This is a genomic window from Anaerobranca gottschalkii DSM 13577, from assembly GCF_900111575.1.
GTDB lineage: Bacteria > Bacillota > Proteinivoracia > Proteinivoracales > Proteinivoracaceae > Anaerobranca > Anaerobranca gottschalkii.
In genome coordinates, this window is the sequence record NZ_FOIF01000001.1 from 61,417 (window position 1) to 119,087 (window position 57,671).

Consider the following 57,671-nt stretch of genomic DNA (forward strand, 5'->3'; position numbering starts at 1 on the left):
CCAAGTTCTGCCGCCTTTTTATACCATTCATAGGCCTTAGTATAATCTTGTTCTACACCTTCACCTTCAAAATATAGTTCCCCTATCTTATAAATTGCTTCTTTATTACCCAATTCAGCTTGTTCTATATAACCTAATATGTTATCTTCTTTTTCTAAATTTATAATTATACTAGTATTAAATTCTTTAGATTCTATATAACACCTCTTTACTTTAATAGAGTCTTCCCAACAAATTAACTTCCCTATTAGATTGAAAATTATATTTTCTTTACATAATATTTTTGCAGAATTTCTATCAATTTTAATATACCCTTTTTTTTGATTAAAAAAGTTACTCATCCAGTAATATTCTTCAATTTTAATTGGCAATTTTTCAGTTTCTATATCATACTCATTCATTTTTATCTTTACTATACCAATTGGAATAGGATCTAACCTATTAATTGTTTCCTTAAATTTATCTTTACTTTCATACCAATTACTATCTAAAACCAGGACATTAACTTTATATTTCTTTTTGTTTACAAAAATATATGTATTTTCTATATCTATTACAACTTCCTCATTGACTACATCTAATTTTGAATATATTTCAAAGTCACTACTGTTTTTCGGTAGATCATTATAATCATTTTTATTCATGTATATAAATTTTATTTCTGGAAATTTAATAGTTTCATCTATTTTATAAATAGAAAATGGAAATGCTGCTATTTTTTCTGTTATTATTGGTTCAACTTTTTCTAAATATATTTTTCCAATTTTAATTCCTTCATGATTTTTTATTCTTTGATAAAATTCTTCCTTGGTTTCAAAAACACCTCTTTCAAACCAATTCTTACTTTCCCTTAACTCTTCTTCTATTGATACATTACAATTAAAAGTAAAAGGGTTTATAAAGTTTTTTTCATAATCAGTATTATCCCCCTTTATTATTTTTTTGATTTGAAACAATATATCTTTCAACTCATCTAAAAAATACTTTGCTAGCTCATCATCCTTATAACCTTCATGAGCTGCTTTATTCCCATATTTCCTTATCTCATGAAATAGATTTGTTAACTTATTATTAAAATTTCTATTTAAATAATCAATTGTATCTAACTTATCAATTAACTCTACTAATTCAACTTGGTCAAAATTTTCCTCACTTTCTAAAATTTTTTTTACTATGATTTCCACTGCTTGTCTTAACTTTATTAATGTAATATTAGAATCATAATATAACTTTTCTTCAGCATCTTTCAAAATTTCATATACATCAGGCCATGTATCTATCAAATATGCAAACCTACTCAATATTTGACACTCCTTTATAATTTTAGTTATAAAATAAAAAAAACTTAAAGCAAATATTTTGGCTCAACAAGTTTAGAAGACTTAGGGGTATATAATTAATATATATTCTTTGTAAACGATAATTTTTCCTTCTTTACAACAATAAAGTTTATCTTTTCATTTTATAGATAATTTTAAAAATAATTAAAAGAAAAACCCCATATTACCTAATAAGGGGTTTTACAATTAGTATTATCCTTTAATTCTACCTAACTTATCTATATAATTTAAAAATCTATTTTTTTCAATAATCTTAGTAAAGGAATATTTTTCACCAATAAATGTCAAGATAAAAACCATAAGATAGACTATAACCCTATAGGGAAACTGTAGAGCTAAAACTTGAATTCCAGTAATAATCCCTAATAAATTAGCTCCAGCATCTCCTAACATACCCTTTTCCCTAAGATCCATGATTAAAGTAGCTATGGTAATAGCTAATATACCTACATATAAAGGGGTTATAGTTTTGCTAAAGGGAAGTAATAGTAAATTTGTAATCAAGAAGACTTTTTGACATCTTCCTGGCCTTAAATCAAAGAAATTAAAGAGATTGACTAGTAAAGAAATAAAAATTAAATCTATTAACTTAATGTAATCATCAAAGGTGAAATAAAGGAGTAAAAGAATTGGAACTCCAACTGCCTTAATAAATCCTGTCGTTAGTTGCCCTTTAAAAAAAGCTTTAAAATGTCCTTTAAAACCTTTACTATCTCCTTTACCTAGCACATCATCAAAAAAACCTATTGTAAACACTCCTAAGTAGACAAATAACAACTTATAATCCAAAGGGGTATTCAGTAAATGAAGGATCAAAGAAATACCCATTATTCCACAAATAATGATTATCCCAAGGGCTACAGGGACTTTTTCACCTCGATAATTAGTAACTACTAATCCCCCGTCTTTAGCTAAATTTAAGATCCATTTACTAATAATAAAGGAAATAAATAATCCAAAAAAAGCTGTCAAATAAAACAACTACTTCACGCCCCTTATTAACTCTTTAACAATTGCTAGGCACTGTTTGCCTCTATGAAAGTAGCCTTTTAAGTCATTTCCCGTATAACGATGGCTCATATTTGTTTCAACTTCTATAAATTTATAGCCCCTTTTAGCTATAATCAAGTTCATATAAGTCTCTACTCCAAAACCCGGTGCAAAGGGAGTACAGGCTTTAAATAGGTCTAAAGTCATAACCCTTTGACCTGATAAAGGAAATTGGAAGTCAAGGCCTGTCCGCCATTTCATACCCTTTTTAGCTACAGTCATAGTGATACCAAGTCCACCCTTTTTCTTTTTCGGAAAACCAGCTATAGCTATATCGTACTCACCCTTTACTACTGGCTGGATTAACTTTACTAGCTCCTTTGCTGATTCTCCTAAATCAGCATCGACCATAGCTACAAAAGGGGTATCTACATAAGGAATAAGGGCATTTAAAGCTCCCCCTTTCCCTCTATTTTTCTCTAACCTTATTAATATATCTGGATTCCCTTTTTGAGCTTCAAGATATGTATCATCTAAAGAACAATCATCTACTACTAGTACCTTAGAAACTTCAGGAATCCCTTTAACATTAATAATTGTTTCCTTAATAGTCTTTTCTTCATTATATGCTGGAATTAATACAGTAATCATTTTTCAACCCCCTCAATTTCCACTGACTTTTATAGCATCTTCAATTAAATTATTGATAAGGTCAATCTGAGCATCTAGACGGAATACTTTACTAATTTGCACTATATTTTTATTGAGTTTCAAAAAACTTTTACTATCTAAACTAGTTATTGCCACAACCTTGTTATTTAGTCCATAAAGCCTTTCTGCCATAATTTTTAGTAATTCATCTTCCCCGTCCCCGGTAAAATAAAAAATATATTGTTGATTAGTAAAGTCGTAATCCCCATAAAATGTCACTAAGTCTATTTCCTCTAAATATTTTATCGATAAGTCATCACCATTATGAAGAAAATTAGCCATTTTTTCACTAAAAACTTTATTTATATTTTGGGTAATCCCTAGAAATGTTTGAAGATCTTCAGATTCCAATCTCTCTTCATCGATTAAAATTATATTTTGAAAAGAAATTTTACCTCTCTTTATTATAGGAAGTTCTGAAATAGGGTTATCTTTAGAAAAAGTTATTAAAGTGACATTATCAATATCTTCGTAATCTTTAAGTAGTAGGGAAAACAATTTTTCTTCACTTTCCTTAAGATCTTTGATATTACCTTTTAGATCTCCTACTTCTACTATAAGGGCTGCCTTTTCTTCCTCTAAAGTATTGATTTTATTTTGCATAAGCTCAATTGTAGACATTTGACTCTCTATAATTATATTATCACTTAATGATGTTCCAATAACTATACCCAAAGCAAGGGCAACAAAAATTCCAACTACAGTAACTACGTGAAACTTGAAATTAGCCATGTCATCCCCTCCTAAAAGCTGTATTTTAATCTCATTATAAATAATCGGACTAACTGTTGAACTGTTGGTGAATAGTAGGCCATAACTAAAAAGGGAAGAAACATACCTATAACTAACAAGACTATGGTTTTGGCATTCAGTGAACTATTGTATAAAACACTGACACCTTTGCCATCCACTAACTTAGGTCCAACTTTAAGCCTTACTAAAAAAGTACTTGCCATTCCTTTCCTACCTTTTTCCAAAAAATCGATCATATTAGAATGGGTTCCCAAAGCCACAATAATCTCAGCTTTATAATGATAAGCCAATAATAATGCTATATCCTCACTGGTACCGGGAGCTTTGAAGACCTTTCCCTCTAGACCTAATTTTTTTAAACGGTCTAAACCTGGTGCCCTGCCATCTGGATAACCATGAACAACTAACTCTTTAGCCATTTTTAATGCCTCATCACTAACACTATCCATATCACCGACAATGATATCAGGTCTTAAACGATGTTCTAAAAAGGCATCAGCTCCACCATCTACGGCAATAAGGATAGGCTTAACTTCTTTGATAAAGGACCTGATAGCTAAAAGGTCTTCTTTGTAACTTTTACCCCTAACTAATACTACTACCGGTTTATCTTTTAAATGGATACCAATGGGTGGCACTTTAAGTTTCCCTGTAACTAACCCCTTTTCCTTTTTTGCATAGGTTAATGTATTATCTATAAAGTCATCAAGTACATTATTAAAATTATCCTCTGCTTCCTCTAATTTTTTTTCTATATCCTCTAAAGTCAATGGCTTACCCAAATCTATATCTAAACCCAAAATTTTATTATCTAAAATTTCAATTTCAGATTCATTATTTATTTTATCCCATAAACTTTTATCAACATTATCCCACAAAATAATCCCTTTTTCTAATAAGAGTTTGGGGCCTTGATTAGGATAAAAACCAGAAATAGATTCTTCAATATTAATTACTGCTTTAACCCTTTTCTCTATTAAACCTAATGCTGCTATCTCATCAATATCTTTATGACAAATTAACGCAATATCTCCATATTCTAATTCTTTGATCAAATCCTTAGTCTTTTTATTTTTTTTAATAATACCTTTTACATTCATCTATTTCACCCCAAAATTTATCTACACTTGTATTATTGTTTGAAAATTTAAAAATATACTAATACCTAAAACAACAGTTACTAATATAACATAAATTTACCTATATATCTACTGGTATTGTGTAAAAAGGCACTTCTTATCGGGACTAATAAGAAGTGCCTTTAATTTAACTGGATTTTTGTTTTTGTGAAATTCTAATATTATCAGCAATAAGTGCAATGAACTCCGAATTAGTAGGTTTACCTTTATCATTTCTGATAGAATACTTAAAGAATTTATGTACTGCATGGATATTATTTCTACCATTCCAAGCGGATTCAATAGCATGGCGGATAGCCCTTTCAACCCTAGATGGAGTTGTTTCAAATTTTTCCGCAATGGTAGGGTATAAACTTTTAGTAACACTATTTATTATATCCATATCATTAACCACTATAGTAATAGCCTCTTTCAAGAACATATAACCCTTTATATGGGCTGGTATACCCATCTCCAATAGGATACTTGTTACTACATCTTCTAAATCTTTAGTCTTTGTTTCAGATGAACTTGAAATAATTTTTGAATTATTTATGGATTTATTTGTAATTAACTGACGAATCCTTTCTACCAATACTTCTAAATTAAATGGTTTTAAAATATAATAATCGGCACCTAATTCCAATGCCTCTTTGGTTATTCTTTCCTGACCAAAGGCAGTTAAAACAATAACTTTAGGTGTTACTGATAAATTCATTCCTTTAATTTTTTCTAAAACTCCTAGACCATCTAAATGGGGCATTATAATATCTAGTATAATTATGTCTGGTTGTTCTAATTTTACTTTCTCTACTGCTTCCATACCGTTATGTGCTACACCTAATACTTGTAAATCCTCTTGTTTTTCAAAATAATCTTTTAACATAGTACAAAAATCTTCGTTGTCATCAACAATTAACACCTTAATCATTTTTTCATCCCCCTCAATAAACACTTTTCAAATTTCTTTATTCGACACATTGTAAATATTTCCTTCTTTTTTTAAAATATTTTTTAAAATTCTTTTAAATCCCTAAAAACCGCTATTTTATGCTATTTTTTACCCTTTTTCGATAAAGTAAAGTAAATTTTTGTATAATTTTATTTAATATAACTTATAATAACAATAAAACTAAGGGAAAATTCCCTTAGTCTATGGTCTTAGATTCCATAATCATCCACTCTATAAAACATCCATATCCCCTTGTTGGATCATTGACAAATACATGGGTAACAGCACCGATTAATTTACCATTTTGAATTATTGGACTTCCACTCATCCCTTGAACAATTCCCCCCGTTTTTTCTAACAGTTTTTCATCTGTTATTTTGAGTACAAGTCCTTTAGGGGCAGGATTGTTTTGAATTAAAATCTTCTCAATCTCAACATCAAAAACTTCCACATTATCTCCCTCAATTACCGTCATAATTTGAGCAGGTCCTGTTTTAATCTGATGTTTTAAAGCAATAGGTATTTGCTCTTTTTTCTTTTCAAACATTTTTATATCTTCTAGTTGGCCAAAAATACCAAACTCTGAATTTATTTTAATATCTCCTTGAAAACTACTCTTATATTTTATAATCCCCCTTTTTTCTCCAGGGCTACCCTTTTTGCTAGGTACTACACTGGTAATTGTTGATTCCATTATCTTCCCATTGTAAAGATCTACAGGTTTTTGGGTCGTTGAATCAGTTATTATATGACCTAAAGCTCCATAAATTCCTGTTTCTGGTTGAACAAAGGTCATTGTTCCTACACCAGCTGTTGAGTCCTTTATAAACAAACCTATTCTATAAGTATTTGTTTGTTTACATTTTTCAGGTTTTACTGTTAACTCCAGAATTTTATCCTTTCTTTTTACTGTAAAATTTAGTTTTTTACCTTTTCTAGAAAATTCTTCAATTAAAGTTGCTGCCCTTTCCACATCTCCTACATCTTCTCCGTTTATTTTTAATATTGTATCTCCAACTTCAAACCCAGCATTTTTTGCCGGTTGAACACTTCCATTTTTTGTTTCCACTTTGTCTAAACCAACAACCAATACACCTTCTTGACTAATTTTTACACCTATAGATTCACCGCCAGGGTAAACATAAATAGGTGGTACTACCTCTACATTTAATCTTTTTATTGGGATAATACCCAATAAATTAAATTGTATTTCATAACTTCCTAAATTTTCAGGTCTAAATTTTATTCCTTGAGAGACATCAAGGGCTACTCTTTTATCTGCCACTTCTATACCATTGATTAAAATTTGTTCTCCTTTATTAATAGCAGTTATTCCTATAGGTAAACCTAACTCCAGATGATGTTCTTCACCATAAAACATTCGTACGTTATCAGGAAAGCTATAAAAAGTTCTCATCGGTGTACTAAAGGAAATCACCACTATTAAACAAGCTATAATTATCCCTAATAATTTTCTTATATCCTTTTCCAAATACATCACCTCCTATTTCATATTAACCATGTATTTTGTTGGTCTTATTTTTAATTTGTTCTTTTACTGTTTTTTTTATGCCGCTAGTTTACATAATCCAAAACTTAATATTTGGTTATACAATAAAATTTTTGTCAAAAAAAAAAAAAGAAAAAGCAAGATTTGCTCTTGCTTCATACTGAAGACAAACTATAGACAAAGTCATCATCAGCTGTGGTAATTAAACAAAGATACGATTAAGTTGAGGAGATAGATTTAAGAGCTGATTAGATAAAAGGAAGAAGGGGAAAAATCCCTTCTTCCTTTTAGATAGAAGCCTTAAATCTCGACGCAAAACTTTGTTAGAATGTTTAATTACCACAGCCTTTTATCTTTTAAAACCTTGGGCTAAAGCCAACATTTCTTGTGCATGGTTAATTGTTCCTTGAGTTATTTCTGCACCGGAAATCATACGGGCTATTTCTAATATCTTTTCTTGACCATCTAACTTCCTTATTGTAGATATAGTTCTCCCAGCCACTTCTTTTTTCTCAATTTTATAATGATTATCTGCCATTACACAAATTTGTGGAAGATGACTAACACATAATACTTGACGTCCTTTGCTGACATTTAACAACTTTTCTGCAACCCTCTGAGCTGTACGACCACCAATACCTGTATCTACTTCATCAAAAACTAATGTTTCTATTTGATCAATTTGGGCTAAAATATTTTTCATAGCCAACATAATCCTGGACAGCTCGCCACCACTTGATATTTTTGCTAAAGGTTTTAAAGGTTCTCCAGGATTGGGTGATATTAAAAACTCCACTTGATCTAAACCAGTTTCATAAAATTCATCATCATTATTTTTTTTGAAATAAACTTCAAACTTTGTTTTTTCCATAGACATATCTGCTAACTCTAAAGAAATTTTAGTACTTAAATTTAATGCTAATTCTTTTCTCTTTGCCGATAATTCTTGACCAATTTTTAAGAGTTCCTTCTCAACTAGTTTCAATTCCCCTTGTAATCCTTTAAATAATTCTTCACTATTTACCAATTCTTCTAATTCTAATTTTCTTTGTTGATAATAGTTTAAAACATCTTCTATAGTTGGCCCATATTTTCTTTTTAAACGGTTAATTTCGTCTATTCTCATTTCCACTGAAGTTAAAGCTTCAGGATCTAATTCCAAATCTTGTCCATAATTAAATAATTCCCTTGATACATCTTGAATTTGAAAAAGAGCTCCTTCTAATTGGGGAATAAATTTAGATAAATTATCATCATATTTAGTTAAATGCTCTAAATCGGAGATTATAGAGCCAATAACTTCAACAACAGAAGGATTTTCTTCCCCTTGATAAAGATGATTATAACTATTCATAACTCCGTTATATAACTTTTCAGCATTAATTAACACTTTTCTACGATTTAATAGTTCTTCATCTTCACCTACAGTTAAATTACAGTTTTCTATTTCTTCGATCTCAAATTTAAGTAAATCCATCTGTCTTTCTCTGTTTTCATTATTACTATGTAATTTGCTTAACCGATTTAAAATATCTCTCCGTTTTACATATAGTTCATTATATCTAGATAATAATTCTCCAATTCTTTTTCCTCCGTATAAATCTAAAAAACTTAAATGTTTTTGGGGATCAAGTAATGAATGATGTTCATGTTGCCCGTGAATATCCACTAAATCTTTTGTAATCTCCTTTAATAACCCTATAGTTATAATTTTATTGTTTACTTTGGCTATACTTTTTCCCGAAGAATAAATCTCCCTTTCAATAATTAATTGATCATCAACATCAATACCTAAAATTTCTTTAATTTTTTGGCTTTTTGAAGGAGTTAAGGAAAATACCCCTACAATAATACTTTTTTCACTTCCAGCCCTCACTAATTCTGCCGATGCCCTACCACCAGTTAATAAAGTTAAAGCATCAATAATAATCGATTTACCAGCTCCCGTTTCACCTGATAGAACCGTTAACCCACAATCAAAATCAATTTCCAAAGCCTCTATCAAAGCAAAATTTTCGATACTAATCCTATCAATCATAATAACCTCCTGTTAGAGTAATTATTCATCTTCAGTCTTAATATATCAAAAAAATTCTTACCCTTTAAACGAACTACAGGTACAAATAAATCACTTCCTTTTACTTTAATCACATCACCGCTTTTAAGTCCAATTCCTTTTTGTCCATCTATTGTTAATACAACTTCTTGATTTGTCGTTGTCAAAATAACTTTAATCTCCGATTTATTACTAACAACTACACTTCTAGAATGTAATGTATGGGGACAAATAGGTGTAATAACAAGTACAGGTAAAGCCGGTGTCAAAATAGGTCCTCCAGCAGATAGGGAATAACCGGTAGAGCCAGTAGGAGTACTTATTATCACCCCGTCTCCAGGATAACATTCTAAAAACACATCATCGACATATGTATTTAAACTGATTATTCTTGCCAAGGGTCCCTTTGAAATAGTTATTTCATTTAATGCAACTACTTTCTCTATAATTTCTCCATCTCTAATTAATTGGGCTTCCACCATTTGTCTTTTTTCTATGTTATATTGACCTTTATCTATTTTTTCTATTGCATCTTCAACTTCTTTTAATTCAACTTCTGTCAAAAATCCTAAAGTTCCTAAATTGACTCCTAAGATAGGAACTTGATAACCTGCATATTCTCTGGCAACACTTAAAAATGTTCCATCTCCTCCTAATACCAATAAAAGTTCAACATTTTCAGGAAGATTTCCAGAACAAAAACCTTCTGTTCCATCTATAAAATAGTCCTTTGAACTATAGAGCTTAAATCCTTTTTCTTTAAGACTTGTAATAATTTCATTTGCTATCTTTAATCCATGTTCTTTAGAAAAATTTAAAAATATAGCGATATTTTTCAACTAAATCCCCCCTAAATTAACTTTTTACTAAGATAAAAGCCTAAGGTCATAAAGGCAATTAAAATTATTATCTTTTTTAGTAGTGTTATGAAATAGTTGGGAGTTATAATTTTAAGTTTACACTCTTTAATTGCCTGACCCTTTGAATTAATAAAAAGCACTCCATTTATATTATAACAGACATAATCTAGTATTATCTTTAACTTTATCAAATTATCCCTCAAAGAAAAACCTTGTGAAGGAGAATATGTTTCTACCAAATATTTCTTTCCAGAAAACTTAACCACTAGTTTAGGCTCGATCATATCTTCTCTACTTGAATAATCTTTAAAGTAAATGATTTTTCTAGGTGGGCAAACATCAACTATATTATAACCTTGTTCTTGTAAAGTTTCCAAGACCCTAATATCCCTTTTACTAGCTTTTTTAATATATTTCTTTATCCGCCAATGGGCTAAACTTTTTTCTACATAATAATAGCAAATACCTAAAATAATTATCAATAATAAAATCCTTTCAATAAAATCAAACATAAAACCACCCCCATTTTACAGGAAATATTCGTTATAAAAACTAAAATTCCTTTTTTATAAAAGAAAAAAGCAGGTTCTAACTCCCTGCTTTAGACTAAAAATAAATTATAGATAAATTCACCAGCAGCTGTGGTAATTAAACAAAGATACGATTAAGTCGAGGAGATAGATTTAAGAGCTGATTAGATAAAAGGAAGAAGGGGTGAGGAACAGGACGTTCCGAAAGCTTATTGAGCCATGGACGGCGAATTAGAGCGGTACCCTTCTTCCTTTTAGATAGAAGCCTTAAATCTCGACGGAGACTTTGTTAGAATGTTTAATTACCACAGCCTTAATTCCTTAGCCTTTTCTACAATTACTTCAATTTTTTCAGAATCAATTTTTGAGTGATTATCTAATTTTGCTAATAATAAATATTCTATATTACCCTCAGGACCAGTAATTGGGGAAAAATTTAAGTCTAATGTTCCAATCCCCAATTCAGAGCAAAAATCTATAATATTTCTAATTACTTCCTTATGGACTTCAAAATCCCTAACTACACCTTTTTTCCCTACCTTTTCCCTACCAGCTTCAAATTGGGGCTTAATTAAAGCTATAATTGTCCCACCTGGTACTAAAACTTCCTTTACTTTTGGTAGTAGTAACTTTAGGGAAATAAAGCTAGCATCAATAACTGCCATTTCAGGCTGAGGATCGAACATTCCCTTCTCTACATTTCTAAAATTAGTTCGCTCCATATTAATGACTTTAGGGTTACTTCTTAAACTCCAAGCCAATTGACCATAACCGACGTCTACTGCAAAAACTAATTTAGCTCCATTTTGTAAAGCACAATCGGTGAACCCACCTGTAGATGCACCTACATCTACCACCACTTTATCGGTAAAATCTATTGAGAAACATTCCACAGCCTTTTGAAGTTTCAATCCCCCACGGCTAACAAAGGGACTATCCTTACCTTTAACTTGGATAGGAATATCTCTATCTACAAAAGTCCCTGCCTTATCTAATTTTTGCCCATCACTATAAACTAAACCTGCCATAATAGAACGTTTAGCCTTTTCTCTACTTTCAAATAAACCCCTTTCAACCAATAACTGGTCTAATCGCACTTTCTTTTCCATAACCTACTCCTGAAATCTCTCCAATAATTTTTTTGTATATTCCTTCAGCTGAAATACCATATTTGTCTAAAATTTTTTTCCTTGAACCATGTTCAATAAATTTATCAGGTAATGAAATACTCAATAATTTACAGTGGACATTTTCTTCAATAAATATTGAAGAAACTAGTTCCCCAAAACCTCCTATTTTTGTATGATCTTCAATTACTAAAGCTAACCTATGCTTTTGGGCTAAGGTGATTAACGTATCTTTATCAAAGGGTTTTATGTAGGGGAAATGAACTACAGTAGCATTAATTCCCACATCCAATAACTTTTTAGCCCCTTCTAAAGAAATATTACTAGTAACTCCTGTGGAAATAAGGAGAACCTCTTCTCCCTGTTTCAACACTTGCCCTTTATTTTCCAAAATCCTAGGATTATTATAATCAATAAATTCCTCAACTACTATATCCTTTGGATATCTAATGGCTACAGGTGTTTTTAATGTTAAAGCTGTATGAATACCATCCCTTAGCTCTTGACCATCTTTAGGTGAAATAATGGTGATATTAGGAATATGCCTTAAAAAAGCGATATCATAAATCCCTTGGTGAGTTTCACCATCTGCTCCAACAATCCCAGCCCTATCAATGGCAAAAATTACTGGGAGGTTGGGCAGACAAACATCGTGGAGTACTTGATCATAACCCCTCTGCAAAAAGGTGGAATAGACTGCAAAAATAGGTTTCATTCCTTCCTTTGCTAAACCTGCTGCCATAGTAACTGCATTTTGTTCAGCAATCCCAACATCAAAAAATCTCTGGGGATACTTTTGGGCAAACTCATCAAGGCCAGTTCCCGGAGCCATTGCTGCAGTTATAGCTATTATGTTAGGATTTTTTTCTGCTTGTTCTATAATACTCTTTGAAAAAACTTCAGTAAAACTGATGCCTTTACCCTCTATAACCCTACCTGTTTCTTTTTCAAATTGTCCAACTCCATGAAAAAGTTGGGGGTTATCTTCTGCCGGCCAATAACCTTTTCCTTTTTTTGTTATAACATGAACTAGTACCGGCCCATCGACTTTCTTAGCCTTCCTTAATGTATCTTCAACTACATTAAAATTGTGGCCATCGATAGGACCTAAATACTTAAATCCTAATTCTTCAAATAGGATACCTGCCACCAAAAGATATTTTAAACTATCTTTAACCCTCTCTAAAGATTTATATAATTTTCCTCCAATAGCAGGCACTTTATTTAATATGTACTGGATATCCTTTTTAATCTTCGTATACTTTGAATCTGTTCTAAGGCGATTTAAATAAGAACTTAAACCACCTACATTGTTCGTTATTGACATTTCATTATCATTTAAAACTACTATAAGTTTACAATCTTGTTTATGGCCTGCAAAATTAAGGGCTTCAAAGGCCATTCCTCCCGTCATAGCTCCATCACCAATAACGGCCACTACATTATAATTTTCTCCTTTAATTTCCCTGGCTAAAGCCATACCTAAGGCAGCAGAAATAGATGTAGAGCTGTGGCCTGTTTCAAAATGGTCATGGACACTCTCTTTGCATTTAGGGAAACCACTTAAACCACCATATTTTCTCAATGTGTGGAAATTATCTCGACGACCGGTTATAATTTTATGAACATAGGTTTGATGACCTACATCCCAAACAATTTTATCTATAGGACTATTAAAAACCCTGTGTAAAGCTATGGTTAATTCCACTACCCCTAAATTAGGAGCTAAGTGTCCCCCTGTTTTTGAAACATTTTCTATCAAAAACTCCCGGATTTCCTCACAAAGCTTACTTATTTCTTCACCATTTAAAGTTTTTATATCATCAGGGCTGTTAATTTTACTGAGGATTGGATAATTCACAAAGAATCACACCCTTTTTTTTCTTCTTTTACTTTTAGAATTTGTTAAATTTACCCGAAATATTTTTTCAATATAATAAATTATTTTACCAACAAAAACTAAGATCTCTGTTGATTTCTTTATAGCCAAAGTTTTTCCTATACCTTTTCCTCCCACAGTTATTCCTGCTACTATGGAAGTTAAGATAACACTATATAAAGATTCTCCTCCTTGGCCAAAGATCCTAAATATTATTGCTGCTGCAGCTCCACCACTAACTATCCCACTAATATCTCCTATGACATCATTGCAAAACACCGCCACCCGTTCAGCATTTCTTATGAAAAATAGAGCCTGTTTTGCCCCTATTATCTTTTTAGCCGCCTTTGCATTAATGGGGGCAGGTTCCGCTACAGTAGCTGCAACTCCTATCATGTCAAATATTATACCCATAAAGACTATAGAAAACAACATAAAAAAAGCAGTAAATACACCTACTTTACTCAAAGTATTTTGAGAAAGGAGGGTAAATATTACTGCTAGTACAATTGTCCAAATTGTAATTCTTATTACCCACAAGTTATCATTCTTCAAGTCCAATACACCTCAAAATTATATGTAACTAACGGTGGTAATATAGAAGGTAAATGTTGCGGCTTAGGTCTAGCAGGTTTTCCCAGAAAATTACCTGGTGTCGCCATCCAGGCGGTTTCCCTTTAAAATTTTCTCTGTTTTAAACAGGGCTAGATTGCCACTTAGTCCGCACTTTAATCCCTTCTATATTTCCTTACGGAACAGTCTAGGAGCTTTCCTCGACAAAGGTTGCTATATCCTAGCCTCTTTTGCACTAATGGTTTCAACCCCTGGTTTTCAAATTAGGCCCCTTTGAAAATCCAGTTTTTAAATAGTATCCACCATTACCACTCAAGGCAGGCTACACTGTACACAGCCCTTGTTTTCGGGCAGAACCGCATACAGGTTTCTATCCTAAGCCATAATTTAGCACCCCATCTACGTGATAAACTACAAACTTAGGTCTCCGCGGAGGCGGGGTCAACGCCCACATGCCATTGTGGATCGCCCCATCCCCCTTAACTCCCAGCACCAGCCCACGACTGGGCGTCGTAAGCCAGCACCAGGAACTTCATCGATGTGCCCTTAACGGATTTTTAGGCCCGTCTTCAAATATAGCACCTTTGACTAGAATACTGCACCACCGTTATTTGATAAAATCTATAATATCATTTTAAAAAATTTTTTTCAATAGCCAATTTAAATCAAATATGGAACAATTATACCTAATAATGCTCCTGCTACTACTTCTATCGGCGTATGTCCTAATAATTCTTTTAGTTTCTCCTTCTCATCTATTATTTTATTCCCTTGCTGAAGCTCTGAGATAATTATATTGAGAATTTTAGCTTGTTTTCCAGCTGCCCTTCTTACTCCTGCGGCGTCATACATCACAACAAGTGCAAAAATAAAACTGATAGCCGTTAAAGGACTATCCCAACCAAAATCTAAAGCCAATGTAGTGGTAAGTGCCATAACCAGGGCAGAATGGGAACTGGGCATCCCTCCTGCTCCAACAAAACGATAAGCATTAAACTCCCTTTTTAATAACAATTCTATGATAACCTTTAAAGTTTGTGCAATGGCCCATGCTATTACCGGTACAAAGAAATATCTGTTATCAAAAATCAACAAAATAATCCTCCTTAAACTTACCCTTTTCTATTCAAAAGATATGTTAATATTTCCTTTAAATATGGAATTTGTAAATTCCCTTCTTTCAATGCATTAACACCTAACTGGACATAATATTGGGCTAACTTTTGAGCTTTTTCTAAACCCATAATACTTACATAAGTTGCTTTTTGAAGTTTCTCATCACTTCCAGTTAGTTTACCCATATCTTGAAAGTTACCACAAACATCTAATATATCATCGGTTATCTGAAATGTCAAGCCTAGAGCTTCACCGTATTTTATTAAAGCTTTTTTTTCACAATCTTTTAAATCACAAACTTCAGCTGCCATTTTAAGGGGAGCTAATAGTAGTTTTCCTGTTTTATTATTATGGATTTCCTTTAATTCTTCCTCAGTTAATATTTTACCCTCATTTTCAAGATCTAAAACTTGCCCTTTGATCATACCACAAGGGCCAGAAGCTTCGCTTAAAATACTGATAACTTTAACCTTTTTCTCTGCTGATAAACCTTTAACTTCAGATATAATATTAAAGGCTTGGGTTAACAAAGCATCACCAGCTAAAATAGCCATTCCTTCACCAAAAACTTTATGGTTCGTTAATTTTCCCCGACGATAATCATCATTATCCATAGCCGGTAAATCATCATGGATTAATGAATAAGTATGAATATATTCAATACTTAATGCTAATGGCAGGGAAATTTCTCGGGAAATTTTATAATGGTCACAAATCAAGAGAAGTAAAAGGGGACGTATTCTTTTTCCCCCTGCCTTTAAGCTATATTCCATAGACTTTGCTAAATTTTCCGGTACATCTTGAGGAATAAATTGGCACAGATGATTATCTATAAAGTCTTTATAGTCCTTCAAAACTTCTTTTAATTCCACAGACATTCTCCTTACTCTACTTTCTCTGTCAAAAATTCTATTTTTTGTTCTGCTTTTTGTATTTTTTCTTTGCAGAAATTTAATAAAGCCATACCTTCTTCAAATTTTTTTATAGCTTCTTCTAACTCAAGATTACCCTCTTCTAAACTTTTAACAATCCCCCTAAGTTCATTATAAGCTTCTTCAAACTTTTTTTCCATTATTCATTCCACCTCAAATTTTTCTAAAATCTTACACCAAAGTTTTCCATCTGTTAAAGAAACTTCGATTTCTTCATTTACCTCTACTTCTTTGATACTTTTTAAGATTTTATTCCTCAATTTTATAAAAGCATATCCCCTTTTTAAAACCTCATTAGGTGAAAGGGATAAAAGCTTATTTTCTTCAGCAATTAAAGCTTCTTTAAAAAAATAAATTATATTGTTATATCCATTGAAGAGATCCCTTTGTAGTGAATCTAAATTCTGATAAAAAGGATTGAGAATAGTTAAAGGGCGTTGGAGGACAATGCGAGAACTTAATTCCATCAGCCTTTCTTTTTGCCTACTTAAATTTTTCTTTAACAAATTTTTTAATGAACTTTCATATATATCTAATTGCTGGTTTAATTCCTGTAAATCCAAAACCGCCTGCTGAGCTGCTGCTGTAGGGGTTGCAGCCCTTTTATCAGCGACAAAATCAGCTATAGTAAAATCTGTTTCATGGCCAATGCCGGTAATTATGGGAATGGGACAGTTAAAAATAGCCCTTGCCACTTCTTCTTCATTAAAAGGCCATAAATCTTCTAAACTTCCTCCACCTCTGGCTAAAATTATTAAATCTATATCTGTCCTACTTCCTAAAACTTCCAATTTACTAACTATATCATTTTTAGCATATGCTCCCTGTACTAAACAAGTTGCTACTACTACTTCTACTAAAGGATTCCGTCTTTTTAAAGTTATGAGAATATCCCTTAGGGCAGCAGAATTATCACCGGTAACTACCCCTATTTTCCTGGGAAATTGGGGGGGATTTTTTTTATGGATGGGACTAAATAACCCTTCTTTTTCCAACTTCTCTTTTAATTGATTAAAAGCAAGGGTTAAATCCCCTTCTCCTATAGAATGGAGGGAGGAAGCATATAATTGATAGCTTCCCCCTTCTTGATAAACCCCTACATAACCGGTAATTATAACTTGTTGACCATCCTGAGGCATAAACTTCAAATGTTTAGCATTGTATTTAAACATTACCACTTTTATTACACTCTGATTGTCCTTTAAAGTGAAATAGAGATGTCCACTATTATGATTTTTAAAATTAGAGATTTCCCCTTTTACTACCACATCCCGTAAAAGGGGTTCATCCTCAATTAATTCCTTTATTATAGTTGTTAGTTGACTAACGGTTATGGGGCTTTTAAACATAGTTTTACCTTCTTTCAGCAGATAATACAGTATTATGCATCAGCATAGCAATGGTCATTGGACCAACACCACCAGGTACAGGGGTTATTTGGGCAGCTACTTCTTTAACTGAGTCAAAGTCAACATCCCCTACAAGACCTGATTCTACCCTATTAATACCAACATCTATTACAATGGCCCCTTCTTTAACCATATCTTTAGTAATCATTTTTGGTCTACCGACAGCAACAATTAATACATCAGCCTGTCTGGTAATAGCACCTAAGTCTTTAGTCCTAGAATGGGCAATAGTAACAGTTGCATGCCGTTGTAGAGCCAACTGAGCCATGGGCTTACCCACAATATTACTTCTACCAACTACCACCACGTGTTTTCCTGTTAAATCAATATTACAATGTTCTAACATCACTATTACTCCTAGGGGAGTACAAGGAACAAAGGCATCCCTTCCGATACTTAAATTACCGACATTTATACTATGAAAACCGTCTACATCTTTTTGGGGGTTAATCCTATCGAGAACTTTCCACTCATCGATGTGTTTAGGTAATGGCAATTGGACTAAAATTCCGTGAATATTATCATCATTGTTTAACCTTTCAATTAACTCTAGAACTTCTTTTTCTGAAGTATTTCCGGGCAATCTATAAACTTCAGAGTGGATACCTAGTTTTTTACAGGTCTTTTCTTTCATACCTACATAAGCCTGTGAAGCAGGGTCTTCTCCTACTAATATTACCCCTAAACCTGGAGTAATACCTTTAGCCTTTAGATTATCTACCCTTTTTTGAATTTCATCCTTCACCCTTTGGGCTATAAGTTTACCATCGATTACAGTAGCTGCCAATAAAATCCCTCCTAACCTTTATTTTTTAAATATTGGTCTATAGCAATGGCAGCATTTTTTCCTGCTCCCATAGCTTTTATTACAGTGGCTGCTCCAGTTACTACATCACCACCGGCAAAAACTCCTTCCATAGAGGTTTTTCCAGTCATTTCATCGGCAATGATGTTACCCCATTTTGAAGTCTCTAGACTAGGGGTAGATCTGGGTATTAAAGGATTAGGGCCTTGCCCTACAGCAATAATAACTCCATCAACATCTAATTGGAATTCTGAACCTTCTACTGGTATAGGTCTCCTCCTGCCTGAAGAGTCTGGTTCACCTAACTCCATTTTTATACATTTAAGACCAGTTACCCAACCTTCTTCATTTCCTAAAATTTCAACGGGATTTGTTAGTAATTTAAATATAATACCTTCTTCTTTGGCATGGTGTACTTCTTCTTCCCTAGCTGGCATTTCCTCTTCAGAACGACGATAAACGATATATACTTCTTCTGCCCCTAATCTTTTTGCTGTTCTAGCAGCATCCATTGCCACGTTTCCTGCACCTACTACTGCCACTTTCTTTCCTACTTTAATAGGTGTATGCCAATCTGGATGTAGATATGCCCTCATAAGATTTACCCTGGTTAAAAATTCGTTGGCAGAATAAACTCCATTTAAATTTTCACCGGGAATATTTAAAAAGTAAGGTAACCCTGCTCCAGATCCAATAAATACAGCTTCATAACCTTCAGCAAATAATTCTTCTATAGTTATAGTTTGACCAATCACCACATTGGTCTTAAGCTCTACTCCTAAATCTAATAAAGAGTTTATTTCCTCTTCAACGATTTTTTTAGGTAATCTAAACTCAGGAATACCATACATCAAAACTCCCCCTGGTTGATGGAAAGCTTCAAAGATGGTAACTTTATAGCCCATTTTAGCTAGTTCACCGGCACAAGTTAAACCAGCAGGTCCTGAGCCAACTACTGCCACTTTTTTACCTTCAGTAACTTGTTTACCTTTAGGTTTTACATTGACCCTTTCCCAGTCTGCTACAAACCTTTCTAATCTACCTATAGCTACCGGTTCATTTTTTATACCTACAACACACAATTTTTCACATTGATCTTCTTGGGGGCATACCCTTCCACAAATAGCTGGTAAAGAGTTTTTACTCTTTAAAATCTCGATAGAACTTTCAAAATCACCTTCAGCTATTTTTTGTATAAACTGTGGAATGTCTATTCCTACAGGACATCCTTGAACACAACGGGGATTTTTACACTGAATACATCTTTTAGCTTCTGCTATGGCAGTTTGTTCATCATAGCCTAAAGCAACTTCAGAAAAATTTTTAATCCTTTCTTCTACAGGCTGACAAGGCATTGGATGTTTTTTAGTTCTCGACATTTTTTTCCGCCTCCCCACATTTACAGTCAACTAACTTTTCCTCTTCCTGATACATCCTCAATCTTCTCATTTGTTCATCAAAATCTATACTGTGAGCCTCAAAGGCAGGTCCATCTATACAGGCAAATTTAACTTCATTTCCAATAGTTACCCTGCAACCACCGCACATACCAGTCCCATCGACCATCAGGGAGTTTAAACTTACAATTGTATAGATACCATATTCTTTTGTAAGATTACTCACAGCTTTCATCATTGGCATAGGGCCAATGGCTATAACACAGTCAATTTCCATACCTGATAAGATTAAGTCTTTAAGGGCATCGGTGACAAAACCCTTTCTTCCTGCACTACCATCATCGGTTGTGATATAGAGCTCTTTACTAACCTTTTTCATTTCATCAACGTAAAATAGTAAGTCTTTATTTCTTGCCCCAATTATAGATATTACCTCTACACCATTTTCATAAAGTTCCTTAGCTTCTGGATACACCGGCGCTACCCCTACTCCTCCACCAATACAAACTACCCTTTTAGCATGGGGATGTTTAGTCGCTTTACCAAGGGGACCAACTAAGTCTAAAATCACATCACCAACCTCTAAATTTCCTAACAATTTAGTTGATGCTCCAACCTCTTGGAAAATAAGGGTAATAGTCCCTTTTTCCCTATCATAATCGGCAATAGTTAAAGGAAACCTTTCTCCCCTTTCATGTACCCTTAAAATAACAAATTGTCCTGCCTTTGCTTTTCTGGCAATTAAAGGGGCGTTAACAACAATTTGTTTAAGTGTAGGTGCTAAAACCTTTTTTTCCAAAATTTTGTTCACTGAGTAACCCTCCCTGTTTCTTAACATCACGAAGCTAACATACATTAATAAATTCTATATAAAAACTTAAAACCCTGCCACTTTTTAAATATTTCTAGTAAGTTCTTTTTTTCCCATAAAAGCTACCCCTACGGCGTTATCTGGAGATAGTTGGGGAGGGGCAAAATAAACTTCTCCTCTAACCTTTTCCTTTATGTATTTTCTTATATAGGAGTTTGATGCCACCCCTCCTATCAATAAAATTTTATTTAAACCAGTATTGGCTATACCAAAACTCAATACCTTTTCTACCGTTTTTGCGATACATTTGAATACTGCCAATGCAATATCTTCCTTTTTTTCTCCCCTTTGAATTAACTTTTCAGCGAAAGTTAAAGGTCCTGAAAAGCTTGGTACTCCATCTTTTACCGAAGAGGGAATAGTTAAAACTTTTTCAGAACTTTGAGCTAAATTATCTAGTTCTTTACCAGCTGGAAAGGTTAATCCCAACAATACTCCCATTCGATCGACAAATTGACCACAATGGAGATCTGAGGAAGAAGTTAATAGCTCAATATCTAGCCTATAACTCCCACCTTCTTTGACAAGAAGTAAATCAGTAGTCCCCCCAGAAAGGTGAAAAGCTAAAAACGGGGGCTGTAACTTTAATGGCACCATACCTGCATAGATATGGCCTTCTTGATGGGAACACTCTATTAGAGGAATATTTAAAACATCGCTAAGTACTTGAGCGTAATTACTTCCTGCTTTAAAAACTGGCATATAGGAATTTTCTATATTCCTAGGCTTTGTAGAAACAGCTATACCTGCAATTTTATCTAGTTCAATTTCCCCTTTTAACAATGAAAACATTTCAGGGAAGTTGTTATTATGCTGAAAAAAGGCTTCCGATTGACGTAAGCCCCTTTTCCCACCTTCTACTGATAAAATTTTTCTTCTATCATAAATAATTTCATCTTTTTCACTTACTACCGCTAGTGAAGTTGTATAATTACTGGTATCTATCCCTAAATACAATTTCATTTTACTCTCCCATTTCTTTCTCTTTTCGAATTTGGTCTAATAATCCATTGATAAATTTAGGTGAATCTTCATTACTATAATTTTTCGCCAATTCTACCCCTTCATTGATAGCAACGATATCGGGAACATCTTCTTTGAATAAAATTTCATAGATAGCAAGTCTTAAAATTGCTTTATCGACTTTAGATAAACGTTCCAACTTCCAATTTTTACTAAACTTCTTGATCTTCTCATCGATAATTTCTAAATTTCCTTCTACCCCTAAGAGTACATCTTGTAAGTATTCTATATCTTTAATAGGCCTTTCAGATAATAAATTATCAATTATTGTCCTAGCTTTTTCTTTAAGAATATCCATTTGATAAATTCCTTGAAATGCCAATTCCCTAGCTTCTTTTCTTGACACGACCTTTACCTCCTCTAATCAATTTGCAAAAAAAAAGCCTAGAAAGACTTTAAAAATCTCTAGGTCCTAATAATTTCTTAACGGTTTGGATAAAGTCTTTATCATCATCTATTCTTTTACCAATAAAATATCCAATACCTACAGAAATTATTATAAATGTTGCCCGTAAAAAGCCAAAACTTATGTAAAAAATACTGATAAGCAAACCAATTATAGCCCCTATTACCTTACCCCTATTTTTATCAATTACTCTCTTAATGTCATGCCACATAATATCATCTCCCTTTAGCATTAGCTAACTTTGGTTTTAAAGTCTGTGGCTACGTTTTCAATTAATACCTTTACTTCTGAGACATTTACCCCTGAAATTTTATATACATGGTCTTGGATAATCCCTTGCATTTGTTGACTTAACTCTGGTATATTTCTATCTCCATAAAGAACTACTTTTACATAGATGAAAAGGCCATTTTCCCTTAAAATAACTTTAGTTTTAAGGTCTTTAATCCCTTTTATAGTTTTCACTGCCTGATGTACCAAGCTATCGATACTTTCTAAAGAAATTCGAACTTCACCAAGTTCTGAAGGGACTAATATAGATGTTGGTTGAGCTTTTCCTTGTAAATTTAAGCAGATATACAAAAATCCTAATAATACTACAATAAGGAATAGAAAAATATACTCTATAGAACCCTCCATGCTGGAAATAAAATCCAACATCTGGCTGGGAAATTTACCAAAACCAGAGGCGATTACTAAAAATATCCCACCGAGAATTACCACAAGTAGACCTAATATTGAACCTAGCAATTTTTTTAAAAGCATGTCCCAGACGCTCCTTTCATATAATCCCCTGAATTCCAGGGGATTATCTTTTACTTTAACTTAATTTCATCTTTATCTTTATCACCGGTTCCTTGAAGCTTTACCCCTTGAACAAAAACATTAACTTCTAAAACGGTAAGACCAGTCATTGTCTCTACATTCTGTTTTACTGCTTCTTGAATAGCCCTTGTTACATCAGGGATTCTCACCCCATAATCTAAAACTACGAACAAATCTATGGTAGCTTCTGATTCCCCTACATTAACCTTTACTCCTTTAGAAAGATTTTTCTTTCCTAACATCTCTGCTATTCCATGGGTAATACCGCCACTCATTCCTGCAACTCCTTGAATTTCAGTAGCAGCAATCCCAGCTATTATAGATACCACCTCATCGGCAATACGAACAACACCATTTCCTTGATTCATTGTGAATGTATTTTCCATAAAGCACCTCCAAATATGTAAAAATGATAAATAATTCCTTTCATTATAGTATATTATACCAAATTATTAACTAATTACAAATAAATTAATTGCCTTTTTCAGTAATAAATACTTGATACCTTTCTACTCCGATAATTTTAGAAACTATTTCTGCAATCCTTGCCTTTTCTTCCCTTGTTAACGCTTCTGCATTTACGACAATATTAGCATTACCATTTTGATAAAATAATATTGCATGCTTATATCCCATAGCCACTAATGAATTTTCCACCGCCAGTTCCTGTTCCATTATTCTTTGAATTTGCATTAGTTTTTGTTCTGCTTCCCTTTTAGATTCAGGGGTAGAATTGGGATTGTTAATTAAAGCTTGTAATATATCAATTTCCCTGCTTCGAATCCTTTCCCGTTCAAGGCGGTATTCCACAAAAAACTCTTCTCCCCGTTCTAAACTCCAATTGTCATCGGGATCTGGATCTTGTAAAAAAACCTCTTCATTTTCTGGATTGATATATTCTTTAACTATACTAAATCCTCCTCCAAACCTAAGTACTACAATTAACCCAATACCTAACAGTAAAAAAAGTGAGCCAATAATAATATAAGGTTTGTATTTATTAACTGTAACAGTTATAAATTTTATCACCTTCTTCCCTCCTCCCCTATTTACCTTTCACTACAGAAATTTTATAAGCTGGTACATCCAATACACTTTGAATAGCCTTAGTAATCTCTAGTTTTACTTTAGGATTATCACCATTTTCACTTACTACCATTACTCCTCTAATTTTAGGCATTATTTCCTTGATCACAACTGGTTCTTCATTACCAGCCCGCCTTATAATAACTAGTTGCCCTGTCTTATTGTATTCAACGGTATTTCTTGTCCCCCCTTGACTGTCTTCTTCCCTATTTTCCCTTCTACTTTCAGTATAATTTTCACTGTAAATCATTTCAGAACTATTCTCTAAAGTGACCATTACACTTACTTTTCCTACTCCATCCATTTTACTTAAAATGTTTTCTAATTCTTTTTTAATTTGGAGCTCAAAGGTTTCTAAATTTTCGACTTTAGGATTAGATGAAGTTGGTGTTGGATCCTTCCCTGATGGAAAATTAAATAGAATAAGTACTATACCAAGAAATGCTAATAATAAAATTGATAAATTTTTTTTCCCTTTTAATTCACTAAAAACCTTTTTAAAATTATCCAATTTTTATCACCCCTCCCTCTCTATAAACACTAAGATTTTTGACCGGGATATACCAAAGTAATTTGTGACAACGTCTTTAATATCTGTCCCCTCGTGATATTCTACAAAATCATCATTACCTTTATTACCAATAACCACAGGTTTTATCTGGATAATTCCCCCATTTTTCTTTGTTAGATAGATCCTAATTTCTTCTATTTTACCAAACTCTTTACTGTCAAAATCTTTAACAACGGAAACTTCTACCTTCTTTTCATAATCTGTTGTATATGGCTGGACTAGTTCTATAACTTTATTTTGGAGATTTTCTATATATTGATTTAATGTTAATTGGTTATACACTTCCGTTGCTTTTTCGTCATCTATAAAATTAACTGTTTCTGTAAAATTAAGTCCAGAAAAATCAAAGGAAGCTCTTCCAATACTACTTAAAATAACAGCTACAGGATTAAGTAAAGTGGCAATTATCATTAAACCAAAAATTATTTTTGCTGTAGTTCTAAGCTGACCCTCTGGCAAAAACATTTCTAAAAAAGTCATTATAATAACTAAAATTACTAAATTCCGTACTAAGGTATTTAATATATCCATTATTTTCACCTACCTAACCATTTGAGTTATGTTGCCAGCACCCATGATTATGGCTATGGTCATAAAATACATTATTGATGAAGCCATTACCGCGATAAATAACATAATTAAAGAGTTACCTAAAGTCTCAATGGTTTTTACAATATTAGTATCACCTAATGGTTGTAAAAGGGCTGCTGTTAACCGATATATAAAAACCATGGCTAAAATCTTTATTAAAGGAAAAATAGTATAGAGAATAATTATTATCATACCATAAACAGAAATTGCTGATTTTAACACCATCGATGCCCCTGCTACAGTTTCAAAGGCATCGGCAAACAATCCTCCTACTACGGGAATAAAAACCTTAGCTGCGAATTTACCGGTCTTCATACCTATACCATCAACTACAGCAGAGCCAACCCCTTGGATACCGGTGATTCCTACAAAAGTAATTAAGGTAAAACCTAAAATATACATACTAAGATCTCGAAGAAATCCTGCTAATTTATTTAATTTAAAAGAGCTAAAACAATCAACTAAATTAAGAATGGTTGAGAGAAAAATTAGTGGAAAAACCACTCCTTTAATAATAACTGCCCCTAAATTTACCGAAAGGATTACCAGAGGTTTAAAAAGGGCTACACTGGAAACTGAGCCCATCCCCGCCATCAATGTTAATAAAAGGGGAATCACTCCTTTTACTGTAGTAATCATATCATCTATTACCCCATTCCCTAATTCCAAGGCCATGTAGAAAGTCTTTATAGCTATAGTAAATAACACTAAAAATATTACACCTTGAGCCAATTTAGCAACGGTATGGGCAGAAAAATTACTCTTAAGATTTTCCAATAATACCCCTAGTATGGCCAAAATAATTAACTGTCCCATTAGTTTGGTATTTGCAACCACTTCTTTAAACATGAAAGCAACAATATTTCCTAAAAACTCCTTTAAACTAAAAACAGATGAACCTTCACCCCTAATCATTTCCCTTAAATTTAAAGTAGGTACGTATTTACCAAATTCCTGTTCTAGTTGAAAATAAAAGTTTTCTATTTCTGTTAAATCTATATATTCATCCATTCCCCCTTCAGCTAGAGCTACCGGACTAAAAAGAAACATAATTCCACTAATTAAAATTATTATTATCCAGTTTTTCATATCTTTTCCTCCAGCTTTTTAGACTTAGGGTAAAATGGTAATCAAAGTTTTCAAGATAGTGGAAATGATGGGGATTGCTAAAATTAACATCAAAGTTTTGCCGGCTAGAACTACTTTATTTGCTAAAGCATTTTCATTGGCATCTTGACAAATTTGGGCTCCAAATTCCGTTATGTAAGCAATACCAATAATCCGTAAGATAGTTCCTAAAAACACTATATTTAAGTTAGCTTGCAATGCCAAATCTTCAAAAATTTTCATAATATAATAAATAGAACTGGCTAAAGCTAAAAAAATCAGTGCTGCTGCCGCCACCCTTATCTGCATGGCTATTTCAGGTTTTTGTTGCTTAACTATTACAATGAGAACCGTTGCAATAATAGCAAAAGCCACAAAGGTCATAATATTCATAGACCTCAACTCCTACATGTTGAATATTGTCCTTATAGTCGTAAAAAGTTCAGCAATCAACTGAATAACTAAAAACAGTACTAAAACAACTCCAACTAATGTTAACATCTGACTGTGCTCCTTCTTTTGAGCTTGTTCTAAAACAATACTAAAAATAGCGATTAATATTCCTAAACCAGCTATCTGAAAAATTAAATTTATATTCAAACCCATTTTTTACCCCTCCTAATTTTGTCATATCAAAACTAAAATTAAAGCTAATCCAGAAAAGAAACCAAGGTATTTCCACATTTTTTCATTTTTAGCACATAAATCTCTACTTTCCTTTTCCGCCATTTGTAATTGCCTAATTGTTAAATCTAGATGTTTTTTCTGTTCCATAACACTGCTCCTACCTAAAGTGAATCCCAAATTCTCTAGTATCGCTATATCTTCCCTAGTCAATGAAAAATTTATTTCTTTTAGACAATTGCTCCAGTAGATTTCTAACTGTTCCCCTTCCCCTTGTTTTAACTTTTGAGCTACTTTTTCGAAAAATTTTGCTACCGGTTCCTTCATCACTCTACTTACCTTTTCCATAACCAACGGTAATGGTGTCAGCCCATAGGTCACTTCAGATTGAAGGATAGCAAGGGCATCTTGGAAATATCTTAATTGGATAGTTCTATTTTGGAACTCTTGAGCTTTCCTAAATCCATAGCTAGTTGTGGCATATAAGATTAATCCCGATCCTATAATTTTAAACCACATGATATTTCCCCTCCCAAATACTTCTACCGGTTTCTAGGTCTATAATATCTTCAACAGTCCCCATTCCCCCTTTGTTAGAGAGAATTATCAATCGCTTAAATAAATTTAAATTTAATATTTCACAAAAATATGGCTTATTTTTTAGATCAAAAAGGTCTTTACCGTGAACTGTAGTTAAAACATTAACCCCTGCTGTTACGGCGTATTCTAAAGCTTCTATATCTTCCTTCTTCCCTAACTCATCGGTAGCTAAAATGTGGGGCGACATTGACCTTATTAACATAATCATCCCTTCTTTTTTAGGACAAGAATCTATTACATCTACCCTTTTTCCAATATCTAGCTGAGGGATACCCCTAAAACATCCTGCAATTTCAGATCTCTCATCTACAACCCCTACTTTAAAAGAAAATCTATCACTGCTTGATAAAATTCTGACCAAATCCCTTAACAATGTGGTCTTACCACAATTAGGAGGAGATAAGATTATAGTACTCAAAAAACTATTTTCTCTAATTAGATAGGGTAATACCTTATCACCTATTCCCCTTTGTTGCCTAGCAATCCTTATATTTAAACTGTTTATATCTACTAATGTTTTAACTTTTTCTTTTTCCACAACAGCTTTACCACAAATTCCAACCCTGTGTCCCCCGGGAATTGTTAAATATCCATTTTGCAGTTCCTGCTCCACAGAATAATAGGAGTAATTTGTTAATAAATAAAATATTTTTTCAATTATCTCTTTATCCACTATAAAATTAGTTGCCACTTCCCTCCCCTGAACAAAAAGGGACAAAGGCTTATTGACCCTAACCCTAATTTCCTCACAATTAGGGTAGTTTTTGAAAATCGATATAATAACATCTTTAATTTCAAAGGGAAAATAAGGCAAAATTTGGTCAATTATTTTTTCCATTTTAGTCCCTCCTTAAGCTATAGATATTTATAAAAAGGAATTATTATGCCTAACTTTTAAAGTTTTCATTTTCAAAAGGGCAAAAAAAAAAAAAAATTAGCCAGTACCATGAGGTACTGGCTAATTTTTATAGTTCGTCATCGTCATCACTTTCAGTGCTTTCAAAAAGGACTTTTCCACAATTTGGACAGAGAATTTCTAATTCTTCATCAGCTAAATCTTCTTCTTCGACATAGGCAACTTCTCCACAATGGGGACATTCTACTTCTACTTCATCATCATCTATTTCTTCAACATCAACATCGTCAAGGTCATCTAAATCATCTAAATCCTCATCTGAATAGTGGTCATGATCACAACTACATTCTACTTCCCTTTCAAGGAAATCCTTTTCTAGTTCAGCTAAATCTTCATCAATTGCTTCAACATAATCTTCTAGTTCAGCTTGGCCTAAATCGATGTCTTCAACAATATCTGCCATATCTTCTAAAACCTCTAAGATATGTCTTAAAATTTTACCTTCTGCACTTTTGTCATCGAGATTTAAACCATCTGCTAGACCTTGAATGTAAGCTATTTTTTCTTTAAGTTCTGCCATTTTACATACCTCCTTTTCTAACTAATATTTAAGATACCCTAAGTTGAAATAATTATGCCCTTTCAATATATGTTTTGGTTCTGGTATCTACTTTTAATTTATCTCCCACATTGATAAAGAAAGGAACTTGAATTACAAGACCTGTCTGTAATGTAGCAGGTTTTGAACCTCCTGAGGCAGTATCACCTTTAATTCCCGGTTCAGTTTCAACAACTTCCAAAACAACAGAGTTTGGAAGCTCTATACCGATTGGTTTTTCTTTATAATATAAAACAGTTATTTCCATATCTTCAATCAAAAATTTAACATTTTCATCTAATTGTTGTTTTGTTAAAGTTATTTGCTCATAGTTTTCAGTATCCATAAAAATATAGTCATCACCGGAAGAATATAGATACTGCATATTTCTCCTATCGATATGGGCCTTTTCAATTTTTTCTTTTGGGTTAAAGGTTTTTTCAATTACTGCTCCTGTTTCGACGTTTTTAAGCTTTGCCCTAACAAAAGCAGCTCCTTTACCTGGCTTAACGTGCTGAAAGTCTACGATTTGTAGTACAGCTCCTTCAAATTCAATTGTTAATCCTGTTTTAAAATCATTTGGTGAAATCATGTCTTTTTCCTCCTTAAACTAGTTTATCTCGATTAATTCTTTTGTAACTTTTGTTAAGTTTCTATTTCCATTTTCAGTAATTACAACTACATCTTCAATTCTAACCCCACCAAATTCTGGAATATATATTCCAGGTTCCACTGTAACAACATTTCCAACTTGGAGAATATCTTCAGCTTTAGGGGATAATCTAGGATTTTCATGGACAACCATTCCGATACCATGTCCTAAACCGTGGCCAAAATTTTCAGTATATCCTTTATTATATATAATATCCCTAGCTAAAGCATCGGCCTCTTTACCGGAAATACCACTTTTAATTCCTGCTAAAGCAGCTTCTTGAGCTTCTAAAACAGTATAGTAAATTTTCTTTTGTTCATCGGTTGCTTTACCTAGCACTACTGTTCTCGTCAAATCTGAACAATAATTGTTGTAGATACAACCAAAATCCATTTTTACAAAATCCCCTTTTTCTAAAACCTTATCGGAAGCTACTCCATGGGGTAGTGAAGATCGCTGACCAGAAGCTACAATGGTGGTGAAAGCTAAACCTGAAGCCCCTTTCCTTTTCATAAAAAATTCTAGTTCTAATGCTACATCTTTTTCTGTAATACCAGGTTTTAAAAAACCTAAAATATGGGCAAAGGCATCTCCGGCAATTTGGATAGCTTTTTCCATGTTAGCAATTTCTTCTGAATCTTTAACCATCCTTAACCCTTCCACAACAGGCTCTACAGCCTTTAATTCTATCCCTTCAAAGGCTTTTTTATAACTTAAATACCCGGAATATGTTACATACTCCCGTTCAAAACCTAAAACTTTAACCCCTAATCTCTCCATTTCCTTTAACACATCTTCTAGAGGGTTAAGTCCATGTTGCAAAATAGTAATTCCAGGTATCATTTCTTTACGAGCCTGTTCTGTATAGCGGAAGTCTGTTAAAAATACATCTTCCCCTTCTGTTACTAATAAATAACCACTACTGCCAGTAAAACGGGATAAGTAATAACGGTTTTGTGGTTGAGTAATTAGCAAAGCATCTACCCCTATTTCCCTTAGTTTACCCTTTAATTTCTTAATCCTTTCCATACTTTTTTCCCCCTCCAATATTTCTTAGTCCCTCTATAGCTAAAATATAACTAAAAGGACCAAAACCTGTAATCTGTCCCGTCGCATAAGGTGCAACAACAGATTTTCTCCTAAATTCTTCCCTACTGTAAATATTTGAAATATGTACTTCAACAACTGGTATATTTATAGCTTCTACAGCATCTCCGATGGCATGGGAATAATGGGTATAAGCACCGGGATTTAATACTACACCATGAAATTCTCTCCCAGCCCTGTGAAGTAAATCAATAATTTCTCCTTCACTATTCCTTTGGTGTATCTCTATTTTAAGACCATTTCTCTCTCCATATTCTAAAATTTCCTTATTGATATAGTCTAACCCTTGATTACCATAAATTTCAGTTTTCCGCTGACCTAATAAATTGAGGTTTGGTCCATGAATAACCATAATATCCATATCTATTCCCCCGTGGAAAGTATACACTATCTATTATAATCTTATTGTTAATTTATAGCAATAAAAACTTTTTAAAATTATTTTCTTTTAGGTACTCCATGGATTATTTCACCATCAATACCGTGACAGGCTTCTGAAAAAGATTCACTAAGGGTAGGGTGAGCATGGATGGTATTGTAAATATCTTTAGCCGTTAATCTGTGCTGGACTGCTAAAACCCCTTCGGCAATTAAATCACTGCTATGGGGACCTAAAATATGAACTCCAATAATTTTATTTTCAGAATCGGCGATAACCTTAACTATACCTTCCCCTTCCCCTTCTGCCAATGCTTTACCGTTGGCAGCGAAATTAAATTTACTCACTTTATATTCAATATTCCCTTCTTTACATTGTTCTTCTGTTAAACCTACGCTGGCTAATTCGGGATAAGTAAAGACTACACTGGGTACAGCCCTATAATCCATAACCCTCTCCATACCGGCTATATTCTCTACTGCAACTATCCCTTCTTGGGAAGCTACATGGGCTAACATGATCCCTCCGGTACAATCCCCTACTGCGTAAACATCGGGAATATTAGTTTCCATTTTATCATTAGTTAAAATACCACCATTTTCCTTTAGGGTAAGATTTAAATTTTCTAAACCCCTTAAATTTGGCTTTCTTCCACCAGCCATTAAACATAAATTTACCCTTATTTCTTCTACCCCTTTTTTAGTCCCTACAAATATATTTAAATCATTATCTATTTTTTCTATCTTTTCCACTTTAGCAGATGTTAAAATATTTACCCCTGCTTTTTTTAAGAAAATATTAAGCCTCCGGACCAGTTCCTCATCAAAGGTGTAAAGGATCCTTGGCAACATTTCAATCAAAGTCACTTCTACTCCTAAACTGGCGAAAATGCCGGCAAATTCAGTTCCTACCACCCCACCACCTATTATGGCCATTTTTTCAGGTAATGTAGTTAATTCTAAAATTTCATCAGAAGTTAAGACCCCTTCTAGATCAGCACCGGGTATTGGTGGAATAAAGGGTTTTGAACCTGTAGCAATAATCAGTTTTTCACCTTTAATTTCTTCTCCAATTCCTTCTACTAATACTGTATTCTTATCTATTATTTGTCCTTTACCATGATAATAATCTATTTTATTTCCTTTAATTAGGGTTTCAATTCCTTTAACTAAGTTTTCAACTATCTGATCTTTTCTTTCCTTTATTTTAGGATAATTTACAGAAAAACCTTGAACATCAAAACCGAAACTTTCAGCATCTTTAATCAGTTTACCAACATAACTTGAGCGATACAGTGCCTTTGTAGGAATACAACCCCTATTTAAACATGTACCTCCCAAACGGGTATCTTCTATTAATGCCACCTTCATACCTAAATGGGCACCTTTAATTGCTGCTACATAGCCACCGGGTCCGCCCCCTATAACTACAAGATTATACATAGAAAAAACCTCCTTAAAATTATTTTTTGAAGTTCCAACTTTCCGTAGAATACTTTTCCCGATAGAGTTTTTCAGCAAGTTCTTTTTCTTCTTCTGTGAGTTCACCCCAATAACCTTTTGTACTGAAATTTTCAGCCATTTTTTCTGCCAACACTTCTTTAAGTTCATTAAAATTATAGTTATATCCTTCATTGGATAAGGATGTAGCTTTCCCTTTCAGTATTTTCTCTACCTTTTCCCTCTGTCCTTCCTTTAAGTTTAATATATTTAAATTTTCTTCTATATCAAAACTAAAGAGTAAAGACCCGTGTTGCAGTAAACCATCTTTAATTCTAGTTTGAGCACTGCCGATTATTTTCTTACCATTTAGTACAATTTCATACCAAGAAGGGGTATCAAAACAAGCTGCAGAATCTACAACTTTCAAGTCTACCCCTTTATCCTGGGTGGTAACTGGAATCCCTAAACTATTTAAACCCGCTAACAGCCCTTTACTTATTTCCCTATAACTAGTGATAACATCTTTAATTATCAATGGATTCCCTTTACCAGTAATAAAACTGTAAGTCAGTTCATCATTATGAAAAACTGCCCTGCCTCCAGTTGGTCGACGAACAATTTTATAGCCCCTTTGAGAACAATAGTTTACATTTATTTCCTTCTCTACCTTCTGAAAATATCCGATTGAAACAGTGGGGACATCCCAACGGTAAAATCTTAAGGTATCAGGACTTTTACCTTCCGCCCGTAATTGTAAAATAGCTTCATCCAACGCCATATTATAATAACCACAACTGATACCGGTATCTAATAACCTCATTTTACTCCCCCTTAATAAAACTCCCCTAAATTTAGCTCAGATATAGCTTTAACTAACTCTTCTTCTGTTAAAGGCCGTGGATAATTATACATAATTTTACCTGGTTTTTCATTGTAATAGGGTCTGTTACAATGTTCACAACCAGAAGTTTGAAAAGCTTTACCATCACCAATAATTTCTAGAACCTTTTCTAAATTTTCTCCTATTTTGCTAAACTGACCTTTTTTATCAAATTCTACTTTTAAAGAAATTCCTTCTTTATAACAATAGTTAAAAAGCTGCACCCTCCGATAATAGCTTATATCTGGAGGAGAAACCTTTTCCATTGGTGTTCCTTTAATAGGGGTAAAGGCAAAAAGGGCTACAGAAACCTTAGCCTTATGGATTTCCCCTAAAAATTCTATCATTTCCTGGGGTGTTTCCCCTAACCCAGCTATGACATGGGTAGAGATCTTGCCGGGAAATTTTTCTGACCCGGTTAGTATTAATTCTTTAATTTTATACCAATCCCCTTGTTTTATCTCGGCAAAAATCTTTGGATTAACGGCATCTATGGCTATACTAACTTTATCTGCCCCCGCTGTTAATAATTTTTCTATATCCTCTAAACTTCTAGCTCCACCGGATATACATAAAGGTAGTGAACTACTTTCCTTGATCTTTTTTATTTTCTCCACAGTTTCCTCTAATACTCCCCGATACTGGGTAACTTGAAGACATAATCTTTTTAATGGGTGATTTCCTTCAAGGACTTCTTTTAAAGTCTCTAAGGGAAATTCCGGCCAAGTAACCCGGGAAAGGCGGTGGCTAGGCCCTTGACTTACAGAGCTTTGGGAACAAAAAGCACAGCTTTTTTTACACCTTTGTGGATCCATTAAATATCCAGTAGTTGGTAATTCATCACACTTTATTTCTTTCAATTTTAATTGGTGGGCAGTTCCTGCAGAAATTCTAATCCAATCCACAACATTCACTCCCCCTTTTTATACTTAAACCAAGTTTTTCCGCCATTTCTCTTCCTTTAGGGGCAGGAATAACCAGCTTATTAACCCCTGCTAGCACCGCTAGTGGATCTAAAATATTCCTATAACTTCCTTTAGGCCGCATACATCCCAAATAGATTGGGGTTTTAGGGAACAATATCCTAGCCCTTACTATAACATCAATAACTTCTAGGGGAGATGGAGGTTTCTCTTCAGCAAACTCTGTCCCTTTAGTTGGAACAAAAACTATAAAGGATAGGGCATCAACTCCTAGTTCCTTTAATTTTTCCAATGCCTGATACTCCCAAAATATTTCCCCTTTATACAGACCAATACAGATATGGGGTACAACTTTAAGGTGTTTTCTTAAGGAAAGATAACTATCGACATAATCCTCTTTACCTTTATTTAACTTATATACCTTTTTAATTACATCATCATTGTAGATAAAATCAAAGGAAACTACATCGGCAACAGAAGCGATTTTTTTAGCCCCCTCTTCATCAACTAACCCGCTGTGAAGATTGATAGCTTTTCCACCCTTTAAATTCCCTATCTCCTGGGCAAATCCTAAAATGGGAACCTTCCCATCCCTACTACATCCACCACTAATCAGACAACTACTATAATCCTCTAAATTCTTTAGTTCTGTTAAAGGTTTCATTCCTTTTAAATAATGCCCCCCACAATGGGCACAGTTTAATGAACAATCACTGCCGGTTAAAGTAACCGGCAGTGTCCTGTTGGGATAATCAAACTGTATTTCTTTAGGGAAGTTTTCCAGACGGACTTCCCATCCTTCCCTAAGCTTCCCTATTAAATTATGATCTACGGAAATTGAGGGTACAGCAGACAACAGGGTTTCTAGCTGCTCCAACTTCATCTAACCTCTTGATAAAGGTTTTGTGGGGTGCATTTTTCAATTCTTCGGGATTTTCCTTGGCTTTTTCGGCAATTTCCTTCATAGCAGTTATAAATCTGTCTAGGGTTTCTTTAGTTTCTGTTTCTGTAGGTTCGATCATCAAAGCTTCCTCAACAATTAATGGGAAATAGATAGTTGGTGGATGGATACCGTAATCTAACAGTGCTTTAGCCACATCTAAGGTTTTTACACCATATTCCTTTAAGTTTTTACCTGAAAGGACAAATTCGTGCATACAGGTTTTATCATAGGGTAGATGGTAATATCCTTTTAGATGTTCCATTAAATAGTTAGCATTTAATACGGCATCTTCACTAACTTGACGTAAACCCTTAGCTCCCATAGTTAAAATATAGGAATAAGCCCTGATATTAACACCGAAATTACCATAGAAACTGTGTACTCTACCAATAGATTTTGGCAAGTTATAATTTAGTGTAAACTTATCTCCCTTTTTCTCTATTATTGGAGTAGGTAAAAATTCCATCAATTCTTTTTTAACCCCAACTGGACCGGAGCCAGGACCGCCACCGCCATGGGGAGTAGAAAAAGTTTTGTGTAAATTTAAATGGACTACATCAAAGCCCATATCCCCTGGCCTGGCAATACCTAAAATGGCATTAGCATTAGCTCCATCGTAATAAAGTAGTCCCCCTGCTTCATGGACAAGTTTTGCGATCTCTACGATATTTTCTTCAAAAAGTCCTAAAGTAGATGGATTAGTGAGCATAAGGGCTGCTACATCGTCATTTAAGGACTCTTTTAAACTTTCTAAACAAACAGAACCATCGCAATCTGATTTAATTTCCACAACTTTAAAACCTGCCATAGCGGCACTTGCCGGATTGGTACCATGGGCAGAATCGGGAACTAAAACTGTCCTTCTCTTTTCTCCTCTATTTTTGTGATATGCATCAATTAACATCAAACCAACCAATTCTCCATGGGCACCAGCCACCGGTTGTAATGTTACTGCATCCATACCAGTAATTTCCCCTAAATAGTTTTGCAGGTTATACATCAATTCTAAAGCACCCTGTACACCTTCTTCATCCATAAGGGGATGTAAGTTTGCAAAACCTGGAATCCTGACCATATCCTCATTGATTTTAGGATTGTATTTCATAGTACAAGAACCTAATGGATAAAAACCACTATCTACACCATGATTTCTCGTAGACAGTTCCACATAATGTCTAACAACTTCTCCTTCACTAACCTGTGGAAGTTCTAAAGGCTCTTTTCGCAAAAATTCACTAGGTAAAAGTTCTTCTAACTTTCTTTCTCCTACATCGGAATTAGGCAAAGAGAACCCCACATGACCGGGGATAGATTTTTCAAAAATCGTTTTTACTTCTCCTCTCATAGGGATTCCTCCAATCTCTTAAGGGTAGTATCCATCTCTTCGATACTCCTTTTTTCAGTAACCGCTGTCAATACTCCACCCTTTAACTGAGGATAATATTTCTCTAAAGGAATACCTAAATAGATATCTTCTTTTTTTAGTCCTTCTAATACCCCTAAATCCTCCAATTTAAAGGAAAATTCTTTAAAGGTAGGGCCAGTAAACAGCGGTTTAAAACCTTTTTCTGCCAGTTTTTCTTTAAAATAATGGGCTTTTTGTAGAGTAAGTGTTGCAACTTGTTTTAAACCTTGTTCACCCATTAAGGACATATACACAGATGCTGCTAAAGCACAGAGTGCTTGGTTTGAACAGATATTAGAAGTGGCTTTATCCCTACGGATATGCTGTTCCCTTGTTTGTAAAGTTAAAACAAATCCCCTTTTACCATCTTTATCTTTCGTTTCACCTACAATTCTACCAGGCATTTTCCGCATCAATTTATTGGTAGTAGCGAAAAAACCTAAATATGGACCACCAAAGGATAAAGGTATTCCTAAAGATTGACCTTCCCCTACAACTATATCGGCATGGTAAGTAGAAGGTTTATTTAAAATTCCTAAAGAAATGGGATCAACTACAGCGATAAATAACGGCTTTTTATCTCTTAAAACCTCACCAATCCCTGGCATATTTTCCACTATTCCAAAGAAGTTAGGACTTTGAATAATAACTCCAGCCACATCATCAGAAAGTTTAGCTTCTACTTCATTTACATCGGTTTGCCCTGTTTCTAAATTAAAAGGTAGTGTCTCTACAGTAATTTCTAGGGCAGCAGCATAGGTTTTTAACACTTCCCGATAATGGGGATGAACAGCTTCAGAAATTAAAATCTTATCTTTTCTATTATGATTTACTGCCACTAAAGCGGCTTCTGCCATAGCAGTAGCACCATCATACATAGAAGCATTGGCTACATCCATACCAGTTAAACGACAAATCATTGATTGAAATTCAAAAATAGTTTGTAGTACCCCTTGACTAATTTCTGCTTGGTAAGGGGTATATGCAGTATAAAATTCAGACCTTAATAAAATATGATTAACTACTGAAGGGATATAATGGTCATAACTGCCTCCCCCTAAAAAACTGATAATTTTATCATTGCTTTTATTTTTTCCCGCCAATTCCCCAATTTTTTTACTTAGCTCTAGTTCCGAATGGGGCTGGGGAAGATCCATTTCCCCTTGAAATCTCACTTCTTGTGGAATATGGGCAAATAACTCTTCAATGGAATTTTTCCCGATACTTTTGAGCATTTCTTCTCTTTCAGCATCGGTTTTAGGAATATATCGAAAAACCATTTTTATTCCTCCTCAATAAAGGTTTCGTATTCCTCAGGAGATAATAAATCATCTAGTTCCCCCTCATCATCTAATTGGATTACCACTAACCACCCTCCATCATAAGGATCACTATTAACAGTTTCCGGTGCATCTAAAAGTTCTTCATTAACTTCAACAATAGTTCCACTTATTGGGGCATAGACGTCGGCGGCAGCCTTTACTGATTCTATTACAGCAAATCCTTCCCCTTTATTTACTGAATCTCCTACAGAAGGCAATTCAATAAAAACAATATCTCCTAACTGGTCTTGAGCATGGTCAGTAATCCCTACCTTCACTTTATTACCTTCAACCTTTAACCATTCATGATCTTTAGAATAAAGTAAACCTTTTTTTATCATTTTTAAACATCCTCCCTTTTATAAAATGGTATATTAATGACTTCAGCTTTAAGCTGACGGTTACGAACACCTATTAAAATGTGATCACCGGTTTTAAAGTTTAAGTTTTTCACTAAAGCTAAACCAATGTTTAAATCTAAAGTAGGGGAATAAGAGCCTGTAGTTACATGGCCAATCTTTTCACCTTCTAAGTTGAAAACGGGAAATTCTCCCCTAGGTATTCCCCTATCTATCATTTTAAATCCAATAGTTTCCCTTGGAGCTCCATTTTCCAATTGGTCTTGTAAAATTTCTTTTCCAATATAATCTGGTTTTTTAAACTTCACAAACCTCTGTAAATTAGCTTCAATTGGTGTTATATCTTTATCAATTTCATGGCCATATAAAGGTAGGCAAGCTTCAAACCGCAGGGTATCTCTAGCCCCTAAGCCGGCAGGAACCACTTCACCTTCCCCTACCTCAAGTATCTTTTCCCAAACCTTTATGGCATCTTCTCCCGATAGATAGATTTCAAAACCATCTTCTCCAGTATAACCGGTTCTAGAAATTAACACTTTACTGCCAGCAACCTCTACATCTTCAGCACAATAGAAAAACTGCAAATTATTTAAGTCATAGTTTGTTAATTTCTGTAAAATTTGTTGAGCCTTTGGTCCTTGAAAGGCAATTTGAGCTACTTCTGAGGAAATATTTTCAATTTCCACTCCCTCTATTTTATGTTCCATCAACCAGTTATAATCTTTCTCTACGTTGGCTGCATTAACAACTAACAAATATTTATCTACCGCTAATTTGTAAACTAGTAAATCATCTACTATACCACCATTTTCGTAACACATTAAAGTATACTGTACTTGATGGTCCTTTAACCTTTCCACATTGTTAGTAACCATTTTTTGCAAAAAATCTAAAGAATTCCGACCGGTAACCATTATCTCTCCCATATGGGATACATCAAATAACCCGGCTTTAGTCCTAACTCCTTTAACTTCTTCTATTATCCCGGTATATTGAACCGGTAAAGCCCAACCTCCAAAGTCCACCATTTTACCCTGTAATTTTAAGTGCAGGGGATACAAAGGGGTTTTTTTCAAATTATCCAAAGTTTACACCTCCATTTTATTTTTTCTCAAAATTCTTAGAAATAACCTGTTGAGAGAAAATTCACAATAAATAAAGGACAGGGTAAGCAATTGCTTAGCCTCTGTCCTTTTTACCTGAGAGATTTAGTTCCCCTTTGGTGCACCGATGGTGCTCTCCAGAGTTGTGTCCCTTTTAGGTACTTTTGCCTGAAAGTTTCGTTGCTTATAGCAAATTATTCTAAGCAACTTGCTTCTTCGGCGCCTTTACAGGTCTCTCCCTAAAAGTTCATTCACCAAATATTAACTTATTAAAACAATTTATAAAAATCCCTTATATATTTTATTCTACAACTTATTTAAAATTCCTGCTTTTATATAAATTTTTTAAAGTTATTCTACTAATTTTTCAGCAAGAATATCCATAAGATGCAATTATCTTTCTACCTTCAGCTATTGCCTTTTCTGCCCTATCAATCACCACTTCTAACTTTTCTTCTATTTCCTTTTTAAAACTTTGGTCTTTCAAAGTAGATAAATTAACCTGGACATTAGCAACAGCTCCAACAAAACCAGTATAACAAAGTTCCATACCAACTTTTAAATCACTGATGGCATTAGGATTACCTTTAGGGGCAATCTCTATAACCATTTCTAATAAAGGAACAATCTCTTTCGCAGTTTCTAAAGGAACTTCCGTAGCCCTTTGACTTGCCAACTCTATAGCTTCCCTTCTCTTTTCTTTTTCTTCTTCACTTTCTTTGGGAAGTTTAAAAGCTTGCATCACTTCTAAGTAGGCCTTAGTATCCTCATCGGCAAGTTTTAATAACTTTTCTCTAATTTTGTCCCCTTCTTCCCCTATTCTTTCCATTTCATCTTTGACATCAACGTATTTTTTCCCCTTTGCTGTAACTCTACAAAACATTGAAATTAAACTAGCACCCATTGCCCCGGAAATTGCAGCTACAGTTCCACCACCGGGTGTTGGATTTTCACTGGCTACTTCTTGTAAAAATTTCTCCACAGTTAAATTTTTAAACACAAAAACTCCCTCCTCTTTAATGTCTTGCTTCAACCACTTCTAAAAGTTCAAAATGGGCTGTATCGTTAATCCTTTCCACCACCACTTTTTCTTCACTAACCTTTAAAATAGTAAGGCTACAGTTGTCAATATAAAGGTTGTTTTTTACTACCGGCCATGGTAGTTGAAGGTAATGGTGAAGTAAGGCTTTAATAAAAACACTGTGGGTAACAGCTAAAACATTTCCCTGATGTTTAGCTAAACAATTTTCCACAAACCTCTGACAGCGGGTAACAAGGTCGGCATATTTCTCACCCTGGGGTATTTCTACATCAGGGGTAGTATTTCGCTTTAAGGCTAATTCCCGATAATTTTCAAAGATTTCCCCCGTTGTTAACCCTTCCCAAACTCCAAAATGAAATTCCCGTAAAAGGGGTTCAGAAATTAAAGGTATTTTAATGTCTTTATGATTAACTATCTCTTGGGCAGTGGCTTGGGCCCTTTTTAGATCACTGGTATAAACGGCTTCTAAGGGATAATTTTTAAGCCGTTGAGCCAAGACTTTTCCTTGGCTCAACCCCCTAAAAGTCAATTCTACATCAGTTTGTCCTTGACAGCGTTTTTGGAGATTCCACTCTGTTTCCCCATGTCTTACAAAGATAATCCTCACCATTAGAAATCCCGCCTTAACTTTGCTATTTCTTCCTTTCTTTCCAAAGCTAATTCTATTAGTTTCATAACCAGTTCTTTACCATTGATTCCACTTGCTTCGATCAATTTAGGATACATACTTATCCGGGTAAAGCCTGGAATAGTATTTATTTCATTTAGCCAAATGTTACCTTGATTGTCATAAAAGAAGTCTACTCTAGCTAAACCATAACAGTCTAATGCTCTAAATGCTTCTTTTGCTAACCTTTGTATTTCCCTTTCTACCTCTAGAGATATTTCCGCCGGAATGATTATTTTGGAGTTATCATCAATGTATTTGGCATTATAGTCGTAAAATTCGTTTCCCGGTACTATTTCTCCCACTATAGAAACAAATAGTTCATTATTCCCTAAAACACTACATTCTAGTTCCCTAGCTATTAATCCTTTTTCCACAACGATTTTAATATCATACTGAAGGGCTAATTCCACTCCCTTTAATAAATCTTCTCTATTTTTAGCTTTAGATATTCCTACACTGGAACCTAAATTTGCTGGTTTAACAAAGAGTGGATAACCTAAGGCTTCCATTTCTTGTATAAGAGATTCCCTATCCCTTTGCCATTGATAATTATTAAAGGAAATATACGGTCCTACAGGTAACCCCTTTTGTGCAAAAATCCTTTTCATCATCCCTTTATCCATACCAACAGCAGAACCTAAAACACCACTCCCGACATAGGGTATGTTTAAGATTTCTAATAGACCCTGTAAGCAGCCGTCTTCTCCGTAAGTGCCGTGAATACAAGGAAAAACCACATCTATCTCTAAATCTTCCCAACCATTTTCCCCTTTTACCATAAACCCACGGTTTTGTCCAAAGAGGCGAATAGATATCGGTTTAAAATCGGTAAACCACTCCCCTTCTTTAGTTACTTTAATTGGAACTACATTGTATAGTTCCCTATCTATCATATCCATAATATATTTTGCTGACTGTAGAGAAACTTCGTGTTCTCCAGACCGTCCTCCAAAAATTACTGCTACATTTTTCACTACAAAAAACCTCCTTTTCCTTTTACAACCATTATATTATTACCGGTCATAAAAAGCACCTTTTTTTACTGTTTTTATTAAATCACCATTTATTTCATTGTACAAAATTGCGGAAAAAATTACAATACAACCGGCTAATTGCTGATAAGTTAAAGTTTCCGTTACAGAAAACTTATAAAACTTTACAAAGTTTTTATCAAACCTTATAAAAGTTTATGTTTCCTTCCTTGTTCATCGTGTCCAGTTTCGAAAAATTCTACTCCTGTTTGGTTTAACACTCCGAAGGCTTAAATTCCCGACTAACGTATCGGTACATATCAATAGTTGCTTTAAGTGCTATGCTATTGATTTACCGTAATTTTTTAAATTTATACTTGCATTTAAATCCCTATCTATTTTATAACCACAAACGTTACAGATAAAAGTTCTTTCTGATAGAGAAAGTTTGTCTTTTATACTTCCACAGCTGCTACAAATTTTAGATGAAGGATAGAATTTTTCTGCAAGGATAAATTTAATACCGTTACATTGGCATTTATATTCCATCTGTCTTCTAAATTCACGGAATGTTTGTTCTTGGATTGCTTTAGATAGCTTTTTGTTTTTTAACATTCCCTTTGTATTTAGGTTTTCCATAACTACATATTCTGGTTTGGTTTTCACCAATGATGTAGTTATTTGATGGAGATAGTCTTTCCTTATATTTTTTAGCCTTCTTCGTGTTTTTAGAACAAGGTGTTCTAACTTTTTAATGTTGTTAGTTTTTCTGTAACGGTATTCACCTCCTTCTGTTTGTATTTTGTTTAATTCATATTTTTTAGATAATTTTCGTTGTAATCGTTTAAGTCTTTTCTCTAACTTCTTAACTTTCTTTGATTTATTTATGTTTTTGTACTTTTGTCCTGTACTTATTGTAGCTAATTCTTTTACTCCTAAATCTATTCCTATACCCTCTGTATATTCTTTATTCTTATATTCTACTTCTTCTACTCCTATTGTTAAGTACCAGTTAAGTCCATCAAATGTTACCCTTGGGTTGTAGTATTTAATATTATCACCTACAGGTATTCTTCCTTTTTCAGCAAGTTTAACCCAATTTAGTTTTTGCTTATTGGGCTTTTTACTGTTAGTTAATTTTTCTAATTTTACATGGGTTGGGGTTATTTTAATTTTTTCTGTATCTACATAAAAACTAGGTTTACTTTTCTTTTTTGACTTAAACTTAGGAAAGTCTGCTCTGCCTTCAAAGAAGTTTTTGTATGCAATACATACATCTTTTATTGCTTGTTTGGTTATATTGTTTGAATAGTCATTAAGCCATGAGTATTCTTTTGTCTTTTTTAGCTCAGTTAATATTTTTCTAAGTTCTCTGTCATTTAAAAATTTGCCACCGTTATTATAATTCTCTTGTTCTGTAGCTAAAGCCCAATTATATGCCCATCTTGCAACCCCTGCACATTCTTTTAATTTAGTTTTTTGTTTTTTGTTAGGTAGAAGCATTACTTTATAGGTTTTAATCATTAGATTTATCACCCCCTGACAATTTCCTCATTTATAAAATTATTATAGATATTTAGATTGTTTTATAAATATAGTTTAACTGTTAAAAGCCCCTAATAACAGGTATGCAAATACTACTCCAAAAACCGGCTCTAAAGTAAAAATAATTGCTGCCCTCTGTCCGCTGACCTTTTTCTGACCTATGGTTTGTAATACCAAAACACAAAGCACAAAATAGAACTAATATATCACCATAGTTTATTCCGTAGGGTAAATCTTTTTCAAAACTCAATAAAGCTGTACCTATTATAGCGAAAACCACTGCTAACCCTGTTAAAAATGCGCCCTTTGCTGCAGTAGTATAAGTTAACCCAGTGATTTGGAAAATCAACCCCCCTGCCAACAGTAGTCCTAAAATTATGCCACCTTTAATTTCCCCTTTGTTAATCTCTTTTATTTCTCTCCAAAAAATTAAAAGACCTAAAATTGTAGCAAAGGTAAATCTAACTGCAATGAGGGAAAAGGGTGGCAAACTTTCTAAAGCAGCTTTAAGAACAGCAAAGGTAGTTCCCCAAATTATTGTAATAAAGACTAATAAAAGTTCTCCTCTAATTTTCAAAAGTATCACCTCAAGTAGACCACTAAAATAAATTTAATAAAGTTTATTCAACATCTAATGTGAAAATCCTTTTATCTTTCTATTATTTTTTTGTCACTTTTTACAGTTTATTTACACCCTGTTGATTATCATCTTAAATTTTGGAGATATAATAAAATTAAATCCAAGGAGGTGGTTAAAATAAATAAAAAGATTTTTGCTGTTGTTTTAGTTTTAAGTATTTTTGTGGTAGGTTTAGGTTTTGTCTCTGCCCAAGAAACAGAGGAAGGTAATCGGTTCTTTAACAGAAGAAATTGGAACTTTAGATTCGGCATGGCCAGAGGACAGTGCATTAACCCTTTAGAGGATGAAGAAAGGCTAGAAAGAATAGCAGAACGAAAAGGGGTTACCGTTGAAGAATTAAAGGAATTCATCCTTGAAAAAAGGGAACAAATGGAAAATCTTGAAAACTGCAGACCCCGTATGGGTAGAAGATTTAAGGGAAAAATAGGCAATGGTCAAATGATCAACAATTAAAAGGAGCCAATCAGGCTCCTTTTAGACTGAAGACAAACTATAGACAAAGTCACCATTAGCTGTGGTAATTAAACAAAGATACGATTAAGTCGAGGAGATAGATTTAAGAGCTGATTAGATAAAAGGAAGAAGGGGTGAGGAACAGGACGTTCCGAAAGCTCTATTGAGCCATGGACGGCGAATTAGAGCGGTACCCTTCTTCCTTTTAGATAGAAGCCTTAAATCTCGACGGAGACTTTGTTAGAATGTTTAATTACCACAGACTTTTAAAAATGACTTTGTCTACAAACTGAAAGGAGCCAATCAGGCTCCTTTACTTTTTTAATACCTCATCAATAAACTTTCCATTTTCATAAAACAGCTCGCCATCGGCATAGATCTTGCCACCATTTCTCATATCACATAACATATCCCAATGGATAGCGGAGCGGTTCTTTCCTCCCGCTTCTGGCATGGAATCTCCGATAGCCATATGGATAGTTCCACCTATTTTTTCATCAAATAGCATATTCTTAGTAAATTTCTGAATTCCGTAATTAGTACCTATAGCTACTTCTCCGAAAAATCTCGCCCCTTGATCAGTATCCAGTAAGGCATGGAGGAGATCTTCCCCTTTAGAAGCTGTAGCCTTAACTACTTTCCCCTTTTCTACCTCTAAATAAATATTTTCAATTTCTTTTCCAGCATAAATTCCTGGGAATGAAAAGGTTATATATCCATCAATACCATCTTCCACCGGTGATGTAAAGATCTCTCCATCAGGGAAATTTACTCTTCCATCACAGTTGATCCATTTCCTTCCCTCGATCTTTACTTTAATATCAGTACCTTCAGCTATTATATGGAGTTCTTTTTTGGTATTTAAATAATCCACCCATCTTTGCTGCTGGGCACTGATTTTTTTCCATTCAGCTATGGGATCTTCTTTATCTAAAAGGCCAGCACCGTAAACAAAATCTTCATATTCCCTCAATGACATATTGGCCTCTTGGGCATCGGCATGGGTAGGAAACTGGGTACCACACCAACGAATTTCTCCACTACCCATTTTTTCTGAAAAACGCTTCCTTGTTTCACTGTTGCCCCTTACCCTTGTTTGAATCTTTTTAGGGTCTATATTAGAATTTACCCTGGTATTTTCCGTTCCCCAGGCGGTTATATAAACATCGGCGTTATCCACTACTAATTTAAAGGTTTCACTAGGTTTTAAAAGCTGTTCCTCGCTACCTTCCTTTAGCAATGTTTCACCAATTTCTGGAATATTAACGGTATACTCCACAAAAGCACCTTTTTTAATAGCAGCTTTAGCCACTTCTGTTATAAAGGGAATTGTTATTGCTTCCCCAGAAATATAGACCTTTTCCCCCTTTTTTACTCCTGTGGAATATTCCACTAGTAAATGGGCTAACCTCTGTAATCTAATATCAGCCATAAAAGCACCTCCTATGTTTTAGCAAACTAATATAAATATACTACATTTTCTCACTATTTCCTCTTTTTCACTTTCAATAATTTATTAAAGGTATTTTCTTGTACATTTACATTTTCATCTACTATTGCTAGATTTTTCTCTCTCTTGGGAAATTTAATATTGGGTTTAATCCGCCTTAAACCTACATCTATAAGAAAAAGGAGTAAACTTAAAACTAAAAAGGGTAATGTTAAATCCCTAAGGCCCTTCTTTTTTTGGTAAGGTGCATTAAAAACTTCATAAGGCCTTTTTAAAACCCGTCCACCTGTAACTTCAGCTATTTTCCTTAGAACATACCCAGTATCCTGCAAATTATCGATACTGTATTCTGCAGAATAAGGAAGGGTAAAACCATTAATGTTTAAACCTGTGGTTGTTTCCCCTTTTTTCCTTAAGGTATTTAAAAAATATATCCCTTGGGAAAGATTTTCTATTATTCCCCTGTACTCTCTACTGGATAGGGGAATTAATTCAACCTGTTCCTTTTCTCCCCCTTCTTTTACTAAGGTCATAGTTAATGTTTCCCCTTCTTCCAATGGGTTCATTACTCTAACAACTACCTCTGCCCCACTTCCTTTTAACTGAACATTAACCCCCAAATCACCATAATTTTCGCCAGCGACAACCCAATTTAAAGTATCTAACCAAAGGGTTGGAAAATCAGGACTAGATAGGAGATTTTGCGTCCACATTCCATAACTATCAGAGGTAAAAGCCACTGTTTTCCCTAAACCATAATGAAATCTAGCATATAGGGGGTGATCCCGGTGGGTGGTCAAAATCTCTTCAGCACCGGGTTTAAGGGTTGTAGCTATATATCCTCCTAAAAGTGGAGCTCCCCCTTTAAAGGGATTGTAGGCAGGGCTCACTAATTTAGGGGTAAATTCTTCTTCAATTATATAATTGCCAGCTACTAATAATGTTTCCCGGGAAAAGACTCCAGGTAAATCTACCACATTTCGGACATCATAAAACCTACCACCACCGTTGACTGCCAAATATTCCATCAATTGAAGATCTGCATCATTCCCTAAAGCAATTGTTGTTAAAGTTATCCCTTCCCTGCGGATTCTAGCCAACAACTCTTCATAGTTTTGAGGTCCTTCCACTCCATCACTTAATAAAATGATATGTTTGTTACCGGTTTCTTTAGTGAACAAGGTTACAGCTTTTTCTAAGGCGGGGTAAATGGAAGTTCCCCCACCAATTGTGATATTTTGAATTATCCTTTTTAACCTGTCTTTTTCAGTGACTTCAGTTAAAGGAAAGTCTACATAAAAACTGTGGTCAAAGGTAATGAGCCCTAATTTATCCTTTTCACCTAGTATATCTAAGGCTGAAATACCAGCATTTTTTGCCATATTAAGTTTTTCCCCATCCATGCTACCAGACCGGTCGATAACTAATACCAGCTCTATACCCGGTAACTCCTGCTGACTTTCTACTTCCATAGTCACTGGCAATATTTCTTCTAAGGGACTATCACCATAATACCCCATGCCAAAGGAATTTTTACCACCTATGGCGACAAAACCTCCCCCAATAACTTCTACAAAGGTCTTGAGATTATTAAGGCTAGTTTCCCCTAAGATGTATTTAGGAACATCTACAAAAAATATTCCTTTATAATCTAACAAACCTTCTAAGTTTTTCGGAAAATCTTCCCCTTGGATTAATGTAACATCAACTCCATTTTCTTTGAAAAGGTGGTAAAGGGGAAATCCGATATCTTTCCGTCCTTCCACTACCAATACTTTTGGTGGAGCATCGACAAGGGTAAGCCCTTCACTCCTATTGTTTTCTAAGATTTTGTCATCTTTCGATTGAATAACAGCTTTAACCCTTTGAAAACCAGAACCAGTTATTTCTACAGGGAAAACTAAGGTCTGGCTTCCCTTGGGAATTTTGACCGTTTCTTTATAAATAACCCTATTTTCCCAAAAAATAGTCAATTCCCCTTCAGTATTGGAAGTACTTTCTATTTCCACTTCCAGTAAAACCCTTTGGCCTTGATAGGTATTGGCAGGGAGATTGACAGCCTTTATCGCCACTTCATTTCCAATTTTAAGGTGTAAAGGATAAACATCTACAGGAATGTTATTTCCTCTCAACATCTTAGCAAAGGCTAGACTATCCCCGATATTTTCATAGCCATCACTAATTAACACAATCCTGCCATTGACATCCCCTGGCAACAACCCTGCTGCCACCTTAAGGGCCCTTTCTATATCGGTAAATTCTTTATTAACTCCCACATTCCAGTTGATCGGTGTTTGTCGGGAAAAGGAACGGAGGAGTTGAGTATCACTACCAAAGGCCAATACCGCCATTTTATCCTTTTTCCCCATAAACTTGCTGCTTTCCTCTATCCATTCCTTAAAATTTTCTCCATGGACTGTACTGTAGGAAAGATCTGCTAAATAAACTACCCACTGACCGTCGATAGTTTTAACTATAGAAGGTCCAGCTAAAGAGAGTATAAGAAAAATTGCTGTCAAGGTCCGAATAATATATATTCCCTTAGTTAAATAAGATGATCTTATGTTTTTGATATAAAACCACCAGATGTAAATAACTATCGGTAACAAAAGGAACAAATAATAGGGTTTTGAAAAACTAAAAAACATAATGCTGCACCCACCATTCTAATAGAAAAAGAACTATTGCTATAAGGATTAACCAAGGGGTTATATTTAAATTCCCTTTAACTTCCCCACCTTTAATTTCTCCACCTGGGGCAGTTATCGTAGGGTTATATGCTAAACTTTCCCTTGTCCGGGGATGATTTAAAGGTAACAATACCTTTTTATCTTCCCAAATGAATTGATAAACCCCTTCTTCTGACAATTGATCCCCTATTTGAGGAAAATCCCCGGTATAAACCTTTTCTCCTCCAGAAGGTGTAATTACTTGGAGCTGTTTAACACCTAAGGGAGGATTATATACTGGGTAATGATGGAGTTTAAAGTTATCTACCACATTAGTAGAATCTAAAAAATAATCCATGATATTGAGGATAAGTACAGGAAATGCAGGTCTTAAGTGTAAATCTCCCCCTTGTAAAGGAAAACCAAAGATAATAGCGGGATAACCACCTATTTCCATTTCCACCCCTATCTTCCCTTTATCACTATTTAATAGCCCTTTGCCCTCTTCCAATATTTTACTGTAATATATATTGACATCGGTAAAATCTACAAAATTAAAGAGTCTACTCCCTTCAGGGGAGATATTTACAAGTTTTTGGGGCTTAGAAAGGGGAAAATATCCGTTAGGATAAGGGGGATCAAAAACCAACATAGAACCTTGAGGAAGTTTTCCTGGTAAATAACCGTCAAAGACATAGATATCATAACCGGTAAGTAACCCTTCCTCAAAACGCTTAGGAGGAATTTTGCTGACTTTAAGGTTAGGATTTAAAAGCAATGCCTTTTCCAAAAAGGGATTGTTTTCTGTTACTAATAGGACTCTACCCTGTTTAACTTTTTCGTTGACGGTGTAATAAAGATTATCTTCTGGGAAATCATCTCTAAACTCTATTTCTCCCTTATACCAAGGGGAATCGGGGAGATTTCTCCAAAGAAAATCGGCATAACTTCCCCTTTTAATTTCTACATTCCTTCTCCCAATTCTTTCCCCTTCACTGTTATAAATATTGACATATGTGGTGATATCCTTTACTCCGTTATTGCCAAGTCGCAATAACAACCGACCCTCTTCTACTATCATATTAGCTATATAAATGTTTTCAACTTCACCCTTCCCTACTGGAAGAAAAGTAAAGGGTATAGTAATACTTCCAATATTTCCAAAGTTACCATCACTAATCAAATAAATTTCTTTCTTTTCTAAGGTTTCCCCTAAACTTTGGGCTAATAAAAAATTTTCTTGAATATCAAAGGCTTCCCCTTTAATTTTAATATTTTCTAAACTTCCGTATAACTGCCCTTTATCTTTAGTAAGGCCTGTTAAAAACTCTCCCCCCGCTATAATGGCCATATAACTATCCCGGCCCTTACCATCTATCAATTTTTTTATCTTCTCTATTCCTTGCTCTAGCCGGGATTGGCCATCAGACCTTACCCCCATAGAAACAGATGTATCTAATATGACAATTATATTGACATCTTCTTTACCAAACCCTAAAAGGACAGGGGTTGCCAAAGATAAGGCAATAAGTAAGACAACTAAAAGCTGAAGGTATAGCAAGAGATTTTTCAAGAGTTTGTTTAAGTTAAAGGCAGAGGAAGTGGGGCGATCTAACTTTTCCCAAAGGAAAATACTGGGAACTATAATGGGATTTCTCTTTCTTTTTACCATATAAAAAAGGATGATAATTGGTAAACCTAGTAAGGCTATCAGTCCTAAAGGATTTAAAAAGTTCATTTCCCCACCCCCTATTTTATTTTTCCTTTGAGGGAATAAAGGGTTTGATAAAGGCTTTCCTTTGTATCGACAAAGGAATAACTGATATTTCTCTTTTTACAAAAATCCTCAATTTCCCTTTGGTGTTTTTGAAAATTTTCCTTATACCTTCTCAATGACCAGTAATCTAAATCTAGTTCCTTTATTTTTCCCGTTTCACTATCAACGAGTTTTACCCCACCCTTTAACATAGGATCTATTTCATCTCCACTGGCTATCTGAAAAACTATCACTTCATGTTCAAGTGATAGTAATGTGTTAAGACCCCTTTCATAACCATTAGGTGAGAGAAAATCAGAAAAGAGGATAGTTACCCCTTTAGGTTTCAACAGAGATTTAGCTGAAAGGATAAAACTATTTAAATCCCCTAATCCTGCAAATTCCACTTTTTCCATAAATTTTAGCACTTTGTTGTAACTATTTCCTCCATAGAGGGGTTTTAAATGGTCATAGATAGTTTCCCTTCCTAAATATATCCCCACCCGATCTAATGCCTTTAAACTAATATAGCTTAAACCTAAACTTAATTCCAAAGCTTTATAGCCTTTGTGGGGATCGCCAAAATCCATGGATTTACTGGTATCTATTAAGATATTTATTGTAGCATCAATTTCACTGCGATGAAGTTTTGTATAAAGCCTTTTAGACCGACCATATAAACTCCAATCTATCCGGCGGATATCATCCCCCGGTAGATATGGACGATAATCGGCAAATTCCAAAGAAGTACCGTATTTATTGGTCAGCCTTTTACCACTGCTGGTTCCGGTAAGACCCGTTCTGAAAATTAATGCTAAGGTATTCAACTTTTGATAATCTATAGTGAATTCCCAAGCCATAATCTATCCCTTTTCCACACTATTTAAAATATCAGTAATTATCTCATCTGCCTTTACCCCATCCCCTATCCCTTCAAAATTCAGGATTAGTCGATGCCTCAAAGCAGGGATAGCGACTTTCTCGATATCGGCAAAACTGACATTATACCTACCATCAAGGAGGGCTGTAACTTTAGCAGCTAAAATTATACTTTGAATACCCCTAGGACTTGCCCCTACTTCTACATATTTTTTTACTTTGTCAGTAGCAAAGGGTGTAGTTTTATGGGTTGCTGAAACAACTTTAATGGCGAAATCTAAAACCTTTTCCGCAACGGGTACTTCCCTAGCCAGTTTGTTAAATTCTATCAGTTCATCTCCTCCCATTACCGGTTGGATTTGCCCTTCTTCACTACCTGTAGTTCGAAGGACAATTTCCCTCAATTCTTCGAAGGGAGGGTATTGTACTTCAATTTTAAATAAAAAGCGGTCTAATTGGGCTTCTGGTAGGGGATATGTTCCTTCCATTTCCAATGGGTTTTGGGTTGCCATGACAAAAAAAGGTTGCGGTAATGGATAAGTTGTACCAAAGACTGTCACTTTTTTTTCTTGCATACTCTCTAGTAAAGCACTTTGGGTTTTAGGTGTCGCCCTGTTGATCTCATCGGCCAATACTAAGTTGGCAAAAATCGGTCCTTTTTTAAACTGAAAATCTTCCCCTTTCCCCGGGATAATGATATTGGTTCCGGTGATATCAGAAGGCATTAAATCAGGGGTAAATTGGATCCGGTTGTAGCTGATGTTTAACACCCTAGCTAAGGTTTTTACCAACATAGTCTTTCCAAGTCCCGGTACCCCTTCTAACAAAACATGGCCACCGGAGAGGATGGCTATAAGGCTTAAATCTATAACTTCCCTCTGCCCTACCATTATTTTCCCAATTTCTTCCTTTACCTTCTCTATTTTTTTAACTAAATCCATAAAAAACCTCCTTAAGGGGCAATAGCTTTAAAATACTGCCTAATATAGTCTTCTAAAGGTTTAGGGATTTCTCCACGTCTAATTGATGTCATCCCTTGGGTATAATACTCCCTGTAGATATCATTATATGGAATATTGGTAATTTCTGGATTAAGTTTGAGGATTTCTTCTAGAGTATAACCATCTTCCCCCGCCCCTTCCAAAATCAACTGGGCATCTTTGGGAATATAGGTAAATTCATGTTCCTTTTTCCCATCTTCTCCCGTCGGTGAATGTCCATCCCCACCATTACTACCGTTATCCCCGTCATTGCCATTGTCACCATTATTTCCATTATTACCATTACTACCGTTATTACCATCATTACCATTGTTACCATTATTGCCATTACCGTCACTGCCGCCATCGATTTCTCCCAAAAGTTCTTCTAAAGGCTTAAGGGAAAGTTTACCCTTTAGATCATCTAATAAATCTCCTAAGGCTTCCCAATCTTTCTTCTCCATTAAATCACTTATTCTTTCTAGTGTTTCTTGATCTAAGGGAAGATTTTTTAAGGATTCTATCCTTTCCATTATTTCTTCTAAATTATTGTTGGGATTAGGTTGATCTAATAGTTCTTCTAACCTATCTATAACATCTAAACCTTCTTTCAATTCTTCCATTTTTTCTAAAAGGAGTTCCTGCCATTCCCTCATTAACAGCTCTAACTCCTCCATATTTTTGCTGTTTTCCATTAGTTCTTTAATCAACTCTAATTCTTCGATTAAATCCTTATAAATTTCTTCATCTAATTCTATTAGATACTGAAGATCTTCCTCAATTTCTTCAATAACTTCTTTTTTCTTATCTTCAAAGAAACTATCCCTGTCAATCCCTTCACTTAAAAGGGGAAGGGATAGGAAAATTACTGTCAATAGAAGTGATACCAGCCCTTTTTTGGCAATACCCTTCATATCAAGGTTTATTTGAAGGGGAGATCTTTTGACAAACTCCTCTACTTCCCTTTTCATTTCCCAGAACAAAGGATTCCTTTGGCTATCTGGTTTTTCAGTAAATTCCAGATAAGTTAAAATCCTCTCTTTACTTCCTAGCTTACCATCTAAAAAGGTGGCTATTTCTGAAACTTTAGGCCTCCTTTTATAAAAATGGTAGCCTAAGTAAAGGATAAGGGTGAAATTACCCAAGTAAATTACTCCCAAAGGAAGTGCTACTAAAAAGAGAGAAATAAAGGTAAAGAGAATATTTAGCAAAAGGACACCACTAATTATTCCTAAAAGGGATTCACACCAATATTTTAGTAAAATTTTGTTAACTACCGGTTTTAGCCTTGCTAATTCTCCAGGCCATTTCATTTTTTACCCACTCCTCTTCCCCTTTTTGAGAGGGTTTACTTCCTTTGAAGCCCAATAGAGGGCTAAACCACTTAAAATAATATTGATACTACCGGACAATGCCCAAAACTTTACCCCTTGTAATATCCCTGTAAAGGGATACTTACCACCACTTATAGCTTTAAAAACCTCCCCTACTTCTGGGTATAAAAATTCTGCAATACTCCCTGGATTTAGCAAGAGAAAATAAGGGAAAGGTAAGGGTAAATTTCTAACTTGGGTTAACCCCGCTATAATAGTAGTTATAATCACAGTTAAACCTAAGAACATCAAAGCCAAAACATAACTTACAATAACAGCCGGTTGACTTTTTTTGAATTTAGAAGAAAGGAAAGTATAATAACCACCGTAGACAAAGGCGGTATAGAGATAAATAAGGACTAACTTGACCAGTTCTCCCACCGTCACTCCCCCTAGTAAAAACACTAGACCGTATACAGGAAGGGAAGCAAAAATCAATAATACCACATTATTTAAGGCAGAAAATAGTTTTCCACTTATAATGTTCATTGGTGTTAGTTGGGTACAAACTAAAAGATCAAAGGTTTGCCGTTCTTTCTCCGCTGTTATGGAATTGGAGGTGAACCCTGGCACAATAAAGTAAATCATTAAAAACTGGATGATACTCAAAAATATAAATAGATTTCTTCCCACTTCTGATAAATCCACTCCACCATATTGTAAACTCCAATAGGCAGTGGCGAAAAACATCGTCCCTAATCCCCCTAAAATCACCAAGTATATGGCGATTAAGGCAAAGGTCCGCCAATTCCTCATTTTCAGCCGGGATTCATTTGTCAGTATAGGGTTTACTCTAACCTTCACCGCCATTCACCTCCGTAAGCTCCATAAAGATCTCCTCAAGATTTTGCCTTTGAGGGTTAAAGGAAAGAACTAAAAACTTCTCCGCCATCTCTTTAAGTAGCACAGCCATTTCCCTTTCATCTCCAGAAAATGTCACTTCAAAATCTCCTAAGTTGTTGATATCTACATTGACAACTTTATGTTGTTCTAATAACCACAATTTAGCCCTCTCTAAATCTTCTAAAACTTTAATCTGAACTAAAGTGTTTCCTTGAACTTGGGATAGGACCTTATCCATAGGACCGATAATTGGCATTTTACCATCGACAATAATTCCTACATGGGTACAAAGTTGGGATAACTCTAGTAGGATGTGGGAACTGATGATAATTGTTTTCCCCATTTTTTGTAACTCTTTTAAGATATTCCTTAACTCCACCCTGGCCCTAGGATCTAAACCAGATGCCGGTTCATCGAGGATCAATACCTCTGGCTGGTGGATTAAAGTCCGGGCTAAACACAACCGCTGTTTCATCCCCCGGGAGAGGTTATTGACAAAATCATCCCTCTTATGGCCAAGGCCCACCAATTCCAATAAATCAGGGATAACTTTCCGGACATCTATCAGATTCAAACCATAGGCTTCCCCATAAAACTCTAAGTATTCTGAAACCCTTAAATCGTCGTAAACACCGAAAAAGTCCGGCATATATCCCAACATCTTCCGGGATTCCTTAATATCTTTATAAAGGTCTTGCCCTCCTAAAAAAATGTTCCCCGATGTTTTGGTGAGAAGGGTAGCCATTATCCTCATAGTTGTAGTCTTCCCCGCTCCATTGGGTCCAATCAAACCAAAAATACTGCCCTTTTCTATTTCAAAACTAATATCATTTACTGCTGTGAAATTTCCGTAGTTTTTAACTAAATTCTCTATTTTAAACATTACTGGCCACCTCCCACTACCGACAACTTAAAGGAATGGGGATTAATATCTACACTTGCCCCTTGACTAACTAAAAGTTTAACTTTAACTACATTTCCTAATAAATAATTTTCCGCCTTTCCCAGGTTGACCATACCTCCTAAAGATAATTCCTTCCATTCTCCCTGAATATCTAATATTTGTAATTTGACATTACCATAATGGTAAAGTTCCGTAGATAGAACTAAACCATTACCACTGTAATCTAATCCAGAAGGTAAGGTGAAAACCACTTCAACCTCTCCATCTCCTCGAACAAAATGGGCATTTCCCCATTTGGTATAGTCAGCAGCTTTGACTTTAGTTACCACTCCCGGGAGATTCCGGATACCGGTTATTTCCCGATAATCCACATTGATGGCATTTTGGTATAACAGATAAATATTTAACCCTTCTGTTCCTTTAGATTGGCGAATAGTAACAGGAGATAAGGTATCTTCAAAGGCAATAAAGGTAACCATCCCTTCCGCTAATCTTTCCCCTATCTCTGAGAACATCCACCTATTAGGACTGTTATACCTTTGGAATAAAAAGTTGTAATCGATATTTCTCGTACCTGAAGTTAAAGTATAACTCTTCTTTTCTCCCCCTTTTATCTCCCCTAAGGAATGCCACTCTCCTCCAATTTGGATAAAGGAGGCAAAATAGTCAGCTTCTGATTTATTTTCCACCACCACTTCTTTTTTATAGTGAAATATATCTACTGAAACCACAGGAGCTTTTTTATTAACTACCTTTGTCACATGGACCCTCTGATTAGACCAGATCCTTCCCTCCGATAAATCAAAGTACTTATTGTTTACTAAGGAAATACCATTAGTTAAAGGGGTTAAAGTCAAACCATCTTCAACCTCCACCCTTTTCTCCCTAGAAGAAGGTAAGAAAATGCTAATATAGCTATCTACAAAGGCTTGATTTTCATCTAGATATTCAATAATACTAACTTGGGTATCGACGATTTCTTTACTCCGCCCTGTACTTCCGATAATAAACAAAGAGGTGGTAAAGAAAATGGCAAGTAAAGGAACAGTCAACCAACCGAAATCCCACTTTTTCCACTTTCTCAATAAATAAAAATTAAGGGGCCCGATAACTAAAATATAGATTATTAAACCTAAGGCTAAAAACCCTGGTTTCAAAAAGGTAAGATTAAAATCACCTTTACTAAAAACATTCCTTAAATCCCTAAGTAGCCCTAACCTATAGATATTGTTCTGTAAATGGTTTTCTGAAGTATTAGGTAAAATGTATGACCAAAATCCAGTAAAGAATTGGGGTTTAGTAAACACATTATCTGTTAAAGGAATTGCAGAAAAAATAACAGTACCTCGACCTAAGTCTTTTTTAACCAATATAGGGAGTCCATCATGCTCTAACAATACATCACCTAAAGGTTCTCCCTTTAAGTACAATACCTCCTCTGTAACGTCAAAGAGGTCTATTTCTTTTATCTCACTACCGGTAACCCTATAGGGCAGGAAATCAAAACCGGTATTATTAGCACCTATTACCAAGGTACCTCCCCTTTTAACCCAAAGCTCAATATTTTCCTTGTGGGCACCGGTTAAATTAAAATCTTTCGAATCATCGATAACAATCATTGAGAAATTCTGTAAAGGTAAAAAGTTATTAAAATCCTCCCCTTTTAAAGTTACCAGACTTTCTCTTCCTAAGGTTTTTAATAAATTATACCTTTCTACCCTAGAACCTATAATCCCCACCTTTTCAGTACTAGGGTTCCACATAA

60 protein-coding genes, 1 pseudogene and 1 riboswitch (1 of these 62 running past the window's edge) are annotated in these 57,671 nt (G+C 34.5%); of the genes and pseudogenes, 1 reads left to right on the forward strand and 60 read right to left on the reverse strand.

Features of this window, described 5'->3' with window-relative positions; all coding sequences use genetic code 11:
* The 51 genes and pseudogenes from BMX60_RS00340 to BMX60_RS12435 all read right to left on the reverse strand — a co-directional run.
* Positions 1–1,301, reverse strand: a 1,301-nt coding sequence (locus tag BMX60_RS00340; RefSeq protein ID WP_091347730.1) for a tetratricopeptide repeat protein, incomplete at its 3' end; no start/stop codon positions are given.
* Positions 1,302–1,532: 231 nt separating this feature from the next.
* On the reverse strand, positions 1,533–2,321 hold the full coding sequence (locus tag BMX60_RS00345; RefSeq protein WP_091347734.1) for a hypothetical protein: 789 nt from the start codon (positions 2,319–2,321) through the stop codon (positions 1,533–1,535).
* The gene (locus BMX60_RS00350; protein ID WP_091347737.1) at positions 2,322–2,981 is read right to left on the reverse strand and encodes a glycosyltransferase family 2 protein; all 660 of its coding nucleotides are present in this window, start codon (positions 2,979–2,981) and stop codon (positions 2,322–2,324) included.
* Between the two features lie 12 nt (positions 2,982–2,993).
* On the reverse strand, positions 2,994–3,773 hold the full coding sequence (locus BMX60_RS00355; protein WP_091347740.1) for a copper transporter: 780 nt from the start codon (positions 3,771–3,773) through the stop codon (positions 2,994–2,996).
* 11 nt (positions 3,774–3,784) lie between these two features.
* Positions 3,785–4,894 carry a putative cytokinetic ring protein SteA gene (gene steA / locus BMX60_RS00360; RefSeq protein ID WP_091347743.1) on the reverse strand — a complete coding sequence of 370 codons (1,110 nt, stop codon included), beginning with the start codon at positions 4,892–4,894 and terminating at the stop codon, positions 3,785–3,787.
* A 166-nt stretch (positions 4,895–5,060) separates the two neighbouring features.
* Positions 5,061–5,843 (reverse strand): sporulation transcription factor Spo0A, encoded by a 783-nt coding sequence (gene spo0A, locus BMX60_RS00365; protein ID WP_091347747.1) that lies wholly within the window; start codon positions 5,841–5,843, stop codon positions 5,061–5,063.
* Positions 5,844–6,060: 217 nt separating this feature from the next.
* Complete coding sequence (spoIVB, locus tag BMX60_RS00370; protein WP_177159621.1) at positions 6,061–7,356, reverse strand: SpoIVB peptidase; 1,296 nt, start codon at positions 7,354–7,356, stop codon at positions 6,061–6,063.
* Positions 7,357–7,723: 367 nt separating this feature from the next.
* On the reverse strand, positions 7,724–9,412 hold the full coding sequence (gene recN / locus BMX60_RS00375) for a DNA repair protein RecN (protein WP_091347752.1): 1,689 nt from the start codon (positions 9,410–9,412) through the stop codon (positions 7,724–7,726).
* Positions 9,409–10,269: an NAD(+)/NADH kinase gene (locus tag BMX60_RS00380; protein ID WP_091347755.1), complete on the reverse strand. Its 861-nt coding sequence runs from the start codon at positions 10,267–10,269 to the stop codon at positions 9,409–9,411. Before BMX60_RS00380 ends, recN begins: the two co-directional genes overlap by 4 nt.
* Before the next feature lie 11 nt (positions 10,270–10,280).
* A complete protein-coding gene (locus BMX60_RS00385) occupies positions 10,281–10,802 on the reverse strand; it encodes a hypothetical protein (protein ID WP_091347757.1) in 522 nt (173 codons plus the stop codon).
* Positions 10,803–11,122: 320 nt separating this feature from the next.
* On the reverse strand, positions 11,123–11,929 hold the full coding sequence (locus BMX60_RS00390) for a TlyA family RNA methyltransferase (protein ID WP_091347760.1): 807 nt from the start codon (positions 11,927–11,929) through the stop codon (positions 11,123–11,125).
* Positions 11,892–13,808, reverse strand: coding sequence for a 1-deoxy-D-xylulose-5-phosphate synthase (gene dxs / locus BMX60_RS00395; RefSeq protein ID WP_091347763.1), 1,917 nt, complete (start codon positions 13,806–13,808; stop codon positions 11,892–11,894). The genes BMX60_RS00390 and dxs overlap by 38 nt, the downstream gene beginning before the upstream one ends.
* Before the next feature lie 6 nt (positions 13,809–13,814).
* A complete protein-coding gene (locus BMX60_RS00400; protein ID WP_207648366.1) occupies positions 13,815–14,381 on the reverse strand; it encodes a hypothetical protein in 567 nt (188 codons plus the stop codon).
* 678 nt (positions 14,382–15,059) lie between these two features.
* The gene (locus tag BMX60_RS00405; RefSeq protein ID WP_242945673.1) at positions 15,060–15,494 is read right to left on the reverse strand and encodes a divergent PAP2 family protein; all 435 of its coding nucleotides are present in this window, start codon (positions 15,492–15,494) and stop codon (positions 15,060–15,062) included.
* A gap of 17 nt (positions 15,495–15,511) precedes the next feature.
* A complete protein-coding gene (locus tag BMX60_RS00410; protein WP_177159622.1) occupies positions 15,512–16,387 on the reverse strand; it encodes a polyprenyl synthetase family protein in 876 nt (291 codons plus the stop codon).
* Positions 16,388–16,398: 11 nt separating this feature from the next.
* Entirely contained in the window at positions 16,399–16,587 is a 189-nt protein-coding gene (gene xseB / locus BMX60_RS00415) for an exodeoxyribonuclease VII small subunit (RefSeq protein WP_091347774.1), read from the reverse strand.
* A gap of 3 nt (positions 16,588–16,590) precedes the next feature.
* Complete coding sequence (gene xseA, locus BMX60_RS00420) at positions 16,591–17,796, reverse strand: exodeoxyribonuclease VII large subunit (protein ID WP_091347776.1); 1,206 nt, start codon at positions 17,794–17,796, stop codon at positions 16,591–16,593.
* 4 nt (positions 17,797–17,800) lie between these two features.
* Complete coding sequence (gene folD, locus BMX60_RS00425) at positions 17,801–18,643, reverse strand: bifunctional methylenetetrahydrofolate dehydrogenase/methenyltetrahydrofolate cyclohydrolase FolD (RefSeq protein ID WP_091347779.1); 843 nt, start codon at positions 18,641–18,643, stop codon at positions 17,801–17,803.
* 11 nt (positions 18,644–18,654) lie between these two features.
* Complete coding sequence (gene gltA, locus BMX60_RS00430; RefSeq protein WP_091347781.1) at positions 18,655–20,040, reverse strand: NADPH-dependent glutamate synthase; 1,386 nt, start codon at positions 20,038–20,040, stop codon at positions 18,655–18,657.
* On the reverse strand, positions 20,027–20,869 hold the full coding sequence (locus BMX60_RS00435; RefSeq protein ID WP_091347784.1) for a sulfide/dihydroorotate dehydrogenase-like FAD/NAD-binding protein: 843 nt from the start codon (positions 20,867–20,869) through the stop codon (positions 20,027–20,029). Before BMX60_RS00435 ends, gltA begins: the two co-directional genes overlap by 14 nt.
* A gap of 84 nt (positions 20,870–20,953) precedes the next feature.
* Positions 20,954–21,892 carry a Kae1-like domain-containing protein gene (locus BMX60_RS00440; protein ID WP_207648367.1) on the reverse strand — a complete coding sequence of 313 codons (939 nt, stop codon included), beginning with the start codon at positions 21,890–21,892 and terminating at the stop codon, positions 20,954–20,956.
* A 1-nt stretch (position 21,893) separates the two neighbouring features.
* A complete protein-coding gene (gene nusB, locus BMX60_RS00445; RefSeq protein ID WP_091347786.1) occupies positions 21,894–22,298 on the reverse strand; it encodes a transcription antitermination factor NusB in 405 nt (134 codons plus the stop codon).
* A gap of 49 nt (positions 22,299–22,347) precedes the next feature.
* A complete protein-coding gene (locus BMX60_RS00450; protein WP_091347788.1) occupies positions 22,348–22,569 on the reverse strand; it encodes a DUF2273 domain-containing protein in 222 nt (73 codons plus the stop codon).
* 20 nt (positions 22,570–22,589) lie between these two features.
* Positions 22,590–23,123 (reverse strand): alkaline shock response membrane anchor protein AmaP, encoded by a 534-nt coding sequence (gene amaP, locus BMX60_RS00455; protein ID WP_091347791.1) that lies wholly within the window; start codon positions 23,121–23,123, stop codon positions 22,590–22,592.
* 50 nt (positions 23,124–23,173) lie between these two features.
* A complete protein-coding gene (locus tag BMX60_RS00460; RefSeq protein WP_091347793.1) occupies positions 23,174–23,569 on the reverse strand; it encodes an Asp23/Gls24 family envelope stress response protein in 396 nt (131 codons plus the stop codon).
* 85 nt (positions 23,570–23,654) lie between these two features.
* Positions 23,655–24,212, reverse strand: a complete 558-nt coding sequence (locus BMX60_RS00465; protein WP_091347796.1) for a SpoIIIAH-like family protein — start codon at positions 24,210–24,212, stop codon at positions 23,655–23,657.
* A 16-nt stretch (positions 24,213–24,228) separates the two neighbouring features.
* Positions 24,229–24,780 (reverse strand): hypothetical protein, encoded by a 552-nt coding sequence (locus tag BMX60_RS00470; RefSeq protein WP_091347798.1) that lies wholly within the window; start codon positions 24,778–24,780, stop codon positions 24,229–24,231.
* A gap of 6 nt (positions 24,781–24,786) precedes the next feature.
* Positions 24,787–25,371, reverse strand: coding sequence for a stage III sporulation protein AF (locus BMX60_RS00475; protein WP_091347801.1), 585 nt, complete (start codon positions 25,369–25,371; stop codon positions 24,787–24,789).
* Positions 25,372–25,380: 9 nt separating this feature from the next.
* Entirely contained in the window at positions 25,381–26,520 is a 1,140-nt protein-coding gene (gene spoIIIAE, locus BMX60_RS00480; protein WP_091347803.1) for a stage III sporulation protein AE, read from the reverse strand.
* Positions 26,521–26,544: 24 nt separating this feature from the next.
* A complete protein-coding gene (gene spoIIIAD, locus BMX60_RS00485) occupies positions 26,545–26,931 on the reverse strand; it encodes a stage III sporulation protein AD (protein WP_091347805.1) in 387 nt (128 codons plus the stop codon).
* Between the two features lie 12 nt (positions 26,932–26,943).
* Positions 26,944–27,144, reverse strand: coding sequence for a stage III sporulation protein AC (gene spoIIIAC / locus BMX60_RS00490; protein WP_242945674.1), 201 nt, complete (start codon positions 27,142–27,144; stop codon positions 26,944–26,946).
* A 21-nt stretch (positions 27,145–27,165) separates the two neighbouring features.
* A complete protein-coding gene (spoIIIAB, locus tag BMX60_RS00495) occupies positions 27,166–27,681 on the reverse strand; it encodes a stage III sporulation protein SpoIIIAB (RefSeq protein ID WP_091347808.1) in 516 nt (171 codons plus the stop codon).
* Positions 27,671–28,600 carry a stage III sporulation protein AA gene (spoIIIAA, locus tag BMX60_RS00500; RefSeq protein ID WP_091347811.1) on the reverse strand — a complete coding sequence of 310 codons (930 nt, stop codon included), beginning with the start codon at positions 28,598–28,600 and terminating at the stop codon, positions 27,671–27,673. The genes spoIIIAB and spoIIIAA overlap by 11 nt, the downstream gene beginning before the upstream one ends.
* A gap of 127 nt (positions 28,601–28,727) precedes the next feature.
* On the reverse strand, positions 28,728–29,198 hold the full coding sequence (locus BMX60_RS00505; protein WP_091347813.1) for a CD1247 N-terminal domain-containing protein: 471 nt from the start codon (positions 29,196–29,198) through the stop codon (positions 28,728–28,730).
* Between the two features lie 52 nt (positions 29,199–29,250).
* Positions 29,251–29,808, reverse strand: a complete 558-nt coding sequence (efp, locus tag BMX60_RS00510) for an elongation factor P (protein WP_091347816.1) — start codon at positions 29,806–29,808, stop codon at positions 29,251–29,253.
* Positions 29,809–29,826: 18 nt separating this feature from the next.
* Complete coding sequence (locus BMX60_RS00515; protein ID WP_091347818.1) at positions 29,827–30,897, reverse strand: M24 family metallopeptidase; 1,071 nt, start codon at positions 30,895–30,897, stop codon at positions 29,827–29,829.
* A complete protein-coding gene (aroQ, locus tag BMX60_RS00520; RefSeq protein WP_091347820.1) occupies positions 30,884–31,336 on the reverse strand; it encodes a type II 3-dehydroquinate dehydratase in 453 nt (150 codons plus the stop codon). The genes BMX60_RS00515 and aroQ overlap by 14 nt, the downstream gene beginning before the upstream one ends.
* A 77-nt stretch (positions 31,337–31,413) precedes the next feature.
* Positions 31,414–32,796, reverse strand: coding sequence for a dihydrolipoyl dehydrogenase (gene lpdA, locus BMX60_RS00525; RefSeq protein ID WP_091347822.1), 1,383 nt, complete (start codon positions 32,794–32,796; stop codon positions 31,414–31,416).
* 19 nt (positions 32,797–32,815) lie between these two features.
* Positions 32,816–33,616 (reverse strand): lipoate--protein ligase family protein, encoded by an 801-nt coding sequence (locus BMX60_RS00530; protein WP_091347825.1) that lies wholly within the window; start codon positions 33,614–33,616, stop codon positions 32,816–32,818.
* Between the two features lie 11 nt (positions 33,617–33,627).
* Positions 33,628–34,581, reverse strand: a complete 954-nt coding sequence (lipS2, locus tag BMX60_RS00535) for a LipS2 family lipoyl synthase (protein WP_091347827.1) — start codon at positions 34,579–34,581, stop codon at positions 33,628–33,630.
* Positions 34,568–35,482, reverse strand: coding sequence for a LipS1 family lipoyl synthase (lipS1, locus tag BMX60_RS00540; protein WP_242945675.1), 915 nt, complete (start codon positions 35,480–35,482; stop codon positions 34,568–34,570). The genes lipS2 and lipS1 overlap by 14 nt, the downstream gene beginning before the upstream one ends.
* The gene (gcvPB, locus tag BMX60_RS00545) at positions 35,421–36,887 is read right to left on the reverse strand and encodes an aminomethyl-transferring glycine dehydrogenase subunit GcvPB (protein ID WP_091347830.1); all 1,467 of its coding nucleotides are present in this window, start codon (positions 36,885–36,887) and stop codon (positions 35,421–35,423) included. The genes lipS1 and gcvPB overlap by 62 nt, the downstream gene beginning before the upstream one ends.
* Entirely contained in the window at positions 36,884–38,227 is a 1,344-nt protein-coding gene (gene gcvPA, locus BMX60_RS00550) for an aminomethyl-transferring glycine dehydrogenase subunit GcvPA (protein ID WP_091347833.1), read from the reverse strand. Before gcvPA ends, gcvPB begins: the two co-directional genes overlap by 4 nt.
* Before the next feature lie 2 nt (positions 38,228–38,229).
* Complete coding sequence (gene gcvH / locus BMX60_RS00555; RefSeq protein ID WP_091347836.1) at positions 38,230–38,610, reverse strand: glycine cleavage system protein GcvH; 381 nt, start codon at positions 38,608–38,610, stop codon at positions 38,230–38,232.
* 2 nt (positions 38,611–38,612) lie between these two features.
* The gene (gcvT, locus tag BMX60_RS00560) at positions 38,613–39,713 is read right to left on the reverse strand and encodes a glycine cleavage system aminomethyltransferase GcvT (RefSeq protein WP_091347839.1); all 1,101 of its coding nucleotides are present in this window, start codon (positions 39,711–39,713) and stop codon (positions 38,613–38,615) included.
* Positions 39,714–39,877: 164 nt separating this feature from the next.
* Positions 39,878–39,982: riboswitch (glycine riboswitch) on the reverse strand.
* 116 nt (positions 39,983–40,098) lie between these two features.
* Positions 40,099–40,731, reverse strand: a complete 633-nt coding sequence (locus BMX60_RS00565) for a cyclodeaminase/cyclohydrolase family protein (protein ID WP_177159623.1) — start codon at positions 40,729–40,731, stop codon at positions 40,099–40,101.
* A 16-nt stretch (positions 40,732–40,747) separates the two neighbouring features.
* Entirely contained in the window at positions 40,748–41,383 is a 636-nt protein-coding gene (locus tag BMX60_RS00570; protein ID WP_091347845.1) for a histidine phosphatase family protein, read from the reverse strand.
* Positions 41,383–42,417, reverse strand: coding sequence for a D-alanine--D-alanine ligase family protein (locus BMX60_RS00575; protein WP_091347849.1), 1,035 nt, complete (start codon positions 42,415–42,417; stop codon positions 41,383–41,385). Before BMX60_RS00575 ends, BMX60_RS00570 begins: the two co-directional genes overlap by 1 nt.
* A gap of 336 nt (positions 42,418–42,753) precedes the next feature.
* A complete protein-coding gene (locus tag BMX60_RS00580) occupies positions 42,754–43,938 on the reverse strand; it encodes an RNA-guided endonuclease InsQ/TnpB family protein (RefSeq protein WP_091347853.1) in 1,185 nt (394 codons plus the stop codon).
* A gap of 75 nt (positions 43,939–44,013) precedes the next feature.
* Positions 44,014–44,148, reverse strand: a complete 135-nt coding sequence (locus BMX60_RS12430) for an EamA family transporter (protein WP_423230148.1) — start codon at positions 44,146–44,148, stop codon at positions 44,014–44,016.
* Positions 44,149–44,215: 67 nt separating this feature from the next.
* Positions 44,216–44,545 (reverse strand): annotated as a pseudogene (locus tag BMX60_RS12435) (EamA family transporter); the annotation flags it as partial.
* A gap of 162 nt (positions 44,546–44,707) precedes the next feature.
* Here BMX60_RS12435 and BMX60_RS00590 point away from each other — a divergent pair.
* Positions 44,708–45,052 carry a hypothetical protein gene (locus BMX60_RS00590; protein WP_091347858.1) on the forward strand — a complete coding sequence of 115 codons (345 nt, stop codon included), beginning with the start codon at positions 44,708–44,710 and terminating at the stop codon, positions 45,050–45,052.
* A 313-nt stretch (positions 45,053–45,365) separates the two neighbouring features.
* Here the strand turns inward: BMX60_RS00590 and BMX60_RS00595 are convergent, their stop codons facing one another.
* The 9 genes in view from BMX60_RS00595 to BMX60_RS00635 are tightly spaced (at most 53 nt apart) and all read right to left on the reverse strand, a layout consistent with a single transcriptional unit that may run on beyond the window.
* Entirely contained in the window at positions 45,366–46,484 is a 1,119-nt protein-coding gene (locus BMX60_RS00595; protein WP_091347861.1) for an aminopeptidase, read from the reverse strand.
* A gap of 53 nt (positions 46,485–46,537) precedes the next feature.
* On the reverse strand, positions 46,538–49,150 hold the full coding sequence (locus BMX60_RS00600) for a VWA domain-containing protein (protein WP_091347864.1): 2,613 nt from the start codon (positions 49,148–49,150) through the stop codon (positions 46,538–46,540).
* Positions 49,140–50,909, reverse strand: coding sequence for a BatA domain-containing protein (locus tag BMX60_RS00605; RefSeq protein WP_091347866.1), 1,770 nt, complete (start codon positions 50,907–50,909; stop codon positions 49,140–49,142). The genes BMX60_RS00600 and BMX60_RS00605 overlap by 11 nt, the downstream gene beginning before the upstream one ends.
* A gap of 11 nt (positions 50,910–50,920) precedes the next feature.
* Entirely contained in the window at positions 50,921–51,787 is an 867-nt protein-coding gene (locus tag BMX60_RS00610) for a DUF58 domain-containing protein (protein WP_091347868.1), read from the reverse strand.
* Positions 51,788–51,790: 3 nt separating this feature from the next.
* Complete coding sequence (locus BMX60_RS00615) at positions 51,791–52,747, reverse strand: AAA family ATPase (protein WP_091347871.1); 957 nt, start codon at positions 52,745–52,747, stop codon at positions 51,791–51,793.
* 11 nt (positions 52,748–52,758) lie between these two features.
* Positions 52,759–54,099 (reverse strand): hypothetical protein, encoded by a 1,341-nt coding sequence (locus BMX60_RS00620; protein WP_091347873.1) that lies wholly within the window; start codon positions 54,097–54,099, stop codon positions 52,759–52,761.
* Between the two features lie 3 nt (positions 54,100–54,102).
* Positions 54,103–54,963 carry an ABC transporter permease gene (locus BMX60_RS00625; protein ID WP_091347875.1) on the reverse strand — a complete coding sequence of 287 codons (861 nt, stop codon included), beginning with the start codon at positions 54,961–54,963 and terminating at the stop codon, positions 54,103–54,105.
* Entirely contained in the window at positions 54,953–55,885 is a 933-nt protein-coding gene (locus BMX60_RS00630) for an ABC transporter ATP-binding protein (protein ID WP_091347878.1), read from the reverse strand. Before BMX60_RS00630 ends, BMX60_RS00625 begins: the two co-directional genes overlap by 11 nt.
* Positions 55,885–57,671 carry the 3' portion of a hypothetical protein gene (locus tag BMX60_RS00635; RefSeq protein WP_091347881.1) on the reverse strand. The gene runs 364 nt beyond the window's last position, so the window shows 1,787 of its 2,151 coding nt (coding positions 365–2,151); its start codon lies beyond the right edge, outside the window; it ends in the stop codon at positions 55,885–55,887. Before BMX60_RS00635 ends, BMX60_RS00630 begins: the two co-directional genes overlap by 1 nt.

What these genes read in the sequence shown, in the direction of transcription:
- BMX60_RS00350 (WP_091347737.1), bottom strand. Translation starts at nt 2,981, where the DNA reads ATGATTACTGTATTAATTCCAGCATATAATGAAGAAAAGACTATTAAG.
- BMX60_RS00355 (WP_091347740.1), bottom strand. Translation starts at nt 3,773, where the DNA reads ATGGCTAATTTCAAGTTTCACGTAGTTACTGTAGTTGGAATTTTTGTT.
- steA (WP_091347743.1), bottom strand. Translation starts at nt 4,894, where the DNA reads ATGAATGTAAAAGGTATTATTAAAAAAAATAAAAAGACTAAGGATTTG.
- spo0A (WP_091347747.1), bottom strand. Translation starts at nt 5,843, where the DNA reads ATGATTAAGGTGTTAATTGTTGATGACAACGAAGATTTTTGTACTATG.
- recN (WP_091347752.1), bottom strand. Translation starts at nt 9,412, where the DNA reads ATGATTGATAGGATTAGTATCGAAAATTTTGCTTTGATAGAGGCTTTG.
- BMX60_RS00385 (WP_091347757.1), bottom strand. Translation starts at nt 10,802, where the DNA reads ATGTTTGATTTTATTGAAAGGATTTTATTATTGATAATTATTTTAGGT.
- BMX60_RS00390 (WP_091347760.1), bottom strand. Translation starts at nt 11,929, where the DNA reads ATGGAAAAGAAAGTGCGATTAGACCAGTTATTGGTTGAAAGGGGTTTA.
- xseB (WP_091347774.1), bottom strand. Translation starts at nt 16,587, where the DNA reads ATGGAAAAAAAGTTTGAAGAAGCTTATAATGAACTTAGGGGGATTGTT.
- xseA (WP_091347776.1), bottom strand. Translation starts at nt 17,796, where the DNA reads ATGTTTAAAAGCCCCATAACCGTTAGTCAACTAACAACTATAATAAAG.
- gltA (WP_091347781.1), bottom strand. Translation starts at nt 20,040, where the DNA reads ATGTCGAGAACTAAAAAACATCCAATGCCTTGTCAGCCTGTAGAAGAA.
- BMX60_RS00440 (WP_207648367.1), bottom strand. Translation starts at nt 21,892, where the DNA reads ATGAAATTGTATTTAGGGATAGATACCAGTAATTATACAACTTCACTA.
- BMX60_RS00450 (WP_091347788.1), bottom strand. Translation starts at nt 22,569, where the DNA reads ATGTGGCATGACATTAAGAGAGTAATTGATAAAAATAGGGGTAAGGTA.
- amaP (WP_091347791.1), bottom strand. Translation starts at nt 23,123, where the DNA reads ATGCTTTTAAAAAAATTGCTAGGTTCAATATTAGGTCTACTTGTGGTA.
- BMX60_RS00460 (WP_091347793.1), bottom strand. Translation starts at nt 23,569, where the DNA reads ATGGAAAATACATTCACAATGAATCAAGGAAATGGTGTTGTTCGTATT.
- BMX60_RS00475 (WP_091347801.1), bottom strand. Translation starts at nt 25,371, where the DNA reads ATGGATATATTAAATACCTTAGTACGGAATTTAGTAATTTTAGTTATT.
- spoIIIAE (WP_091347803.1), bottom strand. Translation starts at nt 26,520, where the DNA reads ATGAAAAACTGGATAATAATAATTTTAATTAGTGGAATTATGTTTCTT.
- spoIIIAD (WP_091347805.1), bottom strand. Translation starts at nt 26,931, where the DNA reads ATGAATATTATGACCTTTGTGGCTTTTGCTATTATTGCAACGGTTCTC.
- spoIIIAC (WP_242945674.1), bottom strand. Translation starts at nt 27,144, where the DNA reads ATGGGTTTGAATATAAATTTAATTTTTCAGATAGCTGGTTTAGGAATA.
- spoIIIAB (WP_091347808.1), bottom strand. Translation starts at nt 27,681, where the DNA reads ATGTGGTTTAAAATTATAGGATCGGGATTAATCTTATATGCCACAACT.
- spoIIIAA (WP_091347811.1), bottom strand. Translation starts at nt 28,600, where the DNA reads ATGGAAAAAATAATTGACCAAATTTTGCCTTATTTTCCCTTTGAAATT.
- BMX60_RS00505 (WP_091347813.1), bottom strand. Translation starts at nt 29,198, where the DNA reads ATGGCAGAACTTAAAGAAAAAATAGCTTACATTCAAGGTCTAGCAGAT.
- efp (WP_091347816.1), bottom strand. Translation starts at nt 29,808, where the DNA reads ATGATTTCACCAAATGATTTTAAAACAGGATTAACAATTGAATTTGAA.
- BMX60_RS00515 (WP_091347818.1), bottom strand. Translation starts at nt 30,897, where the DNA reads ATGGAAAGGATTAAGAAATTAAAGGGTAAACTAAGGGAAATAGGGGTA.
- aroQ (WP_091347820.1), bottom strand. Translation starts at nt 31,336, where the DNA reads ATGGATATTATGGTTATTCATGGACCAAACCTCAATTTATTAGGTCAG.
- lpdA (WP_091347822.1), bottom strand. Translation starts at nt 32,796, where the DNA reads ATGTATAATCTTGTAGTTATAGGGGGCGGACCCGGTGGCTATGTAGCA.
- BMX60_RS00530 (WP_091347825.1), bottom strand. Translation starts at nt 33,616, where the DNA reads ATGAGGTTATTAGATACCGGTATCAGTTGTGGTTATTATAATATGGCG.
- lipS1 (WP_242945675.1), bottom strand. Translation starts at nt 35,482, where the DNA reads ATGAAGTTGGAGCAGCTAGAAACCCTGTTGTCTGCTGTACCCTCAATT.
- gcvPB (WP_091347830.1), bottom strand. Translation starts at nt 36,887, where the DNA reads ATGAGAGGAGAAGTAAAAACGATTTTTGAAAAATCTATCCCCGGTCAT.
- gcvPA (WP_091347833.1), bottom strand. Translation starts at nt 38,227, where the DNA reads ATGGTTTTTCGATATATTCCTAAAACCGATGCTGAAAGAGAAGAAATG.
- gcvH (WP_091347836.1), bottom strand. Translation starts at nt 38,610, where the DNA reads ATGATAAAAAAAGGTTTACTTTATTCTAAAGATCATGAATGGTTAAAG.
- BMX60_RS00570 (WP_091347845.1), bottom strand. Translation starts at nt 41,383, where the DNA reads ATGGTGAGGATTATCTTTGTAAGACATGGGGAAACAGAGTGGAATCTC.
- BMX60_RS00580 (WP_091347853.1), bottom strand. Translation starts at nt 43,938, where the DNA reads ATGATTAAAACCTATAAAGTAATGCTTCTACCTAACAAAAAACAAAAA.
- BMX60_RS00595 (WP_091347861.1), bottom strand. Translation starts at nt 46,484, where the DNA reads ATGGCTGATATTAGATTACAGAGGTTAGCCCATTTACTAGTGGAATAT.
- BMX60_RS00600 (WP_091347864.1), bottom strand. Translation starts at nt 49,150, where the DNA reads ATGTTTTTTAGTTTTTCAAAACCCTATTATTTGTTCCTTTTGTTACCG.
- BMX60_RS00605 (WP_091347866.1), bottom strand. Translation starts at nt 50,909, where the DNA reads ATGAACTTTTTAAATCCTTTAGGACTGATAGCCTTACTAGGTTTACCA.
- BMX60_RS00610 (WP_091347868.1), bottom strand. Translation starts at nt 51,787, where the DNA reads ATGGCTTGGGAATTCACTATAGATTATCAAAAGTTGAATACCTTAGCA.
- BMX60_RS00615 (WP_091347871.1), bottom strand. Translation starts at nt 52,747, where the DNA reads ATGGATTTAGTTAAAAAAATAGAGAAGGTAAAGGAAGAAATTGGGAAA.
- BMX60_RS00620 (WP_091347873.1), bottom strand. Translation starts at nt 54,099, where the DNA reads ATGAAATGGCCTGGAGAATTAGCAAGGCTAAAACCGGTAGTTAACAAA.
- BMX60_RS00630 (WP_091347878.1), bottom strand. Translation starts at nt 55,885, where the DNA reads ATGTTTAAAATAGAGAATTTAGTTAAAAACTACGGAAATTTCACAGCA.